This is a genomic window from Halomonas sp. GD1P12 (assembly GCF_025725645.1).
Classification (GTDB): Bacteria; Pseudomonadota; Gammaproteobacteria; order Pseudomonadales; family Halomonadaceae; genus Vreelandella.
Window position 1 is genome coordinate 792581 of the sequence record NZ_CP107007.1, and the last position, 57671, is coordinate 850251.

The window sequence follows — 57671 nt, forward strand, 5'->3', positions numbered from 1 at the left end:
TGGCCTCGAGCTCATCCAGCAGTGACTCACCGCCGTAGGTGACCAGAATATCCACGTCGTTGAGTTCGTCGATCAGCTCGGCGCTGATGGCGCCGGAAAACTGGCCTTCGGCGGCGTTATCCAGCACCACCTGGGGGGAGGCGAGGCCGAGATCGTGGAAGAACTGCACGCGGGCATCGTTATCCGAGTAGAAGGCGATCCGTCCCAGGTGGTTGGGGTCGAGATGCGTGACGAACATCGCGGTCTTGCCGTCGAGCACCGGATAGCGCGCGGCAGTCTTGCGAATCTGCGCCTCGAGTTCAGCAATCAGCGCGTCGCCTTCTTGTGCCATGCCCATGCCGGCGCTGTTCAGGCGAATCATGTCGCGCCAGCTCGTCGCCCAGGGGCCTTCGCGGTAACCCACTACCGGGGCGATCTGGCTGAGCGTGTCGTAGTCGCTTTGGCTAAGCCCGGAGTAGCCGGCCAGAATCACGTCCGGGCGGCTGGCGGCGACGGCCTCGAAGTCGATGCCGTCGCCTTCGTCATAAAGCGTCGGCGCGGGGGCATCGAGCGCTTGAAGGCGCGCCTCGACCCAGGGCAGCAGGCCGCTGCCGTTTTCGTCGCCGAAGTTGGCGGCGGCAAAGCCCACCGGTACCACGCCCAGCGCCAGCGGCACCTCGTGGTTCGCCCAGGCGACGGTGGCGATACGTTCAGGCGCCTGTTCGAGTACGGCGGTGCCCAGCGCATGGTCGATGCTCAATGGGTAGTCCGCGGCGCTGGACGGCGACAGCGGCAGAGCCGCTGCGACCAGCGCCGTCAGGCCAAGCGTCTTGAGATCAAATTGTTTGAGGCCAAATTGCTTGAATCCACGCGCCTTGAGGCGTTTGAGAGCGTACATGGACGTTTCCTTTAACAAAGCCGCCGCCCGGGACATGCCCGGGCGGCGGTGAGAGCGGGGCGCCTAGAAGTCGTAGCGCAGCGTGGTAGATAAGCTGCGTGGCTCGCCGTAAACGCCGTAGCCGTTGACGTGGCTGTAGTACTTCTCGTCGAACAGGTTATCCACGTTGACCTGCAGGCTGAGTGCCGGGGTGAATTCATAGCGGCCGAACAGGTTGGTCAGCGTGTAGCTGCCCTGCTCGAAGCGCTCAGGCAGGCCCGCCGGCGTGCTGAGATTGCTGGCACTCAGGCTGCTTTGCCAGTTGACGCCGCCGCCCAGCGTCAGCTCACGAAGCGTGGGCACGTGGTAGCTTGCAAACAGCTTGAACAGCGAGCGCGGCTGGTTGAGATTGAAGTCGTCCTCATCGGAGGTCGCCGTAAAGTGCGAGTAGCCTGCGGTCAAATCCAGATCCTCGGTTACCGCGCCGCTGAGTTCTACCTCGAAGCCTTCGCTGACAATGCCGTCGACGCCTTCGTAAAACGTCTCGGTCTGGCCGGGAAGCCCCGGCAAGGCCGCGGCGACGTTGTCCTGCTCGATGCGAAATACGGAAACGGAGCCGTTCAAAAGGCCATCGAACCAGGCGGCCTTGAGGCCGGTTTCATAGTTCTTGCCCTCGACCGGGTCGAGGTAGCTGCCGCCAATGTCGAGATAGTTCTGCGGCTCGAAGATTTCGGTGTAGCTGGCAAACGCCGAGTAGGTGTCGTCGAAATCGAACACCAGCCCGCCGTAAGGCGTGACTTCGTACTTGCTCTGACTGTCCAGGCCGCGAAACTGGGTCATGCCTTCCCACTCGGTGTAGCGCGCGCCGGCGATCAGCGAAAGCGGCTCGGCCAGCGAAAAGCGCGCCGCCGAGTAGACGGCTTTTTGGCGTGTGCTCGACGCCTCGGACGGCGCAAACGGCGCCCAGCCTTCATTGGGCGCGGTGCCGTTCCAGTTATTGAAATCTTCAACCGCGAAGCCGTCGATGAAGGTGTTTTCGTAATCATTCGTCTGGTCGCTGTAGCTTCCGCCGACGACCAGCTCGTGCTCACGACCGAATAGCTTAAAGGGGCCGCTTGCTTGGGCATCGACGGAGTCGACCTCGCGGTGGCCACGGTTCCAGCCGGTGTAGAAGAACACGCCGCTGCCGTCTGCACGGCTGGGCAGCGTCCCCTCCACGTAGGGGTAGGCGAGCTTGCCGTCCATGTCCGTCTCTTCGTGGGTGCCCACTACTCGCGCCTGCCAGCCGTTGGCGAACCGATGGCTAATTTCGGCGAAGACCTTCTCGGAGTCGAAATCGTAGTAGGACCAGTCGGGGGCGACGCTGAACGAGCGCGAGTAGTCGGTCGGCGACCCGTCGTCGAACCACAGCGGAAGCCCGCCCCAGGTAGGCGAGGAGGTGTGGCTGTCCTGGTAGTCAAAACCCAGTGATACGGTGGTTGCGTCGGTGACGTCCGCATCGATCACGCCATAGCCGAAGGTGCGGCGCTTGTCTTCGCGATCAAGAAACGCGCCGCCTTCCTCGTAGCCGCCGATGAAGCGCGCGCGCACGTCGCCGGAGGCGGTGAGCGGGGTCGAAAGATCTACCGTCGAGCCGCGCTCGTCCCAGCTGCCAAGCGTCCCGGAAATGGAGCCTTCGAACTCGCGGCTATCGGCGCGCTTGCGCACGAAGTTGACCGAGGCGCCGGGGTTGCCCGAGCCGGTCGTCAAGCCGTTGGCGCCGCGAATGACTTCCACGCGGTCGTAAATGGCGGTGTTGAGCCGGCCTTCGCCGAAGTACCAGCGGCCGTCGCGGTTGAGCGTGGGAATGCCGTCGTACTGATAGCTGTTGATCCGAAAACCGCGTGAATTGAAGCTGACCCGCTCGCTGTCGATCTTGTTGGTGGAAATGCCGGTGGTGTTGGCCAGCACGTCCTCGATGGAGTCCAGGTTCTGATCGCGAATGCGCTGTTCGGTCACGATACTGATCGCCTGGGGCAGCTCTCTTTGCGTGAGCGTAAGCCCCGTGCCGGCGGTGGTGCTGCGCCGCGTGTAGCCGACATTGTCGTAAAGGTTGGTGGCGGTGACCGTCACGGTTTCGAGCGTTTGAGACTCGTTTTCAGCTTGTGCGAACGCCTGACCGGCGCACAGCAGGCAGCTCGAGGCCAGAACCGTGACGGTCGCATTGGCGGCGAAAGGTGCGGTTTTCATAGGATCCCTTGAACGTACGTTATGCGCCTTATAAATGGACGCTATATAGAAAGTCACGTCAAAGGATATAAAAACCGTTATCTGGTGTAAATCTTCATGAGAATTGTTTTTATTTTTTATTGGTAGAGTTTTCGATCAGAGATTGTAAAGCGTTTGAATGATCCGACACTCGGCAGCCGTACCGCCACGGCACTGATCGACCACCTGGCGCAGCTCATTGGCTAGCGCTTGCAGTGCGCGAATACGCTCTTCCAAATGCGTCAAGTGGCGGCTGGCGATATCGTCGGCGACGGCGCAGCTGTGCTCCGGCTGATCTGACAGTGTCAAAAGCTCCTGAATGGTGCCCAAATCCAGCCCCAGTTCTCGGCCGTGGCGAATGAAGCCGATACGCGACAGCGCCTCGTCGCTGTAGTACCGATAGCCCTGCTCGCCGCGAGCGGGTGGCTTCAATAAACCGAGCTTTTCGTAATGGCGGATGCTTTCCGGTGAGCAGCCCGTGCGTTGGGCCACCTCGCCGATGCGATAGACATTGCTCATGGCTTGACCCTGTAACGGTTACAGGGTCTAGGCTAGTCATTCTCCCCTGAACGTACAAGCAGGAGGTCGCCATGAACACGATCGAAGCGCTATTGAGCGTTGCCCTTAGTGCCGCTCCCTGGCTGCTGCTGGGGCTATTCGTCGCCGGGCTGATCAAGGCCTTTCTTTCCGAGCAGATGCTCACACGCTGGCTGGGTGGTACCGGTTTGGGCAGCATTTTGCGCGCCTCAATCATCGGTATGCCGCTACCACTGTGCTCCTGCGGCGCCATTCCCACGGCCATGGCGCTGCATCGGGGCGGGGCCGGGCGCGGCCCGACCACGGCGTTTTTGATCAGCACGCCCGGCGTCGGGGCGGACTCCATCTTTTTGACCAGTGCGCTGCTCGGCCCCTTGATGGCCCTGTTGCGCGTACTGGGAGCCCTGGTGACCGCGATCGTGACCGGCCTTCTGGTCAGCTTTACCAAAGAGCGCGCCGTGGCGGCCCCTGAAGCGTCATGCGGTGGCTGCTGTGGCTCGCACGATACTCACGACCACCAAAGTGGCGCGACCCATGATGCGCCCGACACACTGTTGGGTCGCTTGCTGGCCGGGCTTCGCTACGCCTTCAGCGAGCTGCTGGACGATTTCAGCGTCTGGATCTTTGCCGGGTTGCTGCTGGCCGGCGTACTGATGGCCTGGGTGTCGCCGGACGCGCTGGCCGGACTCTCGGGAGGGCCGCTGGCGCTTGCGCTGATGGCCCTCGTCGGCATTCCGCTTTACGTGTGCGCCGCCGCGGCCACGCCCATCGCCGCGGGACTTTTGCTCGCCGGTATTACCCCGGGCATGGCGCTGGTGTTTTTGCTGGCCGGCCCGATCACGAGCCTTGCCACGCTGGCCGTCTTTCGCCGCGAGCTCGGCACCGCGGCGCTGGCGATCTACATGGGCAGCATTTTCGTGGTGACGGTGGCACTGGGCGCGCTGGTCGATGCGGTGCTGGCGCACGTCGGTATCGACCCGGTCAGCCAGGCAGGGCAGGTGCAGGCGCTGTTGCCGTCGGGTATCGAGTGGGCGGCGCTGGCGGTGTTGGGCTTTTTCGCCCTGCGCCCGCTGCGCCGCCGGATAGTGGGGTTTTGAGAGGAGTCAAGCGTTAGCGCGGCTCGTCTGGCGCCTCGATCGGTTCGGGCGTGATGTCGATAGGCTCGCGCAGCGCCTGTTTTTGCTCCAGCGTTTCGAGCGCGATCTGATAGCACTCCTCGATATGCTTGTTGCCCATGTACTTCATGGCGGTGTAGCTGATGGTGCCGGCCACGGCGCTGCCGATGACCGGCACGAATTTCGACGTCCCCTTGGCGGCGATCTTGAAACCCATCTTCTGCAGCAGGTTGATAATCAGCTTGCGGGTGATGTACTTGCCCGCCATCTTGCTGCCCACGTTGGAAATCGCGGTCATCACCATGACCTTCGACTGGGTATCCAGATCGTCGATCTGCTCCGGCGTAAGGCCAAAGCGCTCGTTTATCTGCGGAATCAAGCGCAGAAGAATCGCCACGTCAGAGCCGATGTCCACGCCCGGAATCGGGATGATGGCGGCGCCGGCGGAAAGGCTCGAGCTGCGGTTCACCTTCTTTTGACACGCTTTTTTCGCGTTTTCGAGCTCTGCGACGGTTTCGATCATTGCGTTTCTCCTTGCGTCGGCTTGCGAGGTCGCGCATCGCTGCCTTCCCTGCAGCGTTACCCGATTTAAGCGAATGTCCGCGCGCGTGGATACACGCCCGGCCTTGAAAGCGTAGCCAATAACACCGAGGCTCACACCTTGATGCGCAAACGCGACGCTTCGATATGACGTTTCATGGCCTCGCGGGCGCTCACCTCATCGCAATGATGCAGCGCGGTCACAATCGCGGCGTGCTCTTGCGCCACCTGGCGTGAATGCAGCAGACGGTCGCGTTCGGATTTGGGCTGGTTGAACCGGGCGCCAAAAATGACCCCGGTTTGAAGCGCCAGAAGCGAGCTGAGCAAAAACTTGTTACCGGACGTTTTAGCGATCTGCAGGTGAAAGTCGAAATCCTCCTGGGTGCCCTGTTGTTCCTTGCGAAATAGCGCGCAAAGCGCCTGCGCCTTTTGTTCAATGCGCTCGATATCGCCGGGCGTCTGGCGGCGTGCGGCCAGCGCTGCCGACTCGGTCTCGATCAACAAGCGAAAATCGAAAAGCGCATCCAGATCCTGGCGGCTATCGATGAAACTTGGCGCGTCCAGCGCCGTGGTCGGGCGGGTCGCGACGAAGAGCCCGGCCCCCTGACGTGAGACGATTAGGCCTTCCGCCTTGAGGCGCGCCGTTACTTCCCTGACCGCGCTACGGCTCAGCGTATAGCGTTGTGAAAGCTCGGCTTCGGTAGGAAGCTTGGCCCCGCGCAAATACTGCCCGCGTAGTATCCAGTGATGCATGTCGTCGTATAAGGCTTTGGTCTTTTCGACTTTGGTCTTTGTTGTCATGCCCTGAAACTCGATGTCGATATAAATACCTTTATTTTGCAGTTATTTAGGCCATTTCAATGGGTTTTAAAACAAACAAATTGCGCTGATTTGCTATTCCAAGTGTACTGCATGAGTCGGTTCTTCATTCTAATAAGGAGATAACAATGCGTGCACGTCATCCGCTTACCGCGCTGTTTTTGGCGCTTTCCGTGGCATCGACCGCCCAGGCCAATGACTTCGTTTTCGGACACATTTACGAGGCAAGCCATAGCCATCACCAATGGGCGCAGTGGGCTGCCGAGGAGATCGAAAAGCGCAGCGAAGGCCGCCACACCGTTGAAGTCTTTCCCTCTTCACAGCTGGGTAATGAGGTCGAACTCAACGAAGGGCTGGATCTGGGCGTCGTCGACATCATCTACACGGGTAACGCCTTTGCCGGCAACGCCTATCCGCCCATTGCCCTGGGCAGTGCCCCCTTCGTTTTCAGGGATTTCGATCATTGGCTCGCCTACGCCCGTAGCGACCTGTTTCAGGAGCTTGCTCAGGGGTACGAAGAGACCACCGGCCACGTGCCGCTGGGTCTGATCTACTTCGGCCAGCGCCACGTCACCGCCAACCAGCCCATCCTCACGCCGGAGGACATGCAGGGCATGAAGATTCGCGTGCCTGACGCAGCGCTTCTGCTCATGTTCCCGCGCGCCGTAGGCGCCAACCCCACGCCGATCGCGTTTTCAGAAGTGTATTTGGCGCTGCAGCAGGGCGTGGTCGACGGCCAGGAAAACCCGCTGCCGATCATCAAGGCGATGAAGTTCAACGAGGTGCAATCGGATATCTCGCTGACCGGCCATATCTTCGACAGTCAGCCGATCATCATGAGCGGCGACGCCTGGTCGCAGCTTTCCGAAGAGGATCAGACGCTGTTTCGCGAGGTCTTCCGTGAGGCCGGCGAGAAGGGGAGTGCGGATATTCAGCAGCAGGAGCAAGAACTGGTCACCTGGTTCGAGGAGAACGGTACCAATGTTCACGAAGTGGATCGCGAGCCCTTTGCAGCGCTGGTGCGCCCTTATCTGACCGCGGATGACGTGGGCTGGAGTGCCGAACAGCTCGAGCGTCTGGAGGCGATCGAGTAATGAACTCTCCAGAGGACAGACACCTCCCGACCTCTCGGGCGGCGGATGTCTCACCCGGCCGCGACGATGCGGCCGGCTCTGCGCCACCGCCCTCGTCTAACGCCATACCTGCTAACGCTATACCGGCCACGTCCGAGGTTGATGCGCCCGCCCCTCGATGGGTTTTCGAGGATCACGTGGCGCTTGGAGTACTGATACTGCTCGGCGGCGTGGTCTTTGCGCAGTTTCTATCGCGCTACGTGTTCAACCACTCGATCGGCTGGACCGAGGAGGGCGCTCGTATGCTGCTGGTACTGCTGGTCTTCATCGGCGCCGCCGGGGCGGCCTCGAGACGCGGCCATATCTACGTGGAGATTCTCGAGCTGGTGCTGCCCGAGCGCGGCAAGTGCTGGCTGAAGGGTTTCAATAACCTGCTGAGCGCGGTCTTTTTCGCCTATGTAGCCTGGCTTGCCTGGCAGGTGGGCCAGCGGGTCTGGAACTCCAGCATGAGCACGCTGCCGATCTCCAAGGGGTGGATCTACACGCTCGTGGCCGCCGCCCTTTTGATGATGGCGTATCGGCTCGCGCGCCAGGGAATCAGCCACTGGCGAGGAGAAACGCCGCTATGATCATTCTGCTTTTCGCAGCGCTTGGCGTACTGCTGTTGATCGGCGCGCCGGTAGCGGTGGCGTTGGCCGGCTCATCGCTGATCTACCTGCTCGCCGCCGACCGCATTCCGGATATCGTCCTGATTCAGCGCATGGTGGGCGGCGTGGACAGCTTCCCGTTGCTGGCGGTGCCGTTTTTCATCCTCGCCGGCAACCTGATGAACGTGTGCGGCGTGACCGAGCGTATCTTCAATTTCGCCGATTCCATGGTGGGTTGGATGCGCGGTGGGCTTGGCCATGTCAACGTGGGCGCATCGGTCATCTTTGCCGGGATGTCCGGGGCGGCGATCGCCGATGCCGGCGGGCTTGGCGCGGTCGAGATCAAGGCGATGCGCGAACAGGGCTATGACGTCGATTTCGCCGTGGGCATCACCGGCGCATCCTCGACGGTCGGGCCGATCATCCCGCCGTCGCTGCCGCTGGTGGTGTACGGCGTAGTGGCCGGCGCCTCGATCGGCCAGCTGTTCGTTGCCGGTATCGTGCCGGGGCTTCTGATCGCGGGGCTTTTGATGCTGATGGTCGCGGTGATCTCGCATCGGCGCGGCTACCCTGTCGGGGCGCGCTTTTCTCTGACGCGGCTGGCCTCGACCTTTGTGCACGCGGCGCTATCGCTGCTGATTCCGGTGATCATCGTGGGCGGCATCGTGCTGGGGATCTTCACACCCACTGAAAGTGCGATCGCGGCGGTGGCCTACGTGCTGGTGCTGGCCACGCTCGTTTACCGCAGCGCCGGCTGGCGCCAGATCATCACCGTGTTTCGTGAAACCATCGAAATGACCTCGGTGGTGCTCTTGATCGTCGCGGCATCTTCCATTTTTGCCTGGATTCTGACCCGCGAAGGCGTACCGACGGCCTTTGCCGGCGCCGTCATGGCGGTGGCCGACAACCCGATTTTGATCCTGATTCTGATCAATTTGATCTTGCTGGTGGTGGGCTGCTTCATGGAAACCGTGGCGGCGATCACGATCCTGACGCCGGTGCTCTTGCCGTTGGCCGTGCAGGCCGGCGTCGACCCGGTGCAGTTCGGCATCATCATGGTGCTCAACCTGATGATCGGGCTTTTGACGCCGCCGGTGGGGCTGGTGCTGTTCGTGCTGGCGCGAGTGGCCGATATCTCCTTTCCTCGCGCGGTGCGCGCGACGCTTCCGTTCATCGCGGCCCTTTTGGTATCGCTGGTACTGATTACCTTCATTCCGGCGCTGACGCTCTGGCTGCCCAGCCTCATCTAATTTGGAGCCTTTTGCATGAATCAACCTCTCGACACTGCCCGTGATGGCGCCGCCACCGTTCGGGATGCGCGGATCGAGTCGATCGACATGGTGCCCATCGGAAGCTTTTTGCCAGCGGATGGCGGTTACGGCAGCGCTCGTGAAATCGGCCACGCGCGTATGGCAACGCTGGTCTTCGTGCGCCTGGCCTCGGGCATCGTGGGGGTCGGCGAGTGCTACGGGCCACCGAAAACGACGCGTGGCTACCTCGACATTCTGCGCGAGGCCTACATTGGCCAGAGCGCCTTCGATCACCGGGTGATCTGGCGGCGCATGACCAACGTGCTCTATCACGTGCGCGCTCAAAGCCAGCTCGCCGCCGCGGTCAGCGGGCTGGATATCGCGCTGCACGACGGGATCGGCCAACTGCTGGGGCTCCCGATCTACCGCCTGCTCGGCGGCGAGGAGCAGGCATCGGTCCAGGTCTACGCCTCCGGCGGCTACTTCCACGAGCCAGCCGCGCTTTCGCTCGAGGCACAGCTCGAGCGCGTGGCCGGTAAGTTCGAGGGCTACAAGATCAAGATCGGCCGCGGCATCAAGAGCGACGTCGAGCGGATGGCGAGCGCACGGCGTATCCTGGGCGATGACGTGGCGATCATGGCGGACATCAACGGCGCCTACACCGCGGACATCGCGCTGGAAGCCATGGAGGCACTCGCGCCGTTTCGTCCCTACTGGATCGAAGAGCCCGTCGCGCCGGAGGACCTGCCCGGGTTCCGGCGACTGGCCTCGCGCCGGTCGGGACGCGTCGCGGCGGGGGAAGCCTCGGTCAACGCAGTGGAATTTCGCGAGCTGGCGGCGACCGGCGGGGTCGATGTGCTGATGCCGGATCTCAATCTGTGCGGCGGCTTCGTCGAAGCGCTGCGTATCGCCGACATGGCGCAGTTGAACGGCTTAAGGATATCGCCTCACGTGTGGGGAAGCGCGGTGGGCATCGTGGCTGCCGCCCATTACGCCGCTGCGCTAGCGCCGCACCCGCACCCGGCGCGCGATCACACCCCGACCTGGGTCGAGTTCGATGTCTCCGCCGACAACCCGCTGCGCGAGGCGCTTTTGAGCCAACCGCTATGTTTGGATCATGGCCGACTGGCGCTGCCGAAAGGGCCGGGGCTCGGCATCGAAATCGACCGCGAGCGGCTCGCCACGCTTACCCTCGACGTGTAGAAAAATCGTAAAGACAGATTGGGAAGAACAGATAGGAAAGAATCGATAGGAAAGAACCGAGAGAAAAGAACCGAGAGAAAAGAACCGAGAGAAAAGAATGAGGGGCGCTGACCATCTGATCAGCGACCCTCTTTTTTTACAGACCGTTTTAACCGACCGGCCTGATGACGCGATTACTCCTGGGCTTCCGGTTCCTCGTCGTCCGTGTCGGTCTCTTCGCTATCGATATCATCGGCCTCGTTCGAGGCCGGCTCGACCGCGCTGGGCGTCTCGTCGGCCTCGTTGTTTTCCGCATCGCTTCTGGCAGCGGTTACGACCGGCTCGTCTGGGGCGATGCGCCAGACCACGTTGGTTAGATCATCAGCGACGATCACCGCGCCGTCCGGGGCGACGGTGACGCCGACCGGGCGGCCGCGAGCGTTGCCGTCCTCGGTCAAAAAGCCGCTGACGAAATCGATCGGGTCACCGGCGGGCGCATCGTTCTCGAAGGGGATGAACACCACCTTGTAGCCGACCGGGTCGGCGCGGTTCCAGCTGCCGTGCTCGCCGACGAACACGCCGTCGGCGTACGCCTCGCCGACCTCGGGGATGGAGAACGCCACGCCCAGCGGCGCCACATGGGAGCTCAGGCTGTAGTCCGGGGCGATCGCGGCATCGACCTTTTCCTGGTTCTGCGGCTGAACGCGTGGGTCGACGTTCTGGCCCCAATAGCTGTAGGGCCAGCCGTAGAAGCCGCCCTCCTGTACCGTGGTCAGATAGTCCGGTACCAGATTCGGGCCGAGCTCGTCGCGCTCGTTGACCACCGCCCAGAGCTGATCGGTACCGGGTTGGATGGCGAAGTCGGTAGGGTTACGAAGGCCGGTGGCGTAGGGGCGGTGAGCACCGGTCTCGGCATCGATCTCCCAAACCTCGGCACGGTTCACCTCGGCGTCCATGCCGCGCTCGGTGATGTTGCTGTTCGAGCCGATGCCGACGTAGAGATACTCGCCGTCGGCGCTGGCAACCATTGCCTTGGTCCAGTGGTGATTGATCTCGGCGGGAAGCTGGGCGATCACTTCCGGCGCGCCGCTGGCCTCACGCTGGCCCTCTTCGTAGTCAAAGCGTACCAGCGCATCCTGATTGGCCACGAATAGATCGTTATCGATCAGCGCCAGGCCGTAAGGAGCGTTCAGGTTCTCGGCAAAGACGGACTGCTCATAGGTGCCGTCGCCGTTGGGACGCAACAGCGTCAGACGATCGCCGCTTTCGACCGAGGTGTTGCCCTTGCTTTTGATCACCCCGGCGATGAAGTCCTTGGGCTTGAGCTGCGGGGCGTTGCCGCCGCTGCCTTCGGCCACCAGAATATCGCCGCCCGGCAGCACGATGGTCTGGCGCGGCACCAGAAGGTCAGTGCCAATGGCGGAGATCGTATAGCCCTCTGGCACGGTGGGGAGTTGATCTCCCCATTCAGCGGGCTCCGGCACGGTCATGTTTGGTAACAGGCCGCGCTCGGGCTCCGGCAGCGTTGGGTTGGGGCCATAGGGCTGCTCGACATCGGCGGCGTTGACGCTGGTGGCCACCAGTAAGGCGGAAAGAGGCGCCAGATAGTTGACGCGAGACTTGAGGCGAAAGGCATTCATGAGGCGACTCCGGCAGCGCGCGTGCGGGTGAATCCGAGAAAAAGAGCGACCAGGGTCAAAACGACCACGACGATCGAGAGCATGAGGCCTGCGGGCATCATCGCCCAGGCGTCTTTAGCGTGAACCAGGGCGTTGATGAAGCCGAGCACCCAGCTCACCACCAGCACCGCCAGATACACAAGCGACAGCCCCTTGCGCCGCTCGGCGCGAAAAACGCCGATTAGCGCGGCAAGAATCGCCAAACCGTTGAAGACCAGACCCCCGGCGATCAGCCAGGAAGCGAACGTACCCCACTGGATGTGATAGCTGGTGAAATAGACGTAGTCGCACAGGGCGGCGCCGAGAAAAAGCGGGAGCATGCCCGCCAACAGAACGGCATGAAGCGGGTGAATGCCGCCATAAGCCCTGGGGTGTGCAGTCGTCTGCATGGTGTTCCTCCTTGATGGATGACCCGGTGCGGTGCGCCGGACACGTTCGCTCCATGGCAAGCTTTCAGGTGCCCGGTCGATGACCGTGTGCTTGAGTATAGGAGACGTTACGCCGGGACAGACAACATTCCTTTTGAGCGCCAGTCCTCATTCGGCAGCGCTCGAGCGTCCAATCGGCCTGAATCGAAGTGTTCGTTAATTGACACGTCGAAATTTTTTTGCTTTCACGTAAGTCACTATCAATATGCGGTAATTGGTTGCTCAACTAATGTCTAAGTAGTCTGTAAATTAACTAAAATCATAATCTTATCGGCGATATTATGGTTTTTTCGGAATTTTATATTGTTTTTTATTATCGCGCCGATAGGATGCCAAAAATGAAAACGACGTTTTCGAAAAAGAACACGCAGCACTTGCCGGAGTAATGAAGTAAGGCAGACGTGCGAGTCGATACACGTACCGGTTGGAACGCCATGCTTGGAACCATCTTTTTTCACGAAGTCGCTGGAACGGCCCTACTGACGCTACTGGGCTGCGGGGTAGTGGCGAACGTGCTGTTAAACGACACCAATGGCAAGGGAAGCGACGGTATCGTCATCTTCTTCGGCTGGGGGCTGGCCGTGTTTTGCGCGGTGTACGTTGCCTTCGATACCGGCGCGCACATTAACCCGGCGGTGACGCTGGCGCTTTTGGTGGGACCGGCCAGCGAGTACGCACCGAATATTCCGATTACGGTGGCCACTACGCTTGCCTACTTTAGCGCCGAATTTATCGGCGCCTTCATCGGCGCCGTGGTGTGCTATCTGGCCTATAAAAAGCACTACGACGCCACCGACCAGGCCCCTGCGATTCTCGCCACGTTTTCGACCGGGCCATCCATTGCCGCCTACGGGTGGAACCTGGTGACCGAGATTATCGGTACCTTCGTGCTGATCTTTGTCATCATCATGTTCGGCAATACACCTTCCGGGCTCGGCCCGCTGGCGGTGGCGCTGTTGGTGGTGTCGATCGGCGCTTCATTAGGTGGGCCCACCGGCTACGCGATCAACCCCGCCCGCGATTTGGGCCCGCGCATCGCCCACGCGCTATTACCCATCAAACACAAACAGGGCAGCAACTGGGCCTACGCCTGGGTGCCCATCGCCGGGCCCTTGATTGGCAGCACGCTTGCCGGGCTTGCCGCCCACGTCTATTAGCGCGGCTTGACGCCCGTTACCCTACTTCTTACGCCAACGTTTGAGAGACAGTTCATGAGCCAGAAAAAATACGTTCTCGCTATCGACCAGGGCACGACCAGCTCGCGGGCAATGCTATTCGATCATGAAGGCCGGGTCGCCAGCACGGCGCAGCACGAGTTCGAGCAGATCTTTACACGGCCAGGCTGGGTCGAGCACTGCCCGCGCGAGATCATGACCAGCGTGCTGACCACGTTGACCGAGGTCATCAACCAAAGCGGCGTGGACGTCGCCGAGATCGCCTCCATCGGTATCACCAATCAGCGTGAAACCACTGTGGTGTGGGACAAGAACACCGGCCAGCCCGTGCACAACGCCATCGTCTGGCAGTCGCGCCACTCCGCCGAGATCTGCGACGCGCTGCGCGAAGCCGGCCACGCCGACATGATTCGTGACAAGACCGGGCTGGTCATCGACGCCTATTTCTCGGCGACCAAGCTCAAGTGGATCTTCGATAACGTCACCGGCGTCAAGGAGAAAGCCGAGAAGGGCGAGCTCTTGTTCGGCACCATCGATTCGTGGCTCGTGTGGAATCTGACCGGCGGCAAGGTGCACGCCACCGACGTCAGCAACGCCTCGCGCACGATGTTGTTCAACATCCGCGAGCGAAAGTGGGACCCGGAGCTTCTTGAGCTTTTCGGCGTGCCCGAATCGATGCTGCCCGAGGTCAAATCCTCGAGCGAAGTGGTCGGCCAGATTCTGCCGAAATACCTGATGGGCCAGGAAATCCCGATCGCCGGGATCGCCGGCGACCAGAACGCCGCGCTGTTCGGCCAGGCCTGCTTCACGCCGGGCATGGCCAAGAACACCTACGGTACCGGCTGCTTCACGCTGATGAATACCGGCACCAGCGCCACGCCGTCGAAAAACGGCCTGCTCACCACCGTCGCCTGGGAAGTGGACGGCACCCTCGAGTACGCCCTGGAAGGCAGCGTGTTCGTGGCCGGCTCGGTCATTCAGTGGCTGCGCGACGGCCTGCGCATGCTGGGCAAGGCCTCGGACTCCGAAGCCTACGCCGTGCGTGCCAAGGATAACGATGGCGTCTACATGGTGCCGGCCTTTACCGGCCTGGGCGCGCCGTACTGGAACTCCAACGTGCGCGGCGCGATGTTCGGGCTCTCTCGCGGTACGCAAAAGGAGCACTTCATCCGCGCGGCGGTGGAGTCGCTGGCCTACCAGAGCGCCGACGTGCTGACCGCCATGCAGGCCGATGCCGATATCGCGCTGACCGAGCTTCGCGCCGATGGCGGGGCGATTGCCAACGACTTTCTGGGCCAGTTTCAGGCCGATATTCTCGGCGTCGACGTGCTGCGCTGCGAGGTCAACGAAACCACCGCGCTGGGCGCGGCGTATTTGGCGGGGCTGGCGGTGGGCTTCTGGAAGTCCCGTGAGGAGATCACCGAGCAGTGGGCGCTTGAGCGCCGCTTCACGCCGGAAATGAAAGCGCAAAAGCGCGACGAACTCTACGGCGGCTGGAAAAAGGCGGTCAACGCCACCATGGCGTTTCACGTCGACTCCTGATCGGCCGCGAGCGTAAAGCCTCTGGTTCGTCCAGAGGCTTTTTTGTGAGGGGAGGGCGCGGGCGGGCCGGTGTCAGCGCGCCTTTGGCGTAGTATCCTGAAAAGCGTTTGACGCCTTGATGAGAAACCCCATGACGAGAGCCGAGCTTTACCGCCAGTTGGCGCCGGAAACCCGCAGACAGCGAGGGCTTTCCGGCGTCAATTGGGTGATCTGCGGGCTAATCCTTCTCGCGTCATTGACCGCCATTCTCGAAACCGAGCCGACGCTTCGTGAGCCGGCGGCGGCGCTTTTCGCGACGCTTGAAACGCTGTTCGTCGCGCTTTTCTCCATCGAATATCTGATTCGCCTGTACGCGGTGGGAGAGGATGTGCGCTATCGCGGCGTGCTGGGGCGGCTTCGCTACATGGTGTCGTTCTGGGCGCTGCTGGATCTGGTCGCGATTTTGCCGTTTTTCATTGGCTTTTTTCATCAGGACAACGCCTTTCTCCTGCGCCTTTTGCGCCTGGCGCGCATTCTTCGGCTGGCGCGATTGGGGCGCTTTAGCCAGGCCTGGTCGTCGCTTTCCTGCGCGCTGAAAACCCGTACCTACGAGCTCTGGCTAAGTGCTGGTGTGGCGGGGCTGCTGCTTTTGTTCTCGTCGGCCTGTCTTTACGTAGTGGAAGCCGATGCTCAGCCGGAAGCCTTTGGCAGTGTGCCCCGGGCGCTCTGGTGGAGCATCGCCACGCTGACCACGGTCGGCTACGGCGACGTGACCCCGATCACGCCGCTTGGCAAGATCTTTGCCGGGTTGACCGCCGTGTCGGGTATCGGCCTCATCGCCATGCCCACGGGCATTCTGGCCGCAGCCTTCAGCGAAGCGTTCAGGAAAAAGTAGCCCGCGTCTCGCCGCGCTTTGAAACGGTTGTCGTGATCGCCTTTCGCCCGCGGTGCGCGATATCAGAAACGGCCGGTTCGCCCCTCCCATTTGATGGATCGCCATAATTAGCTAACACTTATCTGTGTTCGCCATTTCAATCCGGCCGGTAGGGCCGCCCCGGTCAGGGGTCGTATTTACAAGGATCACGTTGTCATGTTCAAAGCTCGCGGATTGACGCGCATTGCGCCGCGTAATATCGCCCTGGTCGTGTGCCTTGCGCTACTGGTGGTCTCGCTGGTGGGCGTTTGGTATTCGTTGGCGTGGCTCGCCGGGGTGGTCGTGTTCGGCGCGCTGACGGCGCTGGGGCTTCATGACCGGGTGCAAAAGCGGCGCACGGTGAGCCGCAACTACCCCATTCTTGCCCACTTTCGCTATTTCCTGGAGTCCATCGGCCCGGAGATCCGCCAGTATTTCATCCAGTCGGATCTGGACGAGCGTCCGTTCTCCCGCGAGCAGCGGGCAATGGTGTACCAGCGCTCCAAAAACGAAGGCGATAAAAAGCCCTTTGGCTCTTTGCTGCAGATGTATCACTCCGGGCACGAGTGGATCAATCACTCGGTGTTGCCGAGCAAGGTCGAAGAGCGCGATTTCCGCGTTCGGGTCGGCGGCAAGCGGTGTACCCAGCCCTATCACGCCAGCGTGCTGAACATCTCCGCCATGAGCTTTGGCTCGCTTTCCGGCCACGCCATCGAGGCGCTGAACGCGGGTGCTGCCAAGGGCGGTTTCTATCACGATACCGGCGAGGGCTCGATTTCCCGCTATCACCGCATCCACGGCGGCGACCTGGTGTGGGAGATCGCCTCTGGCTACTTCGGCTGTCGCCATGACGACGGCACGTTCAACGAAGAGCGCTTTGCCGAAAACGCCAGTATCGATCAGGTCAAGATGATCGAGATCAAACTCTCCCAGGGCGCGAAGCCCGGCCACGGCGGTATTCTGCCGGCGGCCAAGGTGACCAAAGAGATCGCCGAGGCGCGCGAAGTGCCGATGGGCCAGGACGTGGTCTCGCCCGCCGCCCACTCCGCGTTTTCGACGCCCATGGAGCTGATGGAGTTCATCGGGCGATTGCGAGCGCTCTCCGGCGGCAAGCCTGTTGGTTTCAAGCTGGCGATTGGCCACCCCTGGGAGTGGTTCGCGATCGTCAAGGCGATGCTCGAATCCGGCGAGCGCCCGGACTTTATCGTCGTCGACGGCGGTGAAGGCGGCACGGGAGCGGCACCGCTGGAGCTGATCAACCACATGGGCGTGCCGCTGACCGAAGCGCTGATGCTGGTACACAACAGCCTGGTGGGGGCGGGGCTTCGCGACGAGATTCGTGTCGGGGCGGCGGGCAAGGTGATGTCCGGCTTCAACATCGCCCGTACCCTGGCGCTCGGCGCCGACTGGTGCAACTCGGCGCGCGGGTTCATGTTTTCATTAGGCTGTATTCAGGCGCTCAACTGCCACTCGGACAAGTGCCCCAGCGGCGTGGCGACCCAGGACCCTCGACGCAGCCGCCACCTGGATGTCGCCGACAAGACCGAGCGGGTCTACAACTTTCACCAGAACACGCTAAAAGCGCTGGCGGAAATGCTGGGCGCCGCGGGGCTTCACCATCCAGGTGAGCTTGGGCCGCATCACATCATCCGCCGAGTGTCGGACAACGAGATTCAGTCTTACGATCAGCTGTTCACGTTCTTGAAACCCAATGAGCTGCTCGAGTCGACGTGCGAGCACACGGTGTTCAAGAAGTACTGGGAGAGCGCGCGCTCCGACTCGTTCATACCACCCAACGTGAGCGAGCGCCCGCCCGCGATTCACCTGGAGTGAACGCCGATGGTTCGGCGAGTGAGGTGGTTTTAAAAGACGCTACTTCACCGCCAGCCGCTGGCGAAACCGGGGCAGCGTTCGCGCGACCGGGGGAAGCCTCAAGGCGAGCAGAAGGGCGCCGATAGCGGCGTACACCGCCCACTCGCCCATGTCCGCCCGCACCACCCAGAAAAAGTGCAGAAGAATCAGCGCCAGAATCGGGTAGGCGAGCTGGTGAAGCGTCTTCCAGCGCTTGCCGAGTTTACGCATGGCGGCGCGGTTGGAGGTGGCTCCCAGCGCTGTCAGGCCGATGAGTGCCAGCATACCGACGATGATATAGGGGCGTTTGACGATTTCGGCGCCGAGCAGCGCCCAGTTGAGCCCGAGGATGAACAGCGCGTAGCAGCAAAGGTGCAGCGTGGCGTAGGCCAGTGTCCAGAGCCCGAGCTGGCGACGAATCAGCGCAAAGCCCTTCCAGCGCGTGAGCTTTGAAAGCGGCGTCAGTGACAGGGTCAGCAGCATCAGCCAGAGCCCCCCAATGCCGATGTTCAACAGCAGATAGCGCCCCGGCTCCGGGCCGGCGGCGTTCTGATAGACCTGAAACCCCCAGTAAATCAGCGGGGCGAGGGCAGCCAGAAAGACCGCCCCCCGCCAAAGCCGCCATTTGGCTTGCTGCTTTGCCATGCTTACCTGCCCGGGTCGCCTGTGAAGTTAATAGTTGACGCTTAGGTCCATGCCGGCGTAGAGCTCGGCGACCTCGTCTTCGTAGCCGTTGAACATGCGCGTGTCGATGTTGTTGGGGCTGAACAGGCTGTTGGGTAGCCGGCGCTCGCTCGCCTGGCTCCAGCGCGGGTGATCCACGTTCGGGTTCACGTTGGCGTAGAAGCCGTACTCGTTGGGGGCCAACAGCTGCCAGGAGTTGACCGGCTGCTCCTCGACCAGCGAGATGCGAACGATCGACTTGATGCTCTTGAAGCCATACTTCCAGGGCACCACCAGGCGCAGCGGCGCGCCGTTTTGATTGGGCAGTTCGCGCCCGTACATGCCGAGTGCCAGAATCGTCAGCGGATGCATCGCCTCGTCCAGGCGAAGCCCCTCAACGTAAGGCCAGTCGATCAGCGCAAACGACGAACGCTGTCCGGGCATCTGCTCCGGGTCGACCAGGGTCTCGAAGCGCACGTATTTGGCCTTGCTGGTCGGGTCGGCGCGGCGGATAACGTCAGCCAGCGGTATACCGAGCCAGGGAATCACCATCGACCACGCCTCGACGCAGCGAAGCCGGTAGATGCGCTCCTCGAACTGTGAAGGGCTGGCGAAGTCCTCGAGCGTGAAGCGTCCGCCGTTGTTGACCTCGCCATCGACCACCACGCTCCAGGGCTCGGTTGAAAGGCTCCCCGCGCGTTTGGACGGGTCGCTCTTGCCGGTGCCGAACTCATAGAAGTTGTTGTAGCCGCTGGCGTCTTCGAAAGGCGCCAGCGCATCCTTGTCGGGGTCCGCCGGTGTCACGGCGCGCCACTGGGTCTGATCGATCTTCTCGCTGAGCCAGGCCGGCGCGTCACCGCTCGGCACGTCGGTGTACGCCTCGCTCGCCTTTACGCGCCCGGAAAGCGCAAGGCCCGCGCCGATACCCGCCACGCCGCCCAGAAAGCGCCGCCGGCTCAGGTAAACGGATTCGGGGGTCACATCGGATTCGTGCAGGTCACCGGGTTTGGCGATTTTGATCAGCATGGTGGTCTCCCTGACGCAGGCCTCCAGGCGAAGTGCCGGCGGGCGCGTTCTATTCGGTTTTTATGCTCTACTCGGTTTATATGCTAAAGGCCGCTTCGTCCAACCCTTTTGGCCGCTCACTTGGATGAGCAGGGCGGCTAAAAGTTCGCTGAACGTCTCAACGTTGCCACGCTCATGCCGGGTTTTTAGCGTCGGTCGGGGCGTCGCTTGCACGATCCGCCGGGGCCGCCATGGTATCGGCCAGGCGGTCGAGCGAAAGCGACAGCCGCTCGATGAGCCCGGTCAATAGCGCCAGCCGCGCCGGGCTATCGTCGGTGTGCGTTTGCAAAGCGGCCTTCAGATCCTCGCCCGCTGCCTCGAGGCCTTCGAACCTGTGGCCCCGGGCGCTTTGCTCGAAGCCCAGGGCCAGGGCCTTGAGCAGCGCCTGGTGGGCACTCTGGATGGCCGGATGATCGGCGCTGTCGAAGCGGTGGCGAAGGCGCAAAATGGCCGTGCCGACATCGAGCCCGGTCAGCCCCAGCGCGAAGAGGTGGCGCTGCTCCTGGGGCAGCACGTCGTCGTGCTGGGCGAGCTGCAAAAGGCGGTCCGCCATATGGCCGCTGAAGCGGGTTTCGCCCTGGGTGATCGAGCGCCGGCGCAGGCCGTGGATATCCCGGGAGATTGCGCGAATCAAACGCCGCCTTCGAAGGCGTGTGCCGAGCCCCGGCAGCAGGCGAAACGCGGTGACTACCGTGGTCAGGCCAATGATCGCCGCCACCGCGCGGTTGGCGAAGCTGTCAAACGAGAAGTCCATGTCGTTGCCCGGCATGGTGAGCAGAATATTGAAGATGGTGAACGCCAGGCAGTACCCCATGGTGGCCGGGTTGGCCGCGCCCAGAAGCCCTAAAAACAGCGGCGTGCCGAATACCACGGCCATCAACGGAAAATCATGCACCTGGGCCAGCAGCACGTGACCGAACAGGAACGCGCTGGGAATGGCGGCTAGCATCCCCTTGTAGAACATCAGAGTGACGGCCACCGGGTTATCGCGGCTGGCGAAAAACGCCGAGAACAGCGTGCCGAGCATCATGGCCACCATGGCGCTATTCCAAGCCGTTACGATCCAGAACGTCGCAAGCCCGGCGAATACCAGCCCCGAGCGCAGCCCGTTGATCAGGGCGGCCAGCCGGTCACGGTGCCAGGCCAGGGGCCCGGCCTTGAGCGTGTAAGTGCCGGGGGAGGCGATGGCTTCGCGGGCGTCGAGCATGATCATCGCGTGGCCCAGCACTTCGCGTAGTCCCAGCCGCAGTCGCCGGTCCAGCGGTGCAAGCGTGGGGTCATCGCTTTCGTGTACCTGGCCCCGCAGCGCCTGCAGATAGCGCCGCGCGCCGGTCACGCCCTGGACGTGCTCGGCGTCGGTGAACCCCTGGGCAAGCTCGCGGGCGATGGCCACGCTTTGAGGGTCCAGCCGCTCGGTATGATCGGACAACAGCTGATCCAGCGCGTGAAGGCTCGCCAAAAAGCGCAGCGTGCGGCGGGTGAGCACGTGGGAGGCGCGAATGCGCCCGGGACCTTCCGGGCCTTCGAAACGGGCGGCCTGGCTATCGGTTTCGAGCTGGGTCAGCGCGCCGAGGCTTTCGCGCAGCGCCTTGAGCAACTCGTCCCGATCGTCGCTCGTTTCAAGGCGCAGTGCGGCGTGATAAAAGGCGCGATTGATGACCGTATCGGCCTGGTCGGCGAGATGTTGGCCCACCCTAGAGGGCCACAGCAGTGAGCTTACGAGGGTGGCACAAATCGCGCCGAGACCCAGCTCGGTCATCCGCGCCACCGCCACGTCGAAAATGCCGGCCGGGGTGCTGCCGCCGGCGATCACCACGATCAGCATCGCGGTCACCGCCGCCATCAGGCAGCCGTAGGTGTAGTTGTTACGCCAAAGCGAGCCTACGTAGGTACACAGCACGATCCAGAGCGTCAGCGTTATTATCGCCGGTACCCGGGCCTGGGCGAACAGCGCCATGATGACGATACCGGCCACGGCGCCGATGAAGGTGCCGCCGAGCTGGCAGATGCCTTTCTCGATCACCATCCCGCTCATCGGCCGTACTTGAAGAAAGGCGGCGGAAATCAGCGCCCAATAGGGGCGCTCGAGATCGAACATGAAGGCGACGTAAAGCGCCAGCATCATTGCCAGCGTGGTTTTGATGGCGAACTTCACCGCCGCCGGTTCGGGCATCAGGTAGGTTTTGACGAGCGGCGACATGGGGCTACGCGTCGTCCGGGTGAATACGCACTGTGGCGGTCATGCCCACGCTCAATAGCGTATCGGCTGGCACCTCGTCGAGCACGATGCGCACCGGAATGCGCTGGGCCAAGCGCACCCAGTTGAAGGTGGGCGTCACCTGAGGAAGAAGCTGTGCGTTGAGCGTGGTATTGGCGTCGGCGATGCCGCGCCCGATGCCCGCCACGCGCCCGTTGAGCCGCGTATTGCCCTGCATCAGCGTGACGTCGGCGGGGTCGCCGACGCGGATCGAGGCCATTTTCGTCTCCTCGAAGTAGCCCACCACGTAGTAGGATTCTTCGCGAATCAGCGCCATGACCGGCGTGCCGCGGCTGACGTAGTTGCCTTCACTGAACTGTACGTTGAGCACGTGGCCGCTCGCCGGCGCGGTGACGCTGGCGCGCTCGAGGTCGAGTCTGGCGGCCTCGAGCGACGCCTGGGCCTGCTCCAGGTCCGCGGCGGCCACCTGGGCGTTGATCTGGGCGATCTGCTGGTTCTCTTCGCTGATCGCACGGCTGTTGCCCAGCCGGTTGCGCCGGCTCGCCTCGGCCCGGTTAAGATCGAGCGTGGCCTGGCGGTGGTTGACCTCGGCCTGGGCCTGGTCGAGGGCGGCCTGATAGCGCGCCTGGTCGATCTGAAAAAGCGCGTCGCCCTGGTCGACGTAGTCGGTATCGCCCACGCTCAGCGTGCGGACCCAGCCGGAGACGTCCGGGGCGATGGTGATGACGTCGGCGTGTACCCGGCCATCGCGCGTCCAGGGCGTATAGAGGTAGTAGCGCCAAAGCCAGGTGCCGGCGGCAATGGCCAGCGCCACCATGATCAGCGTAAGCAGTATGCGAAGCGAGGAGCGCATCAATAGGTCCCTGGCAAAACGGTGAAAACGAAGGCGATCAGCGCCGTGAGAATGACGAACAGCGAGACATCGAACCAGGCCTCGAACCAGAGCGCTTTCGATGACAGCACGACGTGTAACAGCGTGCGTATGAGCAACGTCAGGATAAACCCGGCCAGCGCATAAACGAGCAGTGGGCTAATATAAATCCCGCCGAGTGTGATCTCTTGAAGACCCATGATGTCCTTAGTGGTAACGATCATCGTCACACCAGACGCACGCCCTTGGCGAGGTATGGCAGTTGGAACGATTTAGTGTAGCGGTTAACTCATGTTGTCGCGCCAATTGGACGCCGTTGCGTTAAGCTTTGCGCCCTTGCGACCGGGCCCTGGTCGATACGAGGCCGGCACGACCGGTCGTGACTGTAGCAAGCGCCGCCGTTAGTTGTCCTGCTTTCGCCTGGCCGTATTATCAATGGAAATTCGCATGAAACGAAGTAGGTGGTGGCCTTTACAGGCGTTGGCGCTGCTCGCCTGGCTGTGCATCGGTGTGGCTCAGTCCCAGGCTCAGGCCCAGGAGGCTGGCAACGACGACGGGCTCTGGTTCTCGGTGGATGAAATCAACCCGGGGCTTGGCGAGCTTCCCGAAGACGTCTCCCGCGTGACGCCGCGCGACACGATCCGAAGCTTTCTCCAGCTGACCCGTGATGAGAACTACGCCGCCGCAGCGCACATTCTCAATCTCTCCGATATCGATATTGGCGAGCAGCGCGAGCGCGGCGCCGAGCTTGCCATGCAGCTCTCCGAGGTGCTCAAGCGCGGCGACTGGCTCTCCACCTCCAATCTTCCTGCCCGTCAGGATGCGGTGATCGAAAGCTCCCCCGGCGAAAACCCGATGGCCGGTAAGCCGCGCCGGAATATCGAGATCTCGGCGCTCGAAAGTGGTGGCGAGACCTACGACATCCGTCTGGGGCGCTATCACGTCGAGGATCAGGAGCCTGTCTGGCTGATCATGCCCGAAAGCGTGGCCTCCATTTCGATTCTCTACGACGCCTTCGGCCCTTCCTGGGTCGAAGAGCAGCTTCCCGAGCGCTTGAAGGTGTCGCTGGGCCCGCTCATGGTCTGGGAGTGGATCGCCATTCCGCTGTTTTTGTTGCTGATCGCCGCGCTCGGCTGGGTCGTCAACAAGGTCGTCGTATTCCTGGCGCACGTGCTGCCCACGGGCGGTATCAGCATCTTCGTTACGCGCATCAAGCTGCCCGTGTCGCTTTTGGTGATGTCGTTCATTACCCGCACGATGCTGGACTACGTGGTGTCGTTTTCCGCCATGGCCACGACCACGTTTCGGGTACTGCTGGTCATGGTCATTGCCTGGAGTCTGGGCTCCATCGCGCTGCGCCTGGTCGATACCATTTTGCTCAACATGGCGCGCAAGCTCGTGGGCGAAATCGACGACACCAAATCCCGCGACGAGCGCCGCTTTCTCACCTCGCTCTACGCCGCGCGCCGGGCGATCATCCTGTTCACCGTCGTGGGCGTGTCGCTCTACGTGCTGAGCCAGATCCAGCTGTTCGAGACCCTTGGGCTCTCCATTCTGGCCTCCGCCAGCGTGCTGGCAGTGCTGGTGGGTATCGCGGGTCAGGCGGTACTGGGCAACATTCTCTCCTCGTTTCAGCTATCGCTCGCCAAGCCGATCCGCGTGGGCGATCTGGTCATGTTCGAGGGGCAGTGGAGCTACGTCGAGGGAATCTTCTACACCTACATTCGCCTGCGGGTCTGGGACGAGCGTCGTCTGATCGTACCGGTGACCTACTTCGTCTCCAAACCCTTCGAGAACCTCTCGGTCAAAAGCTCCAAGCTCTACCGCTACGTGGAGTTGACGCTGCATATCAGCGCCAATATCAATACCCTGCGCAAGAAGTTCATGGAGTACGCCGAGCAGCAGGAGCACGTGGTCGAGAACCACCGCTTGATGTGCGCGGTCACGGCGCAAAACGGCTCGCAGCAAACCCTGACCTGCTACTTCGTCACCTCCGAGCCGCTTCTGGGCTGGTACACCGAGGTCGAGCTCAGGGAGAAGATGCTGACCTTCATCCGCGATCATCATCCCGAATGGTGGCCGCGCGACATCATGGTGGTGAGCCGTGAGGATATCGCCAAGGGCGAGGGCGCCAAAATGCAGAAGACCATCATGGCCACCTCCGCGCCCAAGCCGGAAAGCGACGATTGACCGGCGCGCCATGCAAAAGCCCCGCGGCGAGCGCCGGCGGGGCTTTTTTAGGTCTGCAGGTCGCGTCAGCGCTTAGGTCTGGCTGAAAAGTAGGCGAGCGCAGGCACTTTTTTAGACAGAGCCTAGGCGAAAACGCGAAAACGCTCGTTATCGTCCATGAAGGTTTTCTCACCAAATTCGCCTTCGTGAGAACCAAACGGCATCTGCGCGCGAAGCTTCCAGGTGGGCGGCAGGTTCCACTCCTTAGCCACCGCTTCGTCGATGATCGGGTTGTAGTGCTGCAGGCTCGCGCCGATGTTGGCCTCCGCCAGCGCCGTCCACACCGCGAACTGGGCGATGCCGGTGGAGTGCTCCGACCAGACCGGGAAGTTGTCGGCATAGAGCGGGAATTTCTCCTGCAGATTCTTGATCACATCCTGCTCTTCGAAAAAGAGCACCGTGCCGGCGCCAGCGGCGAAGCCGTTCACTTTCTTCTCGGTCGAGTCAAAGGACTCCGGCGGCACCATTTCACGCAGCGTATCCATGACGATCTGCCAGAACCGGCCGTGCGCCTCGTCGAACAGAATGACTGCGCGCGAGCTTTGCGAGTTGAACGACGACGGCGCCAGCTTCACCGCCTTTTGAATCAGCTCGGACGTTTCATCCTGACTCAGCGGGATCTCCTTGCCGATCGCGTACTGGCTGCGACGATTTTCGAAAACATCAATGGCGGGATTGGTCATTCGAACTCTCCTTGTAGATCGAGGATATGGGGGCTACGCCCCCGGGAGGTGCGTCATCGGAATGCGCGTAATTTAGATCATCGCGATGCGCTAATCCATCGGGAAAAGTCCGCGCATGGCGTGAAGAAAATTCGCGCAGGCGAGCCGCGCGGCTATCTCGAAGTCGCCGATGACACCAGCGTCAAAAAGCCGTCTGCATCCAGGTAGCCGTCGTCGTCGGTGACAAGCCAGATGTCGCCGTCGATCTCCTTGAGCGCTTTGGCCGTGCTCGCCTCATCGTTGAGGTAGCCCTGCATCACCTGAGGCCCGCTGATCAGTATTCGGCCGACGGCGTCGGTGGGCCTTTCTTGAAAGTTATCGACGTCGACGATCTTGATGCTGGTGCCGGGCAGCGGCATGCCGACGCTTCCCATCCGGGCGCCGCGCTGCACCTGCAGGTAGTTGACGTCGAGCGCGTCCGGCAGGTTGACCGTGGCGACCGGGGCGGCTTCGGTCACGCCGTAGCCTTCGAGGATCAGCTTGCGGAACTTGCGCTCGAAGGCGTCCCTGAGCTCGCCGTCCACCGGCTCGCCGCCGGCCACCACCACGCGAAGGCTTTCCAGCATGAGCGGATGCACGTCGTCGCTTTGCGTCAGCCGGCGCAAAAAAGAGGCGTTGGTGCACAGCACGCTGACCCGGTAGCGGGCGAGCGCCCGGGCAACACCGACGCTGTCGTTGGGCTCCTCGTGGCACACAAGCGGTAGCCCTTCGATCAGCGGTAAAAGCTGGGTCGCGGTCAGTCCATAGGCGTTGAACGGCGAAAGGCTTGCCATGATGGCGTCGCCGTGCTCGGTGTTGAGCGCATCCGAGAGCTGCTTGACGTTGGCCATCAGGTTACGGTGGCTAAGCTTGACGCCCTTGAGTCGCTCGGGCGTGTCGCCGGTAAACACGATGGCCGCCGTGGCGCCTGGCCGGCGTGCCCGGCTGTAAAGGCCGATCAGCACCCAGGCCGGCAGGCACCTGATCGCCAGCGCGGTTTTGATGCGCTCGCCTCGCCCGGGTACCAGGTCCTCCAGATACACCACCTGCCGGTCGGCAAGTAAAGCGTTGACGTCCACCCCGCGGCGTTCAAGGCGCGTAATATACGCGCGCGAGGTGACGATCGTGGTGATATGGGCGCGAGCGAGCACCGCCTTGAAAACGTCAGTGGCCTCGGGGTCGAGGTGCACCGGCGTCTTGTTCGCCGTGAGCGCAGCCATCGTGGTCAGCACGCCGTCGATACTCAAGGGCAGCAGCAGCCCCAGCGGCGCCTGGGGGCTGAGTGGAGCAAGCCGGCGGGCGAGCATGACGCTTTCGCCCAGCGCCTGGCGGGCGCTGAGCGAGCGGCGGGCGGTATCGATCAGCGCCGACTCCTTCGGGCGGCGTTTGACGCTTTTGATCCAGGCGTCGCTCAGGGTATCGAGATTCTCAAGGGCGTGATGCCAGGAGCGGGTCGCCTGATCGAAAATGCGCCGCTTGAGTACGTCCGCCGGGGTGTTTTTGGGCAGCGCCTCGCCAAAGGCGACCACGACCGCGCGATGAAGCGGCGCCTGGCGTAGGGTCTTGAGCCGCTCGGAGGAGCGCGAGAACTGGCTACCCCACAGCCCGCGCAGATAAAACGGCACGATGACCACGTCCGGGTTGGCCTTTTCACAGGCGCGCTGGTAGCCGCGGCGAAACGCGCCGAGCTGGCCGGTGCGGCTGATCGCGCCTTCGGGAAACAGGCACACCACCTCACCGGCGTTGAGCTGGGCCGCCACCGCCTCCAGCGCCTTCTCGGCGTTTTCGCCACGCTCGATCGGAATGCAGCCCAGCGCTTTCAAAAAGCCGCGCAGGTACCAACGCTCATAGACGCTTTTGAGCATCACAAAGCGCACCGGCCGGGGGCAGGCGATCTGCACCATCGCCCAGTCGATCCAGCTGATGTGATTACCGAGCAGCAGCACCCCGCCGCGGGAGGGCAGGTGCTCCAGACCCTGAACCGAGACCCGGTAGTGGCGGGTGAGCAGAAAGCTCAGCACGAAGCGCACCAGACTCTGGGGGAGTTTCACCAGGGTGTAGGCGCCGCCCAGCAGCGCCACGGCGGCGATCAGCACCAGCAGGTAGCGGCTATCGAGTCCGGCCATCACCATCAGCGCAGTGACGATCAAAAAGCCGAGCATGGTCAGGTGCTGGAACGCGTTACTCACCGCCAGCACGTAACCAAGCTCGCGCTCCTCGGCGTGAAACTGGATCAGCGCGTTGAGCACCACGATGAAGAGCCCGCCCATGGTGCCCAGGAAAACGAAGTTGAGCGCCTGGACCCAGGCAGAGGTGATGAACGGCAAACACATAAGCCCCAGCGCCATGCCGAGCGCGCCGATCGGAATCAGCCCGGTTTCGAGGCGGTTTTTCGAAAAGTGGCTGGCAAGCGTCGAGCCCAGCGCGATGCCCAAACCGCTGGCGGCGAGAATGCCCTGCAAAACCAGCGTGCTCTCGACGCCCAGCGCTCCCTTGGCGTAGGCGGGGAAGGTGGCCAGCAGCACCTGGCCGACGGACCAGAACGTGGCAAGCCCGATGATGCAAAGACGCAGCACCGGCTGGCGCGCTACGCGGTGAAGGCTTTGGCGCATCGAGCGAGCGCTCAGTGTGCGCTTGTACTGGCGCCGCCCGGACGGCTGCACCGGTTGATCCGGCGACAGGCGATAAAGCGCCACGACCTGCAGCAAACTGCCCGCTACCAGTAGCCAGCCAAGCGGTGCGACGACGGCCAGTACTTGGCCTGGCGTTGCGACGCTTGCGCCGATTTGCTGTTCGAACAGCGCGGTGAACACCAGGGTGGCGCCCAGAATCGCCGCAATGGTGATGGCCTGCACCAGGCCGTTGGCCTCGGCCAGGCGCTGCTTGCCAAACAGGCCCTTGATCAGCGCGTACTTCGCCGCCGAGTAAAACGTCGACTGAATCGCCAGCAAGAGCGTGAGCGCCAACGCCAGCCAGAAAAGCCCGGCGTAGTAGGCCGCGGTGATTGCAAGCGAGATGCCTAGCGCCAGCCAGCCAAATGCACGCAACACCCGCACGCGAGCGAAGGCGCTGGCGGCGAAGCCGGCGGGCATGAAGAGTACGATGAATGGCAGCAGAATCAACGCGTTCAACAGCGTCGTAAGCGCGATTTGGGCGCTGCCCTCGACGCTTTTGAACAGCGTGTTCTGAATCACGACCTTGTGGCCCAGATCGATGAAGGCGTTGAGAAAGATCGCGATCAGGTAGGGCCAAACGCCCTGGACGCTTAACACGTGCCACATGAAGAGTCAGCCTCGTCGTTTCGAAGTGCCTAGACTTTCTTTTAAGCGCGCCCCGGGTGCAAGCTTTTCGAGTGATTGCGCGCTTTTCGCACTCGATATGACGTGCTCGCCTGGTAGGACGGCGCCACTTTTTGGCCAGCTTTTTGATACGCTAGCCCTTTTGCGTTTAAGCCCGGTTGGCTAACCCGGTTGGCTCACCCGACGGGCGACAGGGCCACGTTTTCGAGTTCGGCGCCGTGCCGGGTTCACATCCCCTTCCATGAAGAGCCACTTTTATGTCGACGACTCCGTTTCAATCGCTTGCATGCCCGCTCGATGGTCAGCCGCTCTCTCTTGTCAGCGGCGCCTGGCGCTGCGCGGCGGGGCACAGTTTCGATATCGCCAAACAGGGCCACGTGAACCTTTTGCCGGTGCAGCAAAAGCGCTCCGTCGACCCCGGCGACAGCAAGGTCATGGTGGCGGCGCGCCAGCGCTTTCTGGGAACCGGCCACTATCAGGTCATCGCCGACGCGGTCAGCGCCGCGGCGCTCGAGGGCGCGTCAGAGAACGAACCGTTGACGTGTCTGGACGCCGGCTGCGGGGAAGGCTACTACCTGCGCCGTCTGGCGCAGGCGTCTGACGTCGCGCTTTCGCTGATGGGGTTGGATATTTCGAAGTGGGCAGTGCTCGCCGCCGCCCGGCAAAGCCGCCCGCCGTCGCCGGTGCTGGACATTCGCTGGGCGGTCGGTAGCAACGCCAGCCTGCCGGTGCAGAGCCAAACCCTCGACCGGCTTTTGTGCATGTTCGGCTTTCCGGTGGCGAGCGAGTTCGAACGCGTGCTGAAGCCCGGCGGCGTCTGGCTACAGGTCGAGGCCGGGCCCGAGCATCTGCGCGAGCTGCGCGAAATCATTTATCCCCGCCTCAAGGCGCCGCGCGCAGATGATGCCCCGACGCCCGCTGGATTCGAGCACGCTAGCACGCGCCGTGTCAGCGACCGCTTTACGCTGGAAAGCGCCGAGGAGATTGCCGATCTCTTGGCGATGACCCCGCATCTTTACCGGGCCAGCAGTGAAGGGCGGGAGAGGGCGCAGGCGCTCGAGACGCTGACGCTGACGATCGACGTGGTGATCAAGCGGTGGGTCAGGGCGTGATAACGGGCGCTGGAGGGAAGCGCCCAAACGCAAAAAGGCCCGCATGAGCGGGCCTTTTAGTGCGGGCTAGAGCCCGCTCAAACAGTCTAATCTAAAAGATTAAGAAGTCTGCTTGATGTTAGAAGCCTGAAGGCCTTTTTTACCCTGGGTTACGTCGAAAGATACAGTTGCACCTTCCTGCAGAGTTTTGAAGCCGTCAGCTTGAATTTCGGAGAAATGAGCAAAAAGGTCGTCGCCGCCGTCAGAAGGAGCGATGAAACCGAAACCTTTAGTGTCGTTGAACCATTTAACTGTGCCAGTTGCCATGTCTAAATCCTTTCGCGCAATGTGCGCTGTTATAACGTTCCTGGTATTACCCAGATGAAGTGGCGGGTGAAACAAGGAATACAATATCAGGCTGCCGAAAAGATCGTACGCTTCTGAAACCATGCTGCTTGCTAACCACTGGCCACACAGTGTCACGATTGGCGCGACGCGTCAAAGCCTTTTTGCATTTATTTTCACGTCTGGTCGGCAAGCCACCAGGCGGCGGGCGATCTCAGCGCCGGTGCGCCCTGGCAAGGAGCATGAGTTGCAAAAAAGCACCCAGCGCGGCAGCGCCGGCCGCTGCCAATGCCAGATGCCAGGGCGACAGCCCGCCGGCGAGGATCAGCCCGCCGGCACCGGCTCCCAGGGCGCTGCCGAGATAGAGCGCGGACTCGTTCAGCGCCACCGCCAAATGCGCATCGCCATGAGGGGCGCGCACCTGCATGAGCCGATTGTTCTGCGGCACCTGAAGCGCCCATCCCACGGCGCCCCACAAGGCGATGGGTAAAAGCGCCATTAGCGGGTGCTGGGCCGCGGCCAATGGCAGAGCGGTCAGTGCCATCGTCAGCACTAGCATGATGACCAGGGTGACGCGCGCCTCGAGGTAGCGGTCGACGAAGGGCCCGATCAGAAAGCTGCCTGCGATGCCGCCCACTCCCCATACCCATAGATAGAGCGCGATAGACGAGACGCCGCCGAAGGCGGGCACGGCCATGAACGGCGCGATAAAGGTATACATGCCAAGACTGGCGATCGCCGCCAGCAGCGACACGCTCAGAATGCCAAGCGTTGGCGGATGCTTCAACATGGCGAGCTTTTGCCGCAAGGGCGTTGGCGCGGGGGCGGGTAGGCGAGGCAGCTTGATGATAAGCCCGGCGGTGGCGATGGCCCCCAGGGCTGCTACGAGCCAGAAGGCCACCGCCCAGCCGAGGCGCTCGGCCAGCGCCAGGCCCAGGGGCACCCCCAGCACCGTGCCGCTGGCCATGCCGCCCATGATCACCGCCAGCGCTTGGCCGCGACGCCCCTCGCGTGAAATGGCTCCCGCTGCCGCAATGCCGAGTGCCAGGTACACGCCTGCTGCCACCCCGGCGACACCCCGCCAGATCAGCAGTGCGATGAAGCTGGTGCTCATCGCGCAGAGCGCGTTGGCCAGCACGAACACCACCAGCGCAGCGATCAGCCCCTCGCGCTGACAGCGGCCAGGCAGCAGCGCCACGACCACCGGCGAGCCCACGGCGTAGGCCAGCGTGAAGGCCGTGACCAGCTGGGCCGCCGCCGCATTGAGAATAAAGAGCTCCCGAGTGATCAGCGGTATCAGCCCCGCGGTGACGTAGGACGCCACCCCCAGGGCAAACGCGCCTAACGCGATCAGCGCCACGCTGAGTCGCGTCGAAAAACGGGTAGCGTCTGACGACGAAAAGGATGATCGAGAAGAGAGGGACATGGGCGCTCCGGTCGGGCGTGAAAAAATGAACGCCGCCATATTGAAGCGCGATTTAAAGGGGTACAATTTAACCCTTTATGCTATTACAAAAGGTATCCGCGTGACCCAAACACGAACGCTTGCGCGTACCCGCCCCGAGCTCGGCGCGTTTCTGAAAAGCCGCCGCGAGCGTATCGCCCCTGAGGCGGCGGGACTTCCCAGCGGCTCGCGCCGGCGCACCCCCGGGCTTCGCCGTGAAGAGGTGGCCGCCCTTGCCGGCGTCGGCGTGACCTGGTACACCTGGCTCGAGCAGGGCCGCGATATTCGCGCCTCGAGCGACTTTCTCGAGCGCCTGGCGCGCATCTTCAAGCTCGATGCGACCGAGCGGCGCCATCTGTTTTTGCTGGCCCACCAGCGGCTTCCGTCGGAGCCCGGCAAGACCTGGTGCGAGGTGCCGCCGCTGGTACACCGGCTGATGGCGGATCTGCCGACCCGCCCAAGCTACGTACTCAACCTGCGCTGGGACGTGCTGGCGTTCAATTCCGCCGCCGATGCGCTGTTTGGCTTCTCTCGCCACGCGGTTGAGGCGCGCAACCTGTTGTGGCTGCTGTTCACCGACCCGGCCATCCGCGCGCTGTTCGACCCCTGGCAGGCCCAGGCGCGGCAGATGCTGGGAAGCTTCAAGCGCGACGCCGCCCGCGCCCCGGCGGACCCGGCGCTGAATGCCCTGGTCGAGACGCTCAGTCAGGTCGACGAGGAGTTTCGCGTCTGGTGGCCGGACCAGGAGATCCATGGGCCTTGTTTGGGCGTGCGCACGCTTAGCGTGGCGCCACTCGGCGCGGTGGAGGTCGAGCATATTTCATTGACCATCGACGACGAGCGCCACCTGCGCCTGGTCTATTACGCGGCCCGGGATGACGCATTGGAGACATTACTGAAAGAGTGCGTGACGCCTGGTGAGAGTTAAAGCGCGCCAGGGCGTCTATACTCCCGCCCAGCCGGGTTCGCCCGCGAGGCGGTATTCATTTGAGCAAGTTGGGGCAAGAATCATGAAAACGTTACTGCAGGGCTACCTGCGCACCTCGTTGATTCTGCGCGTCAGCATCGCGCTGGTGCTGGGGGTGCTCACCGGGCTGTTCGGCGGCGAGACGCTGATCGCGTGGCTTTCACCGCTTGGCGATTTGCTGCTGCGCCTGTTGACCTTTTTGATCGTACCGATCGTGCTTTTCACGCTGATGGTGGGCATCAATCAATCCCAGGAAGGCAGCGTTGGGCGTATCGGTGGCAAGGTGCTGCTCTATTATCTCGCCTCGTCGGCGCTGGCGATCGTCGTGGGGCTGGCCGTGGCCTCGCTGTTCGATCCGGGCAGCAACACCACGCCCCAGGAGGGCATGAGCTTCTCGGTGCCGGAGAACCCCGGCGTGGTCGAGGCGCTTTTGAACATCGTGCCAAGCAACCTGTTCGGCGCCTTCGTCGAGCTGAATATGCTGGGCATCATCTTCACCGCGCTGGTGTTCGGCATCGCGCTTTTGAAGATGCGCCAGACCTCGCACCAGCGCGCGCTGGGCGAGCGCCTTTACGAAGTGCTGCAGGCGTTGAACGAGGTGACGCTCAAAGTGATGGCGGGCGTGCTTCACGTCGTGCCGATCGGCGTATTCGCCATCGTCGCCGGCACCGTCAGCCAGCAGGGGCTTGGCACGCTGTTGGCGCTGGGCGATATGGTGCTGGTGCTCTACGTGGCGCTGGCCGTGCAGCTGGTGCTTTACTGCGTGGCGCTACGCTTTTTCGGCGTGCGCCTTCGCACTTTCTTTCGCGAGGCACGAACGCCTCTGGCCACGGCGTTTGCCACGCAAAGTAGCGCCGGGACACTGCCGCTGACGGTGAATGCGGCGCATCGGCTGGGCATTTCGAAAAGCATCTACGGTTTCAGCCTGCCGCTGGGCGCGACCATGAACATGGATGGCGCCGCCATTCGCATCGCGATCTCGGCGGTGTTCGCCGCCAACGTCATCGGTGCGCCGCTGGACTTCGCCAGCATGGTGCAGATCGTGCTGATCGGCACGTTGGTGTCCGTCGGCACCGCCGGCGTGCCCGGCGCCGGGATCATCATGATTTCCACCGTCTTTACCCAGGTAGGCTTGCCCATCGAAGTGGTGGGGCTTTTGACCGCGATCGACGCACTGGTGGGTATGGGCGCAACCGCACTCAACGTGACCGGCGATCTGACCGGCACGGCGCTGGTCGCGCGCAGCGAAGGCGAGGCGCTCGATGGGGTGGTGGAGGAGACTCATGACGAGACGCTTGAAGCCTCATGATCGCAGCCGCGACGCCTGAATGAAAATTCGAACAAAAAACGGGGCGCTCAAGGCGCCCCGTTTTTTCGATCTCGTCACCGGCGGGTGAGGATCAGTACTTCAGGATTAGTACTTCAGGATCACGTAAAGCGCGTGAATGATGCCTGGAATGAAGCCAAACAGCGTCAGCAGAATGTTGAGCCAGAAATGGCCTTTAAAGCCGACTTCCATGAAGACGCCCAGCGGGGGCAGCAAAATGGCGAAAAGTATCTTGATCGGGTCGGTGGCGGTCAGGGCCATAAAGCCTCCAATGCTTATTCAATAAACGAGCAACGGCCTGTCGCTCGGCTTAGCGAAAAGTGTAGTTGCCCTTGAGGCAGTGTGCGAATGTTTAACGTTTATAGCGTCGGCTATTTAAGTTTGCCCCGACGGCTCGCCATCTCTAGCCTGACCCCTTATCCTGCGCTTCTTTCTCTATTGCCGGGCCTTGTGCCCAAGCGTTACTGCGCTCATTAACCCATCGAGGCCCCATGAAAATATTGCTGCCGCCCACCTTTTTTCTGGCCAGCGCCATGGGCGTCCAGCCCGTATTGGCCCAGACGACCCCCGACGAGCAAGCGGTCACCCTCGCGCCGGTCCAGGTCAGCGCTCCAAGGCTCGCCCGCGAGCTCTACGCTACCCCGGCGGCGGTGTCGACGCTGGGTGAGGACGAGATTCAGCGCGGTCAGCAGCGCGTGCGCCTGGACGAGTCGCTCGTTCGCGTGCCCGGGGTGTTCGTGCAAAACCGCGATAACTTCGCCCAGGGCCAGCGTATCGCCATTCGCGGCTTCGGCGCCCGCGCCCCGTTTGGCGTGCGCGGCATCACCGTGCGCGTCGACGGCATTCCCTACACGCTGCCCGATGGCCAGGCAGCGCTCGACGCCATCGACCTGGACAGCGCCGAGCGCATCGAGGTGATTCGCGGGCCCTCCTCGGTGCTATATGGCAACGCCGCCGGCGGGGTCATCGACATCACCACCGCCGATGGGCGCAGCGATCCGGGTTCCAGCGTGCGCGTCGAGGCGGGCAGCGACGGCTACCAGAAGCTTTCGCTTCAAAATGGTGGCCAGAATGGCGACTGGTCTCACCACGTGAGCCTTTCGGGCTTGAACGTGGACGGCTACCGCGAGCAGAGCTCCACCGAGAAGTATCTGCTCAATGCCAAGCTTCGCCGCGAGCTGGGAAGCGAACGCGCCTTGACCGCGATCGTCAACCTGCTCGACAACCCGCGATCAGAAGACCCGGGCGCGCTCAACGCCCGCGAAGTCACCCGGGGCCGCCACCTGGCCGCGCCCAATTCAGTCGCGCTGGACGCACACCAGAACGTCGACCAGCAGCTGGTTGGCCTGCAGTACGAGGATCTGAGCGCGGGCCCCGGTGAGCTCTACGTGAAAGGCTTCTACGCTCGGCGCGATTTCGAGCAGCAGCTGCCCTACGTTGGCGATAGCCGGCTGGGCTATGAGCGCGACTATATTGGCGGCAGCGCCGAGTACCACCACGCCATCGAACTCGGGACGCTGCCGCTGGATTACGTCGTCGGTGTGGATGTCGCGCGCCAGGAAGACGATCGCTTTCGCAACGACGTCAGCGGCGCGGGGGCGGTGGGCGAGCAGGTGGCCCGCGAAAAGCAGACCGCGACGGCCACCGGCGCGTTCGCCCAGGGCGACCTTGGCCTGACGGATCGGCTCACGCTGTCGCTGGGCGCGCGCTTCGATCGCGTCGAGCTCGAGGTCGACGACCGCTACCTTGACGACGGCGATCAAAGCGGCGATCAGACCTTCAACGAGTGGAGCGGCTCGGCGGGGCTCAGCTATCGCTACCGCCCGCAGCATCAGGTCTATCTCAATACCGGCACGGCTTTTGAAACGCCGACGTTTGCCGAGTTCGCCAACCCGGCCGGCGGCGGCTTCAACCCCAGTGTGGAGCCGCAGAAATCCTGGAATCGCGAGGTGGGGCTTCGCGGCTACGTGGCGCCGCTTGCGCTCGACTACGATCTGGCGCTCTTTTCAGTGCGCGTGCGTGATGAGCTGGTGCCTTTCGATGAGGGCGGGCGTACCTTCTACCAGAACGCTGGCAATACCGACCGCGACGGCATGGAGCTCGCGCTTGGCTGGCAGTTTTTGGATCAGTGGCGTCTCGACAGCGCCCTGACGCTCGCGCGTTATACCTTCGATGAGTTCGCCACGCCTACGGCGAACTTCGACGGCAACCGCATTCCGGGCCTGCCGGAGCAGACCTGGATCAGCCAGCTCACCTGGGAAGGCATGGGCGAGCGCTTCGCCACGCTCGAGACCGAATACATCGGCGATCTGCTGGCGGATAACGCCAATGAGGTCGAGGCGGACAGCTACTGGCTGGTGAACCTGCGCGTCGGCGACGGCTGGCAGCTCGACGAGCGATCAAGGCTCAATGCGTTTGTTGGCCTGCGCAACGTCTTCGACCGGGAGCACTATTCCAACGTGCGCTTGAACGGCACCTTCGGGCGCTACTATGAGCCGGCGCCGGGGCGCAGCGTCTACGGCGGTGTGGAGCTTACGTTCTAAACCGCTAAATGCGCGTTACACGCAAAACGGGCAGCCCTTGGGCTGCCCGTTTTGCGTTGAAGGCTGGATGACGCACCCGGCCAGCGGCGGGATTACTGTGGCAGCGCGTAGCCGATCACGTAGTCGCCCATTTTTGTGCCGAAGGTGCCGTGACCGCCGGCGCTGACCACCACATACTGGCGGCCGTCGGCGCCGGTATAGGTCATCGGTGTGGCCTGGCCGCCGGCGGGCAGGCGCGCCTTGAAGATCTCTTCACCGGTTTCATGGTTGTAGCCGCGCAGGTACTGATCCAGCGTGCCGCTCATGAAGGTGACGCCGCCCGCCGTGGTGAGCGGGCCGCCCAGCGCCGGAACGCCGACCGGCAGGCCAATCGGCAGGCCCAGCGGCATGCTGTCGCGGGTGGTGCCGTTGGGGTGCTTCCAGACGACCTCGGCGTTTTGCAGGTCGATACCGGCCACGTCGCCCCAGGAGGGCGCCTGGCAGGGCAGGTTGAAGATCGACAGCAGCGGGCCGAGCTCGACGGCGTAAGGCGCGCCGGCGTTGGCTTGCAGCCCCTGTTCGCTGGCCGAGCCCTGTTCGCCTTCGACCTCCTCACGCGGGACCAGCGTGGACACGAACGCCAGATACTTGGCGCCGGTGAACAGCGTCTGACGCTCGGGATCGACGGCAACGCCGCCCCAGTTCATGACGCCGACGTTACCCGGGTAGATGATGCTGCCCTCGAGCGACGGCGGCGTGTACTGGCCTTCGTAGCGCAGCGAGTTGAACTGGATGCGACACATCATCTGATCGAACGGCGAGGCACCCCACATGTCGCGCTCGGTGAGCGGCGCTGGCAATAGGTTCAATGCCGAACGAGGCTGGGTGTTAGCGGTCCGGTCACCCTCGACCGCGCCCTGGGGGGCGGGCACTTCTTCGATCGGCACGATCGCCTCGCCGGTTTCCCGGTTCAATACGTAGAGACTGCCCTGCTTGGTGGGCTGGATCACCGCCGGCTGAACGCCATCAGCGGTGTTCAGGTCGATCAGCACCGGCTGGGCGGGCGTGTCCATATCCCATAAATCGTGGTGAACGAACTGGTAGACCCAGGCGACCTGGCCGGTGTCGAGCGCAAGCGCTACGAGCCCTGCGCTATGGGTTTCGTCGTTTTCGCTGCGGTTACCGCCAAACTGATCCGGCGTGGCGTTACCCATGGGCAGGTAGACGAGCCCGAGCTCCTCGTCGACGCTGATCGGCGCCCAGACGTTGGGCGAGTTACGGGTGTAGGTTTCATCGTCGGCGATGGGGGCGGTGTCGTCCGGATTGCCGCTGTCCCAGTTCCACACAAGCTCCCCGGTGCGCACGTCGAACGCGCGAATTACGCCGGAGGGCTCATCGACCGAGCTGTTGTCGGTCACGTGGCCGCCCAGAATCACCAGGTTTTCGGTGACGGTGGGTGGCGAGGTGGAGTAGTAGCCGCCCGGGTCGAAGCTGCCGATGTTTTGCGTCAGATCCACTTCGCCGTTTTCGCCAAAACCTTCGCAGGGCTCGCCGGTGTCGGCGTTGAGCGCGATCAGGCGGGCGTCCGCCGTGGGCAGATAGAGCCTACGCGGGCACATCACGTCGGTTTGGCTCAGCATCGGCACGGCGCTGTCTTCTGTGGCCGTTGGGGCGCTCAGCCGCTCGAGGATCGCCACGTCGATAGCGAAGGCGTCGCGCTCGGCGAACAGCAGTGAAGGCGTGGCATTCTCGCCGTTGGTGACATCGCTGGTCGTCGCGTTATCCGATTCGCTGTTGGCGTCGTTATCAGCCTCAGCGTCGTTGTCGGAATAGTTGGCCGCATCGAAGTAGGCGAGCCCGCGGCAGGTCATGTGCGCCCAGCCGGAGAAGTCGTCGGCGCCCTGGGTGCTGATCTCGGGATCGAACTCCCAAATCGTCTCGCCGGTTTCCGGCGACAGCGCCATGGCGCGGCTGTGCGAGGTGCAGATATAAAGGTGGTCGTTGACTTTCAGCGGCGTGTTCTGATTGGTAATCTCCGGCGGCGCGTTGGGGCCGGGCTCATCGCCGGTCTGGATGCGCCAGGCTTCCTCGAGCTCACCGATGTTGTCGAGCGTGATCTGATCGAGCGACGAGTAGTGGGTGCCGGCGTTGGTGCCGCCGTAAGCGGCCCAGTCGTCACCGGCGACCTGGGCGGGGTTGACCTCGGCGTTGGCGCGGTTATCGGCAAGCGAGCCTTCGACCACGCCCGGGGCGGTGAACTGGCTGGCAATCGCGACCGCGATAGAGGCAATCACGCCAAGCCCTAGCGCCAGGCTCCCGCCGCGTGAATCAAGCGGCTTGCGCCACCAGGGCAGCAGCATGACGATGGCGATCAGACACGGGATGGCCACCCGCGGCACCAGTTGCCACCAGTCCAGACCCACTTCCCACAGCGCCCAGACGAGGGTCGCCAGCAGCGTGGCGGCGTACAGCCAAAGTGCCGCGCCCTTGCGTAGCGCGAGCAGAATGCCCGTGGCCAGCACGGCGATACCGGCGATCAGATAGTAGGCGCTGCCGCCCAGGCTCACTAGTTGGCCGCCGCCCACGGCCAGCGCCAGCCCCGCAAGGCCGAGCACGACCCCGAGAATCACGGCCGGCCAGGCGGCGCGGGCGCGTTTGTGTTCGTTCATACCATATCCCTGTTACCACGCATGATGGGCAAGCGACTCGTGAGAGTCCTCGCCCGCTTGATGCGCTAACCCATCGGCCGGGGGGCGATAAGACGCTTCATTAAGCGGCCCGAAAGGGCAATGGGTTAGCGCACGCTCTATGGTGAACATTTTAATCGTCAATAGGATATTGGTCGAACGGGTTTGCCGATTTTCACGAAAAAAGGCCGCCGCGAGTACGCGACGGCCTGTTGGGTGCTGAAAAGGCGCTGCTGGCGCGGCTAGCGGTTAGCCGTCGAGCTTGACCAGCATCTTGCCGGTATTGGCGCCTTCGAACAGCGCGAGGAAGGCATCCGGCGTGCGCTCAAGGCCCTCTTCCACGGTCTCCTTGTAATCGAACTTGCCCGCGGCGACCTGGGGCGCCACTTCGTTGAGGAAGTAGCCGTAGTTCGACCAGTGGTCGGCGACGATGAAGCCCTGCATCTTCGCCTTGCGCACCACCAACTGCGAAAGATTGCTGGGCCCCGGGGCGGGCTTCTCGGCGTTGTAGCTGTCGATCATGCCGCATACTGCGATGCGCGCGCCTTCGTTGAGCTGGGAAAGTGCCGCCTCCAGGCAGATGCCGCCGACGTTTTCGAAATAGACGTCGATGCCTTCCGGGCTTGCCAGTTTGATAGCGTCGCTCAGCTCACTGGCGGTGCGCTCTTTATAGGTGACCGGCTCCACGCCCACCGATTCGAGCCAGGCGAGCTTGTGCGCCGCGCCGGCAATGCCCACCACGTGACAACCCTTGGCCTTGGCCAGCTGTGCGACCAGCGAACCAACCGCGCCGCTGGCCGCGCTCACCAGCACGTTGTCGCCGGGCTTGCACTCGGCAATGCGGTTAAGCCCGGTCCAGGCGGTCATGCCCGGCATACCGAGAATACCGAGATAAGCCTGCTCCGGCACGTCGTGGTCCGGCAGCTTGAAAACGCCCTGAGCGGCCCCTTGGGCAATATCCCGCCAGCCGCCCATGTGGCTGACCCGGTCGCCGACTTTCAATTTCTCGTCGTTGGATTCGATCACCTCGCCGATCGCACCGCCGTCCATGGGCTTGCCAAGTTCAAAAGGGGGAACGTAGGTATGCACGCCGCTCATCCGCCCGCGCATATAAGGGTCGACCGAAAGCCAGCGGTTGCGAACGCGCACCTCGCCCGGGCCGAGCTCGGGAAGCTCCTGGGTTTCGAGTTTGAAAATCTCGCGGCGGGGTAGCCCTTCCGGATAATCGGTTAGCGTAAAGTAGCGTGACTGCATCAAAGCCTCCTGCGTAGATGAATCGTCTCGCGGCACCGCCAAGCGGCCGTGTCCTGTTAAAGACGGCGTGTTAAAGACAGCCTGTTAAAGACTATAGGCGCCCGGGCAAGTTCGCCAATCGCTAATAAATAAATATCCGGTGTGGTCGAAACGATAAAAGCGGCCCATGGGGGCCGCTTTTTCATCATCGAGCAAGGCGGAAATCAACAGGTGGAGCACGTAGCTCAAGGGGTATCGTACATCGGGGAGTACGCTAGCCGTTAAGTCCACAACGCCCAAGCGTCGTTGGCGGGTTAGTTGACCACCGTCAGCAAGACCGGGGCCGTTCCGCGGCGCACGATGCCGAGCTGGCGCGCCGCGCGCTTGGAAAGATCGATGATTCGGCCCTTGACGAAGGGGCCGCGGTCGTTGATCAGTACTTCGACTTCCTGTCCCGTATCCGGGCGGGTGACCAGCACCTTGCTGCCGAAGGGCAGGCTAGGGTGGGCGGCGGTCAGCGCCTGCTGGTCGAAGGCTTCGCCGCTGGCGGTCGTCGCGCCCTGGAAGCGGTCGCTGTAGAAGGAAGCTACGCCTTGCTGGTCGATGCCCTGGGCGAAAGCGGTGCTGGACGCCATCGTTAATAAAGCCGCGAATAAACCTTGTTTGATGATGTTTGCATGAACTCCCATTGGAGTACCTCAGCTATTGATCTCGATCGGCCATTCTTTAATCAGCGTGTGCATATAAATAAAGGGTTTGCCTAAAGGCTTCGCGATGGTAACGCCCCCAACTGCATTGGGCAAGCTTTGCGATAATCGGCGAAGATGTACCCCAAGTTTCGAATTTAGTTCGCCAAAAATAATTTAAATTGATCGGTACCGTTTAAGTGCTTCTTTTGTGTAACACTTGTTCGCGTTACAAGGCGATGCAAAACCGTCGGTGCGTTTTATAAGAATCGTGTGATATAACAATGGATGTGCGACCCTAAAGCGCACCTTAAACGTCATTCAACGGAATTTTTTCAATGGCTAATAGTTCATCGTTAACGCTCGTCGTGGGCGTTCTGGGCGGCGCGCTCGCCGGTTTTCTCGTGGCCCAAGTGGTACCGGACGTTCCCGGCTTCTCGGGGCAGGCCGATACCGAAGAGACCGAGCAGGCACTCCCGATCGATTCCATCGAAGGGCTCGGTAGCCTGACCCTCGATGAGCGCCTTCGCGGTGAGCTCACCACCAGTGGCGAGCTCAACGGCAACGACGGCAGCCGCTCGCTTTACTACCGCCTGGCGCTCGACGAAGACACGCTGGTCGAGCTGGGCCTGAACGGCGCGCTCCAGGGCACCGTCACGCTTTACGACGACCATCTGCAGATGCTGGACAGCGGTGCCCCGCTTCGCTATCGCATCGAAGAGGGCGGCGATTACCTGGTGGTGGTCAGCGGTATGGACGCCAGCAGCTACGGCCCGTTCACGCTCTACCCGCGTACCGTCGAAATCAGCGACAGCGACACGTTAGCCGTCGACGAGCCGGCGGATTACTGGATGCAGTCCGATGAAGAAGTCGTGACGCTGACGGTCGAGGAAGCGGGGCTTTACCAGATCGACATGCGCTCCGAGGAGTTCGACGCCTACCTGACCATCGAAGGCCCGGACGGCTACCGTCGTGAGGACGACGACAGCGGCGGCAACCTCGACGCCCAGATCACCGACTTCCTCGCGCCTGGCGAGTACACCGTCAAGGCGCAAACCTACGATAGCGGAAACGGCATGTTTACGCTGTCCGCCGCACTGAGCGGCCAGGCCGGCGATTTTCGCAACGACGGCCCCATCGCACCGGGCGAGTCGCTGACCGGCTGGTACAACAACGCCCCGCTCGAGTACACCCTCGAGATCGAAGAGGCGGGGATGTATCAGATCGACATGCGCTCTGATAACGTCGATGCCTTTCTGGAGCTGCACGACGACAGCGGCTACTCCCGGGAAAATGATGACGGCGGCGACGGCTACGATGCGCGCCTGGCGGACTTCCTCGCACCGGGCACCTACCGCATCGTCGCCCGCACCGCTTTTGAGACCACATCCGGCGGCCAGTTCACGCTCGCCGTGGAAGAGAACGAGCTGCCCGAGGGCACCGAGCTTCAAAACGGCGGTGAGCTGACGCCCGGTGAAACGCTCAGCGGCTGGTACAGCGGCGAAGACGTGACCTACCAGCTCGAGGTCGAACAGAGCTCGGCGGTGACGATCGCGCTGGATTCGAGCCACTTCGATACCTATCTCGAATTGACCGGTAACGGTGTGTCCGAGTCCAATGACGACGGTGGCTCCGGCACCAACGCGCGGCTTGAAACCTCGCTTCTGCCCGGCACCTATACCGTGCATGCCCGTGGCTATAGCGCCAGTGAAAGCGGTCTGTTCGAACTGACCGCCGAACTCGAGCCGACCGAACTCGAACCGGACGCCTGATACCCCAGCGGCACCGCCGATCATGCTAAACGCCCTTGTTCGCTTTGTGCGGCAAGGGCGTTTACATTTAAAGGGGTCGAGCATGAAGTCGGCGCGCGCGAAGATCACACGCGAGCGAGCGAATTCGGCGCGACACCAAAGGAATGGAACTCAAAAGGGAAAATATCATGCCACGTTTAACAGTGGGCGCACTGGCCGCGGCGACGCTGCTGCTCAGCGGCTGCCAAAGCTATCAGTCTCAACCGGTCGAGCCCTACGCGATCGTCACGCTGGCGCAGGAGAAGCAGTTCGTTGCCCCCGACTGCGCGCTCGATCAGTGCCCCCACTTGCGGGTCTCCGCACTCGAGTTTCCAAAATCCGAGACGCTCTCGCGCGAGCTTCGCCGCCGGCTGATCGCGTTGGCCCCGCTTGAAAGCGAAAGCGCCAGGGCGCCGAGTGCCCAAACGACCTGGGCGGGCTACGCTAACGCCTTTTTCGATCAGGTCGAGCGTCAAGGCGCCTCCGTTGCCGAAAGCGGGGCGAGTGAAGCGCTGTTGGAGGCCGACGAGTATGGCCATCATAACGATCTGTTGACGCTGGAACTCAATAGCTACGTCTACTTTAGCGGCCAGGCGCACGGTCTGCCCGCCACCGAGTTCATGGTGATCGACGAGCGCTCAGGGGAAACCGTCGGGCTTGGCGACATGCTGATCGAGGGTCGCGAGGCCGCTTTCGAGCGGCTGGTCACCGAGGCGCATCAGCGCTGGCTCGACGAGATCGAGCAGGACGCCGCGTTCGCGGCCAACTGGCCGCTAAGCCAGTCCCGTAACGTCGCCCCGCTCGAGGACCGCTGGGTGGTGAAATTCAACGTCTACGACATCGGCCCTTACGCCGTGGGTCAGCCAGAGCTCGAGATTCCTCTGAAGGCACTGCGCGGTATCGCCAAACCGCGCTATCTCGACCAGTAACCGCGTTGCTTGACGTGTAACCGGCAGTGCCGTCGCACGACGGCGCTGCCTGCCGCTGTTTTTGACACAGTAGTACTAGACGGTAGTACTAGGCAGTAGTACTAGAGAGTAGTACTAGCGCCCCGCCTTCAAGCAGCCCGCCACGACCAGTATGGCCGCCATGGGCAGGCGCCAGTCGAGCACGCTCATGCCGGCCAGCACCAGCAGCAGAGCGGCGAGAATCGGCACGCCGTAAGCAAGGCTTCCCACCAGGCTCGAATGGCCCAGGCGCAGCGCCTTGTCCCAGGCCACCATGGCGATGCCGTAAGGCCCCAACCCCAGCGCAATACCCGCCAGCAGCGCGTCGCTTTGCGGCATCGTCAGGTCGTTTTCGAGCACCAGGCTCGCGCCCGTGGCTAACGCGCAGGCGATCAACAGCAGGCGCGGCAGAAGCGGCGTTAGCGCCACCGGCGCGCTTTGACCAAACCAGGAGTAGAGCGCCCAGCAGCAGGCCGAAAGCAGCGCGATGGCGTAGCCGGTGAGCTCGCCGTTGAAGCCACCGGAAAGTGCCTGAGGCAGCATCAAGAGCGAGGCGCCGAAAAACGCGATCAGCGCGCCGATCACGCCTTCAAGGCGCAGCCGCTTGTGGCGGCTGTACTGGCTCAACAGTACGAACAGTACCGGCCAGGTGTAGGTGATCAGTGCCGCGTCGGCGGCCGGCGCCAGGCGCATGCCGATGAAGTAGCTGCTGACCGCGCCGGTAATCAAAAGCGGCACCCCCAGCCAGACGCTCATCGCCCAGAGTGGGCGCATCGTGTTCACTCCCGTTTTGCGGCTCAGCGGCAGCGTTGCCAAAGCGCCTGCCAGCAGCGTCAGCGCGGTCAGCTGCAGCGGCGACGAGGTCTGAGCCATGCCCGCCAACAGCGGAGCGACGCTCCAGAGCGCCACCGCGATCGAGGCGGCTACGATGCTGTAGCCGCGAGCGGGCAGGGTAGGGAGATGAACGCGATACATGATGGCTCCTTCACTAACGATCGATGCGGATAGACAAACCTTGCTTTCTTTAAGTGGAGGTCAGCATAATCGCTCGTGACATATCACAATATCGATCTTTAATGATGATACCTATCAACAACGGTGATATATGCGCGCACCGATTTTCGACCTCTCGCTTTTGCGTACGCTGGTCGCCATCGCCGATACTGGAAGCGTAACTGCCGCCGCCAAGCGGCTCTCCTATACCCAATCCACGGTGAGCATGCAGCTCAACCGGTTGGAGGCGCAGCTGGATCTCACGCTGCACGAGCGCGAAGGTCGACGGCTTCGCTTCACCCCGGAAGGCGAGCGCCTTCTGGCCCACGCCCGTCGACTGCTGGCGCAAAACGACGAAGCCTTCAGCGACATGAAGGCGCGCCAGGTGACCGGCGATTTGACTCTGGGGATCCCCGAGGACTACGCGTCGCTTTTACCGTCGGTGTTCGCTTACTTTCATCAGCTCTACCCGGCGGTCGGCCTGACGGTGATTTGCGGCACCAGCGCGCATCTGGTCGAGCAGGTGAAGAACGCCGATATCGATCTGGCGCTGGTCACGCGCCAGCGCAACTCGCCAGGCGGGGAAGTGATTCGGCGCGAGCCGCTGTTATGGGCGGTGGGCATGAACCAGCAGCCGCTTCTAAGCGACCCGATTCCGCTGGCGCTCTACTCGCCAGGCGCCGACGTGTTTCGCGAAGTGGCGGAGCAGGCGCTGCAGGCCGCCGGGCGCGACTGGCGCGTGGCCTACACCAGCCAGTCGATGGCCGGGCTTGCGCCGATCGTCACCGCCGGGCTTGCCGTGGTGGTCATCACGCGCAGTATGCTCACGCCGTCGCTGCGCCCGCTGGACGAGGCCAGCGGATTGCCTGCGCTACCGATGATCGAGCTGGCGCTGCACCGGGCGCCGCATCGGCCAACGGAGCCCGCCAAGCGGCTGGGCGAGTTAATTCGCGAACAGCTAGCGGCAATTGGCGAAGCGTTATAAGGTTAAAGGCAGTTTTACCCACACGCATTTTTCAGACAGAACCTGGGCGTCAGGAGCCACCGATGCATGAGCTGGACCACTACATTTATCCTCACCGAGTGCTGCACTGGCTGGTCGCTGCGGCGGTACTCGTGTCGCTGGCCACGGGGCTGACCCTGGGTACCTGGGGGTTCGAGCGCACCGCCGACGCGTTGGGCACCACCTTGACCAACGTGATGTACACCGGCCACAAGACGCTGGGCGTGACGATCCTGCTGCTGATGACGCTTCGAATCATCACCCGGGCGGCTTTCGTGGTGCCGGATCACGACCCGCCCTTGAACGCCTTCGAGCGGGTGGTGAGTAAAAGCGTGCACCATCTTTTGTATATCGCGCTGGTGCTGATGCCGCTGATCGGCTGGGCGGCCACCGCCACCGGCGGCTATCCGGTCGAGTTCTTCGTCTGGCACCTGCCGGGCTTTTTGAGCGAGAATGCGGCACTTTCCCGAACGCTTTTTGGCTGGCACGAAGTGCTGGGCTGGACGATTCTGGTGCTGATCGTGCTCCACGTGGGCGGGGCGCTCTTTCACTGGCGGATCAAGCGCGACAACGTCGTCAAGCGGATGAGTCTTTTCGACTGACGAATTCGCGGTAAAGAAGTAACCATGAGGGATCGGCACGTAAGCGGCCGGTCCCTTTTTTATGGCGACCAGGACCAGGGGTATTGGCGCAAGCGTTCGAGCGTTGGTGTAAATGAAAATCACTCACTTTTATTGACTTGGGGCCCGAGTGCGTCACAATTCGTCGTCCAGCCAATGAGGGAGGTGAGAATGGAGTTGCTGCGGGTGGTCTTCACGCACTACCGGTGGCCCTTTTTAGGCGCCATCGGGCTGAGCCTTTTCAGTGCCGGACTGGGTGTCGGGGTCATCGCGTTCATCAATCAGCGCCTGATCGTCGCCGACAGTACGCTGTCGGTGCTGGTGCCGTTTCTCGGGCTTCTAACGCTGCTGCTGGCCGTGACGCTGGCCACTCAGCTGGCGCTGACGCTGTTGGGTCACTACTTCGTCTATAACCTGCGCAGCCGGCTATTGAAGCGCATTCTGGATACCGATATCGAGCGCATCGAGCGGGTGGGTAACGCCACGCTGTTGGCAAGCCTTTCGAGCGACGTGCGCAATATCACCATTGGCTTCGTGCGCCTGCCGGAGCTCGTGCAGGGTGTGGTGATGACCGTGGCGTGCGTGGCGTATCTGGCGTGGCTCTCGCCGGAGATGGTGCTGGTCACCGTGCTCTGGATGGCAGCGACCATGGCGGTCGGCTGGTGGCTGGTGTCCAAAGTGTATCGTCACTTTCATTTGGTGCGCGAAAGCGAGGATCTCTTGTACCGCGATTACCAGACCGCCATCGAAGGGCGCAAGGAGCTCACCCTCAACCGCGACCGCGCCCGGCGCTTTTTTGATGAAACCTACACGACCAACGCCAAAAACTACCTTTATCACATCATTCGCGCCGATACCTATCACCTGAGCGCCGGCAACTGGTCGAACATCATGATGCTCGGCGCCATCGGCGTGGTGTTTTTCATGGCCAACGTGCTCGGCTGGGCGGGCCCGGCGGCAGCGGCCACCTTCGCGCTGACGCTTCTGTTCTTGCGTACCCCGCTGATTCAAGCGATCGGCGCCTGGCCGACACTGATTAGCGCTCAGGTCGCGTTCGACAAGCTCAAAAGCTTGGAACTCGCCGAGTACCGCGCTGACTTTGCCGTCAAGGACACGCTGCGCGACTGGCAGTGCATCCGCCTGGTGGACGTAACCTACGCCTACCCGGGCGACGCACACGGGCAGGGCGCATTCAAGGTCGGCCCGGTGAACCTGGCCCTTCACCGCGGCGAACAGGTGTTTCTGATCGGCGGCAACGGCAGCGGCAAGTCGACGTTGGCGCGCCTCTTGTCCGGGCTCTACCGCCCGCAAGGCGGCTACATCCAGATCGACGATACGCGCATCGATGCGCACAATTGGGACGCCTTTCGCGCGCGCTTTTCGAGCGTATTCACCGATTTTCACGCGTTTGATCAGCTCATGGGCGCAGGCGGCGGGCCGTCAGACCCGGTACTGGTAGAACGCTGGCTCGAGCGGCTGCAGATGACGCAAAAGCTCGAGTGGGCGGGCGCACGCGTCACCAATATCCAGCTCTCCCAGGGGCAGAAAAAGCGGCTGGCGCTGCTGCTCGCCATTGCCGAGGAGCGCGATGTGCTGCTGCTCGACGAATGGGCGGCGGATCAGGACCCTCAGTTTCGCCGGCTTTTCTATCGCGAGCTGTTGCCCCACCTGAAAGCGATGGGCACGACCGTTTTTGCCATCAGCCACGATGACAGTTACTTCGTGCACGCCGACCGGCTGCTGGAAATGTCGGCAGGCCATCTTTTCGAGCTCGAAGGCGAGCAGCGCGCCCGGGCAAGCCTGGACGCGGTGGCGCAGATCACGCCGCAGTGAAAAGCAATAGTTAAAAACAACAGTTAAAAATAACAGTGCAAAAACGCGTGGGAGGCGGGGCGATTAGCGCCGGGCGCGGCGATCGCACCCTTCGAGCGGGCAGTTGCTGCAGACCTCGAACTCGTCGAGCAGGTAGCGCAAACAGCAGAGCTTGCGCACCTGCTTGACCTCTGTCGATCCCTTGGGCTGGTAGCTTCGTACCGGCTGGTAGAGCGGGTTGCGCTGGCCGTCCAGGGTGCGCGACTCCAGAAGAGCGCGGGCAGCGGTCAGGGCGTTCGGGCGAACGCCGGGGTGCTCGGCCAGCAGGTTGACATAGTAGTCTAGATAGCCGCCGGCGTTGCTCCAGAACACCCGTGGAGCCAGTCCTACCAGCGTCGATAGACGCTCGATCAGCGGCGCCCAATGCCCGTCGATTAGCGTCGAGAAGCGCTCGACCGGATCGCGGGTGGTGATGCGTTCGCCTTCATGGGCAAGCCAAAGCCCGGTCACGCAGCCCTGCTCGTTGGGCAGCACATATACGTCATCCAGCGACACCGGCAGGTTTCGGTCGAGCAGCAGGTGAGAGACAACGGTGGGCACGGTGAGCGAACTAAACAGCCACTTGGACCAGAGTGAGGCGACCGCGCGGCGATCGCCGCCGGGAAAGCGCGCCGCGTAAGGTGCGATGCTCTGCTCCAAAAGCGCCGGGTTGCGCCAGCGCGATGCCTTGATGGCGCCCGCAGGCGGAGCACCGCCGATGCGCGGCGGTGTCAGGTGCGCCAGCCGGTCGGTGTAGCACTCGGCGAGTGTGGTGGGGCGTAGAATGTCGGGTTCGCAGAAAGCCAGGGGCATTGTCGCACTCCAGGGGCATCGAGACATCGACCTGTCAGCGCCCAGATTAATCGATAATGGTTATCAGTTAAACCGCTTCCGACGAATTCTTCAAGCGTATCGGCGCGTTTAGTGGGCCACGGCGATGGGGGAGCGCCCGCCGGGGCGGTCGATCACCTGCATGGGTAGCCCGTAAATCGCCTCCAGCGTCTGAGCGTGCATCATCTCCTCCGGCGTGCCGTGCGCCAGCAGCCGGCCGCTTTTGAGTGCCAATAGCTCGTCGCAGTAGCGAGCAGCCATGTTGATGTCGTGCAGCACGATGATCACGCCCAAGTCGAGCTCGTCGCAGAGCTTTCGCGTTAGCGCCAGCACCTCGATCTGGTGGGCGATGTCGAGTGCGGCCAGCGGCTCGTCGAGCAGCAGAAAGCGGCTGCCCTGGGCGAGCAGCATGGCGAGCCAAACGCGCTGGCGCTCCCCGCCGGAGAGCGTGTCCACCAGCCGGTCGGCAAAGGCATCGGTATGGGTCAAGGCGATGGCGCGCTCAACGGCGTCCCGGTCCTTCTGGGTATGACGACCCAAAAGCCCGTGCCACGGGTAGCGGCCAAAACCGATCAGCTCGCGTGCGGTCAGGTTTTCGGCGCTGGGCAGGTGCTGGGGCAGGTAGGCCACCTGACGGGCGAACTCGCGGTGCCCCCACTGGGCGAGCGGGCGCTGGTCGAACAGGATGTCGCCGCCGGATAGCGCGTTCTGCTGGGCCAGCAGCTTGATCAGGGTCGACTTGCCCGAACCGTTGTGGCCGATGAGTCCGACGACCTTGCCTTGCTCGAACGTATGCGCGATGGGGTGAAGCAAGGGCTTGCCGGCGACGGTAAAGCGGGCGTCCAGGACGTCGAACATGCGCGGCTCCCAAGGGTATGAGCAAATGAATCGTCCAATTGTAGTGTTAATACTTATCATTTAGAATCCTGGCGTCGAATTATTTCTTTTCATCGTTTCCTTCTTTTCCTGTGACTGGCTTTCCATGACTGCGCTTGATTTCGTTTTTTTCGTTTTACCGGGCGTTTGGTAGCCGTGCTGTCGACATCGCGTATCCCGCCAAAAGTGGCTTGCGGCCTGTTGGCTCTACCACTTCTTGTACTGCTCGCCACTGCCATCGCCGCCCAGGGCGGTTTGAGCGTTAGTCTTCGTGCGCTATTTGCGTCCGATCCTGCAAGCGTCGAGTCGCAGCTTTTGCATTTTGCGTGGTGGCCGAGGCTTACGGTGTCGCTACTGGCCGGTGCGGCGCTGGCGCTGGCCGGCGTGTTGATGCAGCAGGTGCTGCGTAACCCGCTGGCTTCACCGACCACCCTGGGGGTGGCCAGCGGCGCCAACCTGGCGCTGATGCTGGCCACGCTGCTGGCGCCGGGGCTTTTGGCGTTTGGGCGCGAGTGGGTGGCGCTTGGCGGCGGTGCGGCGGCCATGGCGCTGGTGTTCGGGCTTGCCTGGCGGCGCCGCTTGGCGCCGGTCGTGGTGGTACTGGCGGGGCTGGTCGTCAATCTCTACCTGGGGGCGCTGGCCACCGCGGTGCTGCTGTTCAATCATGAAACCCTGGCGGGACTTTTGATCTGGGGGGCGGGGTCGCTTGCGCAAAACGGCTGGGAGGGCGTGGCCACGCTCTCGATCCGCTTCGCTTTCAGCGCGGTGGCCGCGGTGCTTTTGATCCGCCCGCTGGCGGTGCTGGAACTCGACGACGCCAGTGCCAAAAGCCTGGGGTTTTCGCTCAAGTACCTGCGCCTGGGCGGGCTGGGCGTCGCGGTATTCATTACCGCAAGCGTGGTCAGCGTGGTGGGTATCATCGGTTTTATCGGCCTGGCGGCGCCGAACATCGTGCGCATGGCCGGTGCCCGGCGCCTTGGCCCGCGGCTGGTGTTTTCAGCGCTTCTGGGGGCGGTACTGCTGGCCACCACCGATCTTTTGCTGCAGCGCTTCTCTGGCCAGCTCACAACGCTCTTGCCCACCGGCGCGGTGACCGGCGCACTGGGTGCGCCGCTGCTGCTGTGGCTGATTCCACGCTTGAAGCTTGGAAGCGACCGCCCGCCCCAAGCGTCCCACGTGGCGCTGCGCCGCCACAAAGCGCCGGCGCGGCTGGCGGCGCAGCTTTTGGTAACGCTGATCGGCGCGATACTGCTGGCCCTGATGGTGGGTCAGAGCGGGCAGGGCGTGAGCATGGTGTCGCCTTTCGACGCCGCCGTCATGGAGTGGCGCGCCCCCCGGGTGATCGCGGCAGCGGCCAGCGGGCTGATGCTGGCGGTGGCGGGTACCCTCTTGCAGCGGCTCTCCGGTAACCCAATGGCAAGCCCGGAGGTACTGGGCATCAGCGGCGGCTGCGCGATCGCGCTGATTCTCGGCATTTATTGGCTGCCGGCGTCGAGTAGCGCACTGCTGGTCACCGTGGGCACGCTGGGGGCGCTTTTGACACTTGGGGTTTTGATTCTGGTCAATCGCAAAAGCGGTTTTGCGCCGGAGCGGCTGCTGCTTAGCGGCGTAGCCATCGGGGCGCTGTTCGACGCGGTGCGCGGCGTCATTCTGGCCGGCGGCGACCCGCGCGGCCAGCAGGTGATCGCCTGGCTTGCCGGTTCCACCTATTACGTCGATGTGCCAAGTGCGGCACTGGTTGGCGCGGCGGCGGCGGGGCTTCTACTTTTGGCGCTGCCTTTCACCCGCTGGCTCGACATTCTGCCGCTGGGGGCGGCGACCGCGCAGGGCCTCGGCATCGCGCTCAACCGCGCGCGGCTGGCGCTGTTGCTGCTGGTGGCGGTGCTCACCGCCTGCGCAACGCTGGTGGTCGGGCCGCTATCGTTCATCGGCCTGCTGGCCCCGCACATGGCGAGGCTGATGGGCTTTTCCCGCGCCTGGTGGCATCTTTTAGGTGCGGCCCTGATCGGCACGCTGTTGATGGTGCTGGCGGACCTCATTGGCCGCCAGGTGATGTTCCCCTACGACATTCCCGCGGGGCTGGTCGCCTCGCTCATCGGCGGCGCCTATTTCATGTGGGGGCTACGTCGGCTGTGAGCACTTACGTCTAGTGCTTACGTCCAGTACTTACGCCTGGCGGTCGAAATACGCTTTTATCACCTCGATCACGCGCTCGATGTCGCTATCGTTGATATCACGATGCACCACAAAACGCGTGGCGTAGACAAGATCGAGCAGAATGTCGTGCTCCTTGAGCCACGCGGCGAGCGAGGCGATATGGCCCTTCTCGACCTGGGTGAACACCATGTTGGTCGCCTGAGACGTCACCGTGAGCCCGGGCATCGCCGCCAGACCCTCGCCCAGTCGCGCCGCGCGGCGGTGGTCGTCTTTTAACTCTTCCACATGGTGATCGAGCGCGTACTGGCAGGCCGCGGCGATGAGCCCGGATTGACGCATGCCGCCGCCGACCACCTTGCGCCAGCGCCGCGCCTTTGTGATGAACGCGTGGGAGCCCACCAGCGCCGAGCCGATCGGCGCGCCGAGCCCTTTGGAGAAACAAAGCGACACGCTATCGAACGGCCGGCACATCGCCTCGAGCGAGCTATCCGTGGCCACCATGGCGTTGAATAGCCGCGCGCCGTCCAGGTGGGTGGCGAGGCCATGCTGACGGGCGAGCGCGGTGGCTTTTTGAAGGTAGTCCCCGGGCAGCACCTTGCCGGCGATGGTGTTTTCCAACGCCAGCAGCCGGGTGCGGGCGAAGTGGGGGTCGTCGGCCTTGACCGCGGCGTCTATCTTTTCAAGCGGCAGCGTACCGTCCGAGGCGTTTTCGATCGGCTGGGGCTGAATGCTGCCCAGCACCGCCGCGCCGCCGCCTTCATAGCGGTAGGTGTGGGCGCTCTGGCCGACGATGTACTCGTCACCGCGCTCGCAGTGCGCCATCAGACCTACCAGGTTGCTTTGAGTGCCGCTTGGAAAGAGCAGCGCGGCTTCTTTTCCGGCACGCTCGGCCAGGTCCTGCTGAAAGGCGTTGACGGTGGGGTCGTCGCCCCAGACGTCGTCGCCCAGGGCGGCGGCGAGCATCGCCTCGCGCATGGCCGGGCTTGGTCGGGTGACGGTATCGCTGCGTAGATCGATCACGGGGCTGGCTCCTTTCATGGCTGGCGCTTTACTTTCCGTAGGCTACGGACAAGACGATCATCAGCCGCTATGGTTAACAGAACCATAGGTAACAAAAGAATGGTTCACAGTACAGCCACGTAAAGGCGATGAAATGGATCTCAAAAGCGGTTATCCGTTCTGGGCGGTGAAAAATGGCCTGCTTGTCTCTTTTCCTCAACTGGAGCACGACCACGCCTGCGATGTGCTCGTCATCGGCGGCGGCATCACCGGCGCGCTGATCGCCGATGAGCTTTGCCAGCACGGCCACCACGTGGTGGTGGTCGAGCGCCGCGACATCGGCTGGGGCAGCTCGGCGGCGAGCACCGCGCTTTTACAGTACGAAATCGATACTCATCTGGTCGACTTGACCCAGCGCTACGACGAGCGCCACGCGGTCATGGCGTATCAGGGCTGTGCCGACGCCATCTTGACGCTCGAGCGCCTCGCCGGAGAGCTCGGTAACGTCTCTTTCGAGCGCCACGAAAGCCTTTATTACGCCACCAGCGAAGAGGACGTACCGGCGCTTGAGGCCGAGTTCGCCCTGCGCGAGAAGCACGGCTTCGACATGCAGTGGCTCGATCGCGAGGCGCTTTATGCGGCCTACGGAATAAAGGCGCCCTGCGCGATCCTGTCGCGGCTGGCCGCCAGTATCGACCCTTATCTCATGGCGTATCGATTGTTCGAGCGCCTGCGATGCCTGGGTGGCGAGGTGTTCGATCGCACCGAAGTGGATGCGATCGACCCTACCGCCGACGGCGTGCGGGTGCGCCTCAAAAACGGCGCCACGCTCGAGGCGGGCAAGGTAGTGATCGCGGCGGGCTATGAGTCGCAGCGTTGGTTGGATCATTCAGTGGCGAAAAATCGCAGCAGTTACGCCTTCGTGACCGACCCCATTGCGCCGGAAAAGCTCGGCAAGCTGCGCCATACGATGGTGTGGGAATCGGCCAGACCCTATCTGTACATGCGCGCCACCGACGAGGGGCGGCTTCTGGTCGGCGGCGACGACGATGACACCGATATTCCGGCGCGGCGCGACGAACGGGTCATGGACAAGGCCCATGGCCTGGCCCGCAAGGTCGAGGCCCTGTGGCCGGATCTAGAGATCAACCCGACCTTTAGCTGGGCGGGCACCTTCGCCGAAACCGAGGATGGGCTGCCGTATTTTGGCGCCTGCAAACGGTGGGGGCCGCACGTCTACTTCGCCCTGGCTTACGGCGGCAACGGCATTAGCTACTCGATGATGGGCGCACCGCTTCTGCGCGCGCTGATCGAAGGCACGCCACACCCACTAGCCGACTTTTTCTCCTTTGAACGCCATCTCAGCGAGTCCGACGATGACCCCGGTTCTGTACCTGCGCGCGCTTGAGCGAAGCGATCTGCGCTTTATTCATGAGCTCAACAACAACCAGAGCGTCATGTCCTATTGGTTCGAGGAGCCCTACGAATCCTTCGATGAGCTCGAGGAGCTCTACAACAAGCATATCCATGACAACGCCGAGCGCCGTTTCGTCGTGCAGGACGCCGCTGGCGTAGCCATCGGCCTGGTCGAGCTGATCGAAATCGATTACATCCATCGAAGCGCCGAGTTTCAGATCATCGTCGCCCCGGAGCATCAGGGGCGCGGCTACGCGCGTTCGATGATCCATCAGGCGCTCGGCTACTCCTTCACCATTTTGAACCTGCACAAGGTGTACCTGATCGTCGCCGTCGAGAACACCCGGGCGGTGCACCTTTACCGCGACTGTGGCTTCATCGAGGAGGGGCATCTGGTGCAGGAGTTCTTCATCAACGGCCGCTACCGTGACGTCAAGCGCATGTACGTGCTCCAGGACGCCTATCTAAAGCGCCTTGGCTCCCGCGATTAGAAAGCGCTAGCACGCCACACTAAAAAGCCAGCGCTAGGCGCTGGCTCTGTGTTTGTGGCGGTGTAGGTAACAATGTTCGCGACGATGCTGGTCGCTTTTAAGAGGACCTGCGTTAGCCAACGTGAGCGGCGAATCCTTCCGCTGCCAAGCGCTGCCATCTGGCCTGCTCTTCCCAGAAGTTCCATACCTCGTTACGGCCGAGGTCCTGCAACATGGTAGACATTTTCGCGTGCTCCTTGTGTGCGAACCCTCACAGTATAGTCGCTTTCTTGCTGCGCTGCAGCATTAAGCGATTTTTATCCGTATCGGCGCTTTAATCCGGCAAACCGGCGCAGCAGGAGCTAGGCTTGGGGAGGTTTTCCCTTTCGCGAACGGAGTCGCCAAATGAGCAAGAACGTAGCTGAAATCCTGGTCGATACCCTACAAGACGCCGGCGCCAAGCGCTGCTACGGCGTGGTAGGCGATTCGCTCAACCACTTCACTGATGCGCTCAGGACGAGCGAAATCGAGTGGGTGGGAGTGCGCCACGAAGAGGTCGGGGGCTTTGCCGCTGGCGGCGAGGCGTACATGACTGGCGAGCTTGCGCTCTGTGCAGGCTCCTGCGGGCCGGGCAGTCTGCACTTCGTCAACGGCTTGTTCGACGCCCACCGTAACAACGCACCGGTGGTGCTGATCGCCAGTCAAATTGCGCTGGGCGAGGTCGGTAACCACTTTCCCCAGGAGGTGGATCAAAGCGCGATCTTCAAGCAGTACAGCGTGTTTTGCGAAACCATCGTGTCGGCTGAGCAGGCCGGGCGCACGGCGGCCATGGCCGCCCAGGCGGCGATTGCCAAGCGCGGTGTGGCGGTGCTGATCGTGCCCGGCGACGTCATGACCCAAAAACCGTCCGGCGAGCTGAGCTTCAAGGCTCACACCTTCGACTACTCGATTCGCCCCAGCGCCCAGGCGCTGGTACCGGCGGTGCGCGAGCTCAACAAGGGCGGCAAGATCACCATTTTCGCTGGCGCCGGCTGTGAGGACGCACGCGATCAGGTGATTGCGCTGGCCGAAAAGCTCAAGGCGCCGATCGCCTGGACCTCGCGGGCCAAGAACTACATCGAGTACGACAATCCTTACCAGGTCGGCATGACCGGCGTGTACGGGCTGGAAGGCGGCTACCACGCGGTGGCGGAGTGCGACACGCTGCTGCTGCTCGGCTGCAGTTTCGCGTTTGCCCAGTTCTATCCGGACGGAGCGAACATCATCCAGGTCGACCATGAGCCGACCCAGATCGGCAAGCGCTACCCGGTAGATGTCGGCATCGTTGGCACCATCGCCGAAACTTGCGAGGCGCTGGTGCAAAGCGTCCAGGCCAACGAGCACACGAGCTGGCTCGATAAATGCCTGAAACGCTATAAAAAATCCCTCGAGAAGTCGGCGCACGATACGAAGAGCAACACGACGATTCACCCCCAGGAGCTGACGCTCGCCATCGACCGGCTAAGTGATGACAACGCGCTGTTCACCGCCGATACCGGCAGCGTCAACGTCTGGATGCTGCGCCATATCCACACCGGCGCACAGCGCAAGACGCTTTCGAGCCTGCAGCACGGCACCATGGCCAACGCCTATCCTCAAGCAATGGGTATTCAACTCGCCTACCCGGGCCGCCAGGTGATCGCGCTGTGCGGCGACGGCGGGCTCTCCATGCTCATGGGCGATCTCTTGACGTTGGTGCAGCGCCAGATTCCGCTGAAAATCGCCGTATACAACAACCAGTCGCTGAGTTTCGTCGAGCTCGAACAGAAGGTGGAGGGCATGCTCGACGCCTACACCGAGCTTCAAAACCCCAACTTTGGCGATGTCGCTCGTGCCATCGGGCTCTGGGGCAAACGCGTCGAGCGCGAGGACGAGCTCGACGCCGCGGTGACCGAGTGGCTGGCCCAGCCGGGCCCGGCGCTTCTGGACGTGATGACCAACCCGATGGAGCTGGTCATGCCACCGAAAGTGGAAACCGGCCAGGTCGCTGCCACCGCGCTTTACTCCGCCAAGGCGGTGCTCAGTGGGCGTATGGATGAAGTCGTCCATCTGGTGAAAAGCAACTTCCTGAAACGCTAGTGATCAGGTAGTTAGCATCAGGCTCGCCCGCGCACAACGGGCGGGCAGTGACGTTCAAGGAGATGCCATGCGCCTGCACGTACTGTCGGATCTGCACCTCGAACACTTTCCTGGCGGGCGAATGATACCCGATGTCGAGGCGGACGCTCTGGTGCTCGCCGGCGACATCCATCGTGGCGCCGAGGGCCTTGGCTGGGCGCGGGCGCGCTTTCCCGACCTGCCCATTCTCTACGTCCCCGGCAACCATGAGTTCTACGACGCCCATCTGACCGAGCACCGCCAAACCCTGGCCCGTGAAGCCAGGCGCCTGGGTATCGAGCTTCTGGACAACCGCGCACTCACCCTGGGGGGTGTGCGTTTTTATGGCACTACGCTCTGGACCGATTTCAACCTGTACGCCGAGGATCCCGCCCGCAGTT

At 62.6% G+C, this 57671-nt stretch carries 48 protein-coding genes (2 of these 48 running past the window's edge); 24 read left to right on the forward strand and 24 right to left on the reverse strand.

All coding sequences use genetic code 11. The features are described 5' to 3' along the window. From OCT39_RS03750 to OCT39_RS03760, 3 genes are all read right to left on the reverse strand, one after another. On the reverse strand, positions 1-877 hold the 5' portion of the coding sequence (locus tag OCT39_RS03750; RefSeq protein WP_263586356.1) for an iron-siderophore ABC transporter substrate-binding protein. Its footprint begins 161 nt before the window's first position; only the first 877 of its 1038 coding nucleotides appear in the window; its start codon is at positions 875-877; its stop codon lies off the left edge, out of view. A gap of 63 nt (positions 878-940) precedes the next feature. Continuing rightward, positions 941-3085, reverse strand: a complete 2145-nt coding sequence (fhuE, locus tag OCT39_RS03755) for a ferric-rhodotorulic acid/ferric-coprogen receptor FhuE (protein ID WP_263586357.1) — start codon at positions 3083-3085, stop codon at positions 941-943. 135 nt (positions 3086-3220) lie between these two features. Continuing rightward, positions 3221-3622 carry a MerR family transcriptional regulator gene (locus tag OCT39_RS03760; RefSeq protein ID WP_263586358.1) on the reverse strand — a complete coding sequence of 134 codons (402 nt, stop codon included), beginning with the start codon at positions 3620-3622 and terminating at the stop codon, positions 3221-3223. A 71-nt stretch (positions 3623-3693) separates the two neighbouring features. On the opposite strand from OCT39_RS03760, the gene OCT39_RS03765 reads away from it, so the two are divergent. Continuing rightward, positions 3694-4737 (forward strand): SO_0444 family Cu/Zn efflux transporter, encoded by a 1044-nt coding sequence (locus OCT39_RS03765; protein WP_263586359.1) that lies wholly within the window; start codon positions 3694-3696, stop codon positions 4735-4737. A gap of 13 nt (positions 4738-4750) precedes the next feature. Here the strand turns inward: OCT39_RS03765 and OCT39_RS03770 are convergent, their stop codons facing one another. After that, entirely contained in the window at positions 4751-5278 is a 528-nt protein-coding gene (locus OCT39_RS03770) for a hypothetical protein (protein WP_263586360.1), read from the reverse strand. Positions 5279-5409: 131 nt separating this feature from the next. Beyond that, positions 5410-6096 carry a FadR/GntR family transcriptional regulator gene (locus tag OCT39_RS03775; RefSeq protein WP_263586361.1) on the reverse strand — a complete coding sequence of 229 codons (687 nt, stop codon included), beginning with the start codon at positions 6094-6096 and terminating at the stop codon, positions 5410-5412. Positions 6097-6242: 146 nt separating this feature from the next. Here OCT39_RS03775 and OCT39_RS03780 point away from each other — a divergent pair, with 146 nt between their 5' ends. From OCT39_RS03780 to OCT39_RS03795, 4 genes are all read left to right on the forward strand, one after another. After that, positions 6243-7208, forward strand: coding sequence for a sialic acid TRAP transporter substrate-binding protein SiaP (locus tag OCT39_RS03780; RefSeq protein WP_263586362.1), 966 nt, complete (start codon positions 6243-6245; stop codon positions 7206-7208). Positions 7209-7384: 176 nt separating this feature from the next. After that, positions 7385-7816, forward strand: coding sequence for a TRAP transporter small permease (locus OCT39_RS03785; RefSeq protein ID WP_263586363.1), 432 nt, complete (start codon positions 7385-7387; stop codon positions 7814-7816). Further along, entirely contained in the window at positions 7813-9084 is a 1272-nt protein-coding gene (locus tag OCT39_RS03790; RefSeq protein ID WP_263586364.1) for a TRAP transporter large permease, read from the forward strand. The genes OCT39_RS03785 and OCT39_RS03790 overlap by 4 nt, the downstream gene beginning before the upstream one ends. Positions 9085-9099: 15 nt before the next feature. Further along, on the forward strand, positions 9100-10287 hold the full coding sequence (locus tag OCT39_RS03795; RefSeq protein WP_263586365.1) for a mandelate racemase/muconate lactonizing enzyme family protein: 1188 nt from the start codon (positions 9100-9102) through the stop codon (positions 10285-10287). Between the two features lie 173 nt (positions 10288-10460). Here OCT39_RS03795 and OCT39_RS03800 read toward each other — a convergent pair whose 3' ends face one another. Both OCT39_RS03800 and OCT39_RS03805 read right to left on the reverse strand, forming a co-directional pair. Continuing rightward, on the reverse strand, positions 10461-11906 hold the full coding sequence (locus OCT39_RS03800; protein WP_263586366.1) for a PQQ-dependent sugar dehydrogenase: 1446 nt from the start codon (positions 11904-11906) through the stop codon (positions 10461-10463). Continuing rightward, on the reverse strand, positions 11903-12334 hold the full coding sequence (locus OCT39_RS03805) for a DUF2231 domain-containing protein (protein WP_263586367.1): 432 nt from the start codon (positions 12332-12334) through the stop codon (positions 11903-11905). The genes OCT39_RS03800 and OCT39_RS03805 overlap by 4 nt, the downstream gene beginning before the upstream one ends. 473 nt (positions 12335-12807) lie before the next feature. Here OCT39_RS03805 and OCT39_RS03810 point away from each other — a divergent pair, with 473 nt between their 5' ends. The 4 genes from OCT39_RS03810 (at position 12808) to OCT39_RS03825 (ending at position 17815) form a co-directional block, all read left to right on the forward strand. Continuing rightward, complete coding sequence (locus tag OCT39_RS03810) at positions 12808-13530, forward strand: MIP/aquaporin family protein (protein WP_263586368.1); 723 nt, start codon at positions 12808-12810, stop codon at positions 13528-13530. 54 nt (positions 13531-13584) lie between these two features. Next, a complete protein-coding gene (gene glpK / locus OCT39_RS03815; protein WP_263586369.1) occupies positions 13585-15090 on the forward strand; it encodes a glycerol kinase GlpK in 1506 nt (501 codons plus the stop codon). 130 nt (positions 15091-15220) lie between these two features. After that, the gene (locus OCT39_RS03820) at positions 15221-15964 is read left to right on the forward strand and encodes an ion transporter (RefSeq protein WP_263586370.1); all 744 of its coding nucleotides are present in this window, start codon (positions 15221-15223) and stop codon (positions 15962-15964) included. Between the two features lie 195 nt (positions 15965-16159). Further along, positions 16160-17815: an FMN-binding glutamate synthase family protein gene (locus OCT39_RS03825; RefSeq protein ID WP_263586371.1), complete on the forward strand. Its 1656-nt coding sequence runs from the start codon at positions 16160-16162 to the stop codon at positions 17813-17815. 39 nt (positions 17816-17854) lie between these two features. Here the strand turns inward: OCT39_RS03825 and msrQ are convergent, their stop codons facing one another. From msrQ to OCT39_RS03850, 5 genes are all read right to left on the reverse strand, one after another. Further along, complete coding sequence (msrQ, locus tag OCT39_RS03830) at positions 17855-18478, reverse strand: protein-methionine-sulfoxide reductase heme-binding subunit MsrQ (RefSeq protein WP_263586372.1); 624 nt, start codon at positions 18476-18478, stop codon at positions 17855-17857. A gap of 27 nt (positions 18479-18505) precedes the next feature. Beyond that, complete coding sequence (gene msrP, locus OCT39_RS03835) at positions 18506-19522, reverse strand: protein-methionine-sulfoxide reductase catalytic subunit MsrP (RefSeq protein WP_263586373.1); 1017 nt, start codon at positions 19520-19522, stop codon at positions 18506-18508. A 172-nt stretch (positions 19523-19694) separates the two neighbouring features. Further along, positions 19695-21761 (reverse strand): FUSC family protein, encoded by a 2067-nt coding sequence (locus tag OCT39_RS03840; RefSeq protein ID WP_263586374.1) that lies wholly within the window; start codon positions 21759-21761, stop codon positions 19695-19697. A 4-nt stretch (positions 21762-21765) separates the two neighbouring features. After that, positions 21766-22632 carry an HlyD family secretion protein gene (locus OCT39_RS03845; RefSeq protein ID WP_263586375.1) on the reverse strand — a complete coding sequence of 289 codons (867 nt, stop codon included), beginning with the start codon at positions 22630-22632 and terminating at the stop codon, positions 21766-21768. Then, positions 22632-22874 (reverse strand): DUF1656 domain-containing protein, encoded by a 243-nt coding sequence (locus OCT39_RS03850; RefSeq protein ID WP_263586376.1) that lies wholly within the window; start codon positions 22872-22874, stop codon positions 22632-22634. Before OCT39_RS03850 ends, OCT39_RS03845 begins: the two co-directional genes overlap by 1 nt. Positions 22875-23097: 223 nt before the next feature. Between OCT39_RS03850 and OCT39_RS03855 the strand changes: the two genes are divergently transcribed. Continuing rightward, a complete protein-coding gene (locus tag OCT39_RS03855) occupies positions 23098-24840 on the forward strand; it encodes a mechanosensitive ion channel family protein (RefSeq protein WP_263586377.1) in 1743 nt (580 codons plus the stop codon). Between the two features lie 122 nt (positions 24841-24962). Here OCT39_RS03855 and OCT39_RS03860 read toward each other — a convergent pair whose 3' ends face one another. Further along, positions 24963-25562: a nitroreductase family protein gene (locus tag OCT39_RS03860; protein WP_263586378.1), complete on the reverse strand. Its 600-nt coding sequence runs from the start codon at positions 25560-25562 to the stop codon at positions 24963-24965. 152 nt (positions 25563-25714) lie between these two features. Further along, positions 25715-28861: an MFS transporter gene (locus OCT39_RS03865; RefSeq protein ID WP_263586379.1), complete on the reverse strand. Its 3147-nt coding sequence runs from the start codon at positions 28859-28861 to the stop codon at positions 25715-25717. 275 nt (positions 28862-29136) lie between these two features. Between OCT39_RS03865 and OCT39_RS03870 the strand changes: the two genes are divergently transcribed. Beyond that, complete coding sequence (locus OCT39_RS03870) at positions 29137-29991, forward strand: putative RNA methyltransferase (protein WP_263586380.1); 855 nt, start codon at positions 29137-29139, stop codon at positions 29989-29991. Between the two features lie 99 nt (positions 29992-30090). Here the strand turns inward: OCT39_RS03870 and OCT39_RS03875 are convergent, their stop codons facing one another. Further along, complete coding sequence (locus OCT39_RS03875) at positions 30091-30297, reverse strand: cold-shock protein (RefSeq protein WP_252106441.1); 207 nt, start codon at positions 30295-30297, stop codon at positions 30091-30093. 232 nt (positions 30298-30529) lie between these two features. Beyond that, positions 30530-31741 carry an MFS transporter gene (locus tag OCT39_RS03880; protein ID WP_263586381.1) on the reverse strand — a complete coding sequence of 404 codons (1212 nt, stop codon included), beginning with the start codon at positions 31739-31741 and terminating at the stop codon, positions 30530-30532. A gap of 100 nt (positions 31742-31841) precedes the next feature. On the opposite strand from OCT39_RS03880, the gene OCT39_RS03885 reads away from it, so the two are divergent. Both OCT39_RS03885 and OCT39_RS03890 read left to right on the forward strand, forming a co-directional pair. Beyond that, positions 31842-32687, forward strand: a complete 846-nt coding sequence (locus OCT39_RS03885; RefSeq protein WP_263586382.1) for a helix-turn-helix transcriptional regulator — start codon at positions 31842-31844, stop codon at positions 32685-32687. Between the two features lie 82 nt (positions 32688-32769). Further along, positions 32770-34035 carry a dicarboxylate/amino acid:cation symporter gene (locus OCT39_RS03890; RefSeq protein WP_263586383.1) on the forward strand — a complete coding sequence of 422 codons (1266 nt, stop codon included), beginning with the start codon at positions 32770-32772 and terminating at the stop codon, positions 34033-34035. 105 nt (positions 34036-34140) lie between these two features. Here OCT39_RS03890 and OCT39_RS03895 read toward each other — a convergent pair whose 3' ends face one another. Then, positions 34141-34314: a YqaE/Pmp3 family membrane protein gene (locus OCT39_RS03895; RefSeq protein WP_263586384.1), complete on the reverse strand. Its 174-nt coding sequence runs from the start codon at positions 34312-34314 to the stop codon at positions 34141-34143. Between the two features lie 230 nt (positions 34315-34544). Between OCT39_RS03895 and OCT39_RS03900 the strand changes: the two genes are divergently transcribed. Then, complete coding sequence (locus tag OCT39_RS03900; protein ID WP_263586385.1) at positions 34545-36596, forward strand: TonB-dependent receptor family protein; 2052 nt, start codon at positions 34545-34547, stop codon at positions 36594-36596. 92 nt (positions 36597-36688) lie between these two features. Here the strand turns inward: OCT39_RS03900 and OCT39_RS03905 are convergent, their stop codons facing one another. From OCT39_RS03905 to OCT39_RS03915, 3 genes are all read right to left on the reverse strand, one after another. Further along, positions 36689-39244, reverse strand: coding sequence for a glucose/quinate/shikimate family membrane-bound PQQ-dependent dehydrogenase (locus tag OCT39_RS03905; protein WP_263586386.1), 2556 nt, complete (start codon positions 39242-39244; stop codon positions 36689-36691). 267 nt (positions 39245-39511) lie between these two features. Continuing rightward, the gene (locus tag OCT39_RS03910) at positions 39512-40516 is read right to left on the reverse strand and encodes an NADP-dependent oxidoreductase (RefSeq protein ID WP_263586387.1); all 1005 of its coding nucleotides are present in this window, start codon (positions 40514-40516) and stop codon (positions 39512-39514) included. A 293-nt stretch (positions 40517-40809) separates the two neighbouring features. Beyond that, positions 40810-41130, reverse strand: a complete 321-nt coding sequence (locus OCT39_RS03915) for a septal ring lytic transglycosylase RlpA family protein (protein ID WP_263586388.1) — start codon at positions 41128-41130, stop codon at positions 40810-40812. A 389-nt stretch (positions 41131-41519) separates the two neighbouring features. Between OCT39_RS03915 and OCT39_RS03920 the strand changes: the two genes are divergently transcribed. Together OCT39_RS03920 and OCT39_RS03925 are read left to right on the forward strand one after the other, a co-directional pair. Continuing rightward, positions 41520-42953 (forward strand): hypothetical protein, encoded by a 1434-nt coding sequence (locus OCT39_RS03920; RefSeq protein ID WP_263586389.1) that lies wholly within the window; start codon positions 41520-41522, stop codon positions 42951-42953. A 167-nt stretch (positions 42954-43120) separates the two neighbouring features. Next, positions 43121-43900 (forward strand): RsiV family protein, encoded by a 780-nt coding sequence (locus OCT39_RS03925; RefSeq protein ID WP_263586390.1) that lies wholly within the window; start codon positions 43121-43123, stop codon positions 43898-43900. Between the two features lie 114 nt (positions 43901-44014). On the opposite strand, the gene OCT39_RS03930 is transcribed toward OCT39_RS03925, so the two are convergent. Next, positions 44015-44893 carry a DMT family transporter gene (locus OCT39_RS03930; RefSeq protein ID WP_263586391.1) on the reverse strand — a complete coding sequence of 293 codons (879 nt, stop codon included), beginning with the start codon at positions 44891-44893 and terminating at the stop codon, positions 44015-44017. Between the two features lie 130 nt (positions 44894-45023). Here OCT39_RS03930 and OCT39_RS03935 point away from each other — a divergent pair, with 130 nt between their 5' ends. The 3 genes from OCT39_RS03935 to OCT39_RS03945 all read left to right on the forward strand — a co-directional run bounded on the left by OCT39_RS03935 (position 45024) and on the right by OCT39_RS03945 (position 48367). Then, positions 45024-45896, forward strand: a complete 873-nt coding sequence (locus OCT39_RS03935) for a LysR substrate-binding domain-containing protein (protein ID WP_263586392.1) — start codon at positions 45024-45026, stop codon at positions 45894-45896. Positions 45897-45958: 62 nt separating this feature from the next. Beyond that, the gene (locus OCT39_RS03940) at positions 45959-46516 is read left to right on the forward strand and encodes a cytochrome b (RefSeq protein ID WP_263586393.1); all 558 of its coding nucleotides are present in this window, start codon (positions 45959-45961) and stop codon (positions 46514-46516) included. A 189-nt stretch (positions 46517-46705) separates the two neighbouring features. After that, the gene (locus OCT39_RS03945; RefSeq protein WP_263586394.1) at positions 46706-48367 is read left to right on the forward strand and encodes a multidrug ABC transporter permease/ATP-binding protein; all 1662 of its coding nucleotides are present in this window, start codon (positions 46706-46708) and stop codon (positions 48365-48367) included. 63 nt (positions 48368-48430) lie between these two features. On the opposite strand, the gene fhuF is transcribed toward OCT39_RS03945, so the two are convergent. Beyond that, the gene (gene fhuF, locus OCT39_RS03950) at positions 48431-49198 is read right to left on the reverse strand and encodes a siderophore-iron reductase FhuF (RefSeq protein ID WP_263586395.1); all 768 of its coding nucleotides are present in this window, start codon (positions 49196-49198) and stop codon (positions 48431-48433) included. 108 nt (positions 49199-49306) lie between these two features. Then, positions 49307-50074, reverse strand: coding sequence for an ATP-binding cassette domain-containing protein (locus OCT39_RS03955; protein ID WP_263586396.1), 768 nt, complete (start codon positions 50072-50074; stop codon positions 49307-49309). A 174-nt stretch (positions 50075-50248) separates the two neighbouring features. Here OCT39_RS03955 and fhuB point away from each other — a divergent pair, with 174 nt between their 5' ends. Next, a complete protein-coding gene (gene fhuB / locus OCT39_RS03960) occupies positions 50249-52228 on the forward strand; it encodes a Fe(3+)-hydroxamate ABC transporter permease FhuB (protein ID WP_263586397.1) in 1980 nt (659 codons plus the stop codon). 30 nt (positions 52229-52258) lie between these two features. On the opposite strand, the gene ltaE is transcribed toward fhuB, so the two are convergent. Next, a complete protein-coding gene (gene ltaE / locus OCT39_RS03965; protein ID WP_263586398.1) occupies positions 52259-53269 on the reverse strand; it encodes a low-specificity L-threonine aldolase in 1011 nt (336 codons plus the stop codon). Positions 53270-53402: 133 nt separating this feature from the next. Between ltaE and OCT39_RS03970 the strand changes: the two genes are divergently transcribed. The 4 genes from OCT39_RS03970 to OCT39_RS03985 form a co-directional block, all read left to right on the forward strand. Next, on the forward strand, positions 53403-54656 hold the full coding sequence (locus tag OCT39_RS03970; RefSeq protein WP_263586399.1) for an NAD(P)/FAD-dependent oxidoreductase: 1254 nt from the start codon (positions 53403-53405) through the stop codon (positions 54654-54656). Beyond that, positions 54625-55155, forward strand: a complete 531-nt coding sequence (gene speG / locus OCT39_RS03975) for a spermidine N1-acetyltransferase (RefSeq protein WP_263586400.1) — start codon at positions 54625-54627, stop codon at positions 55153-55155. Before OCT39_RS03970 ends, speG begins: the two co-directional genes overlap by 32 nt. A 384-nt stretch (positions 55156-55539) precedes the next feature. After that, entirely contained in the window at positions 55540-57252 is a 1713-nt protein-coding gene (locus OCT39_RS03980; RefSeq protein WP_263586401.1) for a thiamine pyrophosphate-dependent enzyme, read from the forward strand. A 67-nt stretch (positions 57253-57319) separates the two neighbouring features. Then, positions 57320-57671, forward strand: the 5' portion of a protein-coding gene (locus tag OCT39_RS03985; RefSeq protein WP_263586402.1) for a metallophosphoesterase. Its footprint extends 410 nt past the window's final position; the window shows 352 of its 762 coding nt (coding positions 1-352); its start codon is at positions 57320-57322; its stop codon lies beyond the right edge, outside the window.

Excerpts from the sequence above, each read along its gene's own strand:
- OCT39_RS03805 (WP_263586367.1), bottom strand. The coding sequence starts at position 12,334 with ATGCAGACGACTGCACACCCCAGGGCTTATGGCGGCATTCACCCGCTT.
- OCT39_RS03980 (WP_263586401.1), top strand. The coding sequence starts at position 55,540 with ATGAGCAAGAACGTAGCTGAAATCCTGGTCGATACCCTACAAGACGCC.
- msrP (WP_263586373.1), bottom strand. The coding sequence starts at position 19,522 with ATGCTGATCAAAATCGCCAAACCCGGTGACCTGCACGAATCCGATGTG.
- OCT39_RS03825 (WP_263586371.1), top strand. The coding sequence starts at position 16,160 with ATGTTCAAAGCTCGCGGATTGACGCGCATTGCGCCGCGTAATATCGCC.
- msrQ (WP_263586372.1), bottom strand. The coding sequence starts at position 18,478 with ATGGCAAAGCAGCAAGCCAAATGGCGGCTTTGGCGGGGGGCGGTCTTT.
- OCT39_RS03910 (WP_263586387.1), bottom strand. The coding sequence starts at position 40,516 with ATGCAGTCACGCTACTTTACGCTAACCGATTATCCGGAAGGGCTACCC.
- OCT39_RS03875 (WP_252106441.1), bottom strand. The coding sequence starts at position 30,297 with ATGGCAACTGGCACAGTTAAATGGTTCAACGACACTAAAGGTTTCGGT.
- OCT39_RS03765 (WP_263586359.1), top strand. The coding sequence starts at position 3,694 with ATGAACACGATCGAAGCGCTATTGAGCGTTGCCCTTAGTGCCGCTCCC.
- OCT39_RS03780 (WP_263586362.1), top strand. The coding sequence starts at position 6,243 with ATGCGTGCACGTCATCCGCTTACCGCGCTGTTTTTGGCGCTTTCCGTG.
- OCT39_RS03770 (WP_263586360.1), bottom strand. The coding sequence starts at position 5,278 with ATGATCGAAACCGTCGCAGAGCTCGAAAACGCGAAAAAAGCGTGTCAA.
- OCT39_RS03890 (WP_263586383.1), top strand. The coding sequence starts at position 32,770 with ATGAAAACGTTACTGCAGGGCTACCTGCGCACCTCGTTGATTCTGCGC.
- OCT39_RS03790 (WP_263586364.1), top strand. The coding sequence starts at position 7,813 with ATGATCATTCTGCTTTTCGCAGCGCTTGGCGTACTGCTGTTGATCGGC.
- OCT39_RS03760 (WP_263586358.1), bottom strand. The coding sequence starts at position 3,622 with ATGAGCAATGTCTATCGCATCGGCGAGGTGGCCCAACGCACGGGCTGC.
- OCT39_RS03900 (WP_263586385.1), top strand. The coding sequence starts at position 34,545 with ATGAAAATATTGCTGCCGCCCACCTTTTTTCTGGCCAGCGCCATGGGC.
- glpK (WP_263586369.1), top strand. The coding sequence starts at position 13,585 with ATGAGCCAGAAAAAATACGTTCTCGCTATCGACCAGGGCACGACCAGC.
- OCT39_RS03775 (WP_263586361.1), bottom strand. The coding sequence starts at position 6,096 with ATGACAACAAAGACCAAAGTCGAAAAGACCAAAGCCTTATACGACGAC.
- OCT39_RS03880 (WP_263586381.1), bottom strand. The coding sequence starts at position 31,741 with ATGTCCCTCTCTTCTCGATCATCCTTTTCGTCGTCAGACGCTACCCGT.
- OCT39_RS03970 (WP_263586399.1), top strand. The coding sequence starts at position 53,403 with ATGGATCTCAAAAGCGGTTATCCGTTCTGGGCGGTGAAAAATGGCCTG.
- fhuE (WP_263586357.1), bottom strand. The coding sequence starts at position 3,085 with ATGAAAACCGCACCTTTCGCCGCCAATGCGACCGTCACGGTTCTGGCC.
- OCT39_RS03820 (WP_263586370.1), top strand. The coding sequence starts at position 15,221 with ATGACGAGAGCCGAGCTTTACCGCCAGTTGGCGCCGGAAACCCGCAGA.
- OCT39_RS03945 (WP_263586394.1), top strand. The coding sequence starts at position 46,706 with ATGGAGTTGCTGCGGGTGGTCTTCACGCACTACCGGTGGCCCTTTTTA.
- OCT39_RS03920 (WP_263586389.1), top strand. The coding sequence starts at position 41,520 with ATGGCTAATAGTTCATCGTTAACGCTCGTCGTGGGCGTTCTGGGCGGC.
- OCT39_RS03895 (WP_263586384.1), bottom strand. The coding sequence starts at position 34,314 with ATGGCCCTGACCGCCACCGACCCGATCAAGATACTTTTCGCCATTTTG.
- OCT39_RS03930 (WP_263586391.1), bottom strand. The coding sequence starts at position 44,893 with ATGTATCGCGTTCATCTCCCTACCCTGCCCGCTCGCGGCTACAGCATC.
- OCT39_RS03935 (WP_263586392.1), top strand. The coding sequence starts at position 45,024 with ATGCGCGCACCGATTTTCGACCTCTCGCTTTTGCGTACGCTGGTCGCC.
- OCT39_RS03940 (WP_263586393.1), top strand. The coding sequence starts at position 45,959 with ATGCATGAGCTGGACCACTACATTTATCCTCACCGAGTGCTGCACTGG.
- OCT39_RS03870 (WP_263586380.1), top strand. The coding sequence starts at position 29,137 with ATGTCGACGACTCCGTTTCAATCGCTTGCATGCCCGCTCGATGGTCAG.
- OCT39_RS03855 (WP_263586377.1), top strand. The coding sequence starts at position 23,098 with ATGAAACGAAGTAGGTGGTGGCCTTTACAGGCGTTGGCGCTGCTCGCC.
- OCT39_RS03845 (WP_263586375.1), bottom strand. The coding sequence starts at position 22,632 with ATGCGCTCCTCGCTTCGCATACTGCTTACGCTGATCATGGTGGCGCTG.
- OCT39_RS03810 (WP_263586368.1), top strand. The coding sequence starts at position 12,808 with ATGCTTGGAACCATCTTTTTTCACGAAGTCGCTGGAACGGCCCTACTG.
- OCT39_RS03840 (WP_263586374.1), bottom strand. The coding sequence starts at position 21,761 with ATGTCGCCGCTCGTCAAAACCTACCTGATGCCCGAACCGGCGGCGGTG.
- OCT39_RS03905 (WP_263586386.1), bottom strand. The coding sequence starts at position 39,244 with ATGAACGAACACAAACGCGCCCGCGCCGCCTGGCCGGCCGTGATTCTC.
- OCT39_RS03850 (WP_263586376.1), bottom strand. The coding sequence starts at position 22,874 with ATGATCGTTACCACTAAGGACATCATGGGTCTTCAAGAGATCACACTC.
- OCT39_RS03860 (WP_263586378.1), bottom strand. The coding sequence starts at position 25,562 with ATGACCAATCCCGCCATTGATGTTTTCGAAAATCGTCGCAGCCAGTAC.
- OCT39_RS03955 (WP_263586396.1), bottom strand. The coding sequence starts at position 50,074 with ATGTTCGACGTCCTGGACGCCCGCTTTACCGTCGCCGGCAAGCCCTTG.
- fhuF (WP_263586395.1), bottom strand. The coding sequence starts at position 49,198 with ATGCCCCTGGCTTTCTGCGAACCCGACATTCTACGCCCCACCACACTC.
- OCT39_RS03915 (WP_263586388.1), bottom strand. The coding sequence starts at position 41,130 with ATGGCGTCCAGCACCGCTTTCGCCCAGGGCATCGACCAGCAAGGCGTA.
- OCT39_RS03795 (WP_263586365.1), top strand. The coding sequence starts at position 9,100 with ATGAATCAACCTCTCGACACTGCCCGTGATGGCGCCGCCACCGTTCGG.
- OCT39_RS03800 (WP_263586366.1), bottom strand. The coding sequence starts at position 11,906 with ATGAATGCCTTTCGCCTCAAGTCTCGCGTCAACTATCTGGCGCCTCTT.
- speG (WP_263586400.1), top strand. The coding sequence starts at position 54,625 with ATGACCCCGGTTCTGTACCTGCGCGCGCTTGAGCGAAGCGATCTGCGC.
- OCT39_RS03865 (WP_263586379.1), bottom strand. The coding sequence starts at position 28,861 with ATGTGGCACGTGTTAAGCGTCCAGGGCGTTTGGCCCTACCTGATCGCG.
- OCT39_RS03925 (WP_263586390.1), top strand. The coding sequence starts at position 43,121 with ATGCCACGTTTAACAGTGGGCGCACTGGCCGCGGCGACGCTGCTGCTC.